The organism is Pandoraea anapnoica (genome assembly GCF_902459765.1).
Lineage (GTDB): Bacteria > Pseudomonadota > Gammaproteobacteria > Burkholderiales > Burkholderiaceae > Pandoraea > Pandoraea anapnoica.
Window position 1 is genome coordinate 57,484 of record NZ_CABPSP010000019.1, and the last position, 57,541, is coordinate 115,024.

The window sequence follows — 57,541 nt, forward strand, 5'->3', positions numbered from 1 at the left end:
TGGATGGCCACCGCCACCCTCGCGGGACTCACTGCGGTCGTCGCGTCGGGCAGCGCTTTCGCGCGCACCGACGTATCGGTCAACATCGGCATTCCCGGCCCGGCCATCGTGGCCCCGGGCCCGGTCTACGCGCCGCCGCCCGTCTACGCCGCACCGGCACCGATGATGGTCGCTCCGCCTCCCGTCGTATATGGCCCGCCCCCGCGCTACTGGCGAGGCCCGCCGCCGCGCCACTGGCATCACGATCGCGACTGGGATCGCCGTGGATGGGACCATCGCGACCATCGCGACTACCGCCATCGCTAGAATTCCCCGTCTTCACGGCTACACAGCATCAAAGAAAAGCCCCGCAGGTCGACCGACCCGCGGGGCTTTTGCTTTTGAGCACGTCCATCGTTGAAAACGTCGTCGTGACGAACGTCGCTGCGAACGGATTGCGTCCACTTATGCAATGCACGCATGAAGTTTCGAAGATTTTTCGACGCTTCATGCGCCATCGCGCATTCAGGTATTCAACGCTATTCGAGTGATTTACGACCTCGCATTAAAGCGAAGAATAGCTTCGTAGTTCATCAAGCAAAACACTTCCGATGCCGCGAGAAAAACTTCAGTCTTAAATATTCTAATAGCGATAGCAGCACCCATGCCCGTAATAACCCCCTCCGTAATATGGTCGTGCCGGAACGACAACGCAACCGGCAAGCGTGATAGCAAGCAACGCGGCGACGACTAACTTCATGATCTGACTCCACAGGTAAGAACGCGAATCCGTTCGCTTTCTTTATATCGCCGCCCCTGTAGGAAGCCCATCACGCGTCTGTAAGCCGTGTAAGCGAAGGTTGCCAAACCGGGAAAGTGTCGCACTTTGTTACGTAACGCATGCTGCGTGTGGCCGTAACATCGGCCCCTCACCGATACCGCGACTTTCCGCAAAGCCAGCAACGACGCGGGTTTTGCGAGACCCCGCTGTCTGGCATGACGCTTGCATAGTGGTAAGCGTCGCCCTTTCAATTGCCCCGAAGAGTGCGGCTTTGACTCAAACCCTCCTCCCGTTGCAGACACGGGAGGAGGCTTTTTTTCAAATCCTTCCGATCCTTGCGGAGCCCAATCTCCGACACGTGATCGCGACACTTTCCTGCACCGCGAATGTGCAGGTGCTTCCGTATTCTCATTTCATCTGTGTGTTTGAAATGTATCGACGCTATAACAGCGTCGACTTCCTTTATGTTTCCTTTATCTTTAAAGCCTTGCTGGGCGCGGCTTTCGAAGCGATTTTCAACCTTATCGGCATAAACCTCATGCGGGTACGCACCGATCTCAAGTTGACTCCTGCGCTGTCGTAATCGCGTCTATAGAGGACTGCGTATTCAATCGGGGGAGCGCAGCATCCCTTTCGTGACGGCCGCACGACACGTGCCGGGGCAAACGTATCAGGGGAAAAGTCATGGAAATCGCCACGCCTGAATTCCAGATGGAACAACAGGAACTACACGCCGTCACCGCCGCGCTCAACCGCGTGCAGGCCGTCATCGAGTTCGATTTGCAGGGGCGCATTCTTCACGCGAACGAGAACTTCCTGCAGACCGTTGGCTACCGTCTCGATGAAATTCAGGGCCAGCATCACCGCATGTTCTGCGAGCCCGATTACACCGCATCGAACGCGTATCGCGATTTCTGGGCGAAGCTCGGTCGTGGTGAGTTCGATTCCGGCGAGTACAAACGTCTGGGCAAAGGCGGACGCGAAGTGTGGATCCGCGCTTCCTACAACCCGGTTTTCGATGCGAACGGCGTGGCGTACAAGGTGATCAAGTTCGCCACCGACGTCACGGCCGACCGCACGCGTCAGGCCGAATTCGAAGGCAAGGTGCGCGCGATGGACATCGCGCAGGCCGTCATCGAATTCAATCTCGACGGCACAGTCATCACGGCCAACGACAACTTCCTGAAAACGCTGGGTTACTCGCTCGACGACATTCGCGGCAAGCATCACCGCATGTTCTGCGAACAGGATTACTCCGCCGGTAACGAGTATCGCGACTTCTGGGCCAAGCTCAATCGCGGTGAATTCGATGCGGGACGTTACAAGCGCCTCGGCCGCGGCGGCCGCGAAATCTGGATTCAGGCGACTTACAACCCGATCCTCGACGCGAACGGCCGCCCCTACAAAGTCGTGAAGTTCGCCACCGACATCACCCAGCAAGTCGAGCTCGAAGCGAGCGTGAAGCGGCGCGCGGAAGACGACCAGCGCAAAGTCGCGCTGCTGCTCGACACCGTCAACCGCGCAGCTGCCGGCGATCTGACCGGCGCCATTACGGTGAACGGCACGGATCCCATCGATCAGTTGGCCGACGGCATTCGTCACATGATGGACGACCTTCGCGGTGTAATCGGCAAGGTCGTCAACTCGGCGGGCGAGTTCTCCGGCGCATCGCGCGACATTGCAGACCGCGCCAATACGGTGGCGACCGGTGCGCAGGCGCTGGGCGCGACGGTGGAAGAGATGAACGCGTCCATCGAGGAACTGACGGCGTCGATCAACTCGATTGCCGACAATACCAAGGGTGCCGACCAACTCGCCAAATCGACGCAGCAAGAAGCCGAAACCGGCTCACGCGCCATTGCCCGTTCCATCGAAGCGATGGAACTGATCAACAAGTCGTCGGAGGACATCAGCGAGATCGTGAAAGTGATCGGCGAGATCGCCGGGCAGACCAACCTGCTCGCCTTCAACGCCGCGATCGAAGCGGCGCGCGCGGGCGAACACGGCCTCGGCTTCTCGGTCGTGGCGGACGAAGTCCGCAAGCTCGCCGAGCGGTCGTCGCAGGCCACCAAGGAAATCTCCAAGCTCATCAACGAGTCGACCAAACGCGTGTCGCAGGGCAGCGATGTGTCGCGTCAGGCAGGCGAAGCGTTCGAGAAGATCGTGAGCGGTGTGTCGCGCACTACGCAGGCCATCTCCGAAATTTCATGTGCCGCCGAAGAACAGCTTGTCGCCGCGCGCGAAGTGAGTCTCGCGATTCAGCACGTGGCGGAAGAGACGGAGAAGTCGGCGGGCGCGTGCGAGACCATCGCTCAGGCGACGACCGGCCTCAATCAGGGTGCAGAGGAACTGGATCACACCGTATCGAGGTTCAAGGTGTAGGCCTTACCCGGCGAGCCACATTCTTCGCACCCCAGGAATACGCTCGCCGGTATTTTTCCGGTGATGGCCGACCGACTGGCCGCACTGGCACCCACGTCCGCCAAGAGGGCCCGATATGGAAATCGAAGCCGACGCCGACGCCGTCACCCAGCAAGCGCTCCTGCGCGCTGTTCACCGGCATACCGGCATCTCGATGAACGAGAAGAAGTGGACGATGTTGCAGGGCCGATTGCGCCCACGCCTGCGCACGCTCTCACTGCGCTGCTATCGCGACTATCTGGCGCTGCTTGAGAACACGCCGGACGAGATTCGCAACTTCGTGAATCTCGTCACGACGAACGAAACCACGTTCTTCCGCACCCCGCGCGTGTGGGACTACTTCGCTCAGCATTACCTGCCGCGCTGGCACGCCGCCAATCCGGGACGCGCCTTCCACATGTGGTCGGCCGCCGCATCCTCGGGGGAGGAGTCGTATTCCGCCGCCATGATCTGCGAGGAATTTCGGGCGCGTCACCCGGGTTTTCAGTATCAGATCCACGCGACCGACATTTCGAGTCAGGTGCTGGCCGTCGCCATGGCTGGCAATTACGGCGGTCGCAGCATCGACGGGCTGAAGCAACAGCGTCCGGCCATGCTCGCGAAGTACTTCCGTCCGAGCGCGGGTGGATTCACGGTCGCGCCCGAGTTGCGCGCGCACATCACGTTTGGCGAGCACAACCTTTACCAGCGCCTGGCGCGTCGCGAGGCGTTCGACCTCGTCATGCTGCGCAATGTGCTGATCTATTTCGAGACGGGCGATCAGGAACGAGTGTTAGAGAACGTACGTCGCACGCTTACCCCCGAAGGCGTGCTGATCGTCGGCGAATCGGAGTCGCTCTCGCGACTGTCCACCGGCTATCAATTTGAGCAACCGCTCATTTACCGCAACCAGGGGGCGTCGAATGGGGCCGTCGCATGACATTCAGGTGTTGATGGGCGAGGTGCGCATCGGGCGCGGTGAAGACGTGCTGCGGGCCACCCTCGGTTCGTGCGTCGGCATCGGACTGATGTGGCGCTCGCGCGGGCTCTACGGCCTCGCACACTGCCTGCTACCGGAAGCGCCGAATCCGACGCTGGCCATCGGTGCGAAATACGTCACGCAGGCGGTGCCGTCGCTGCTCGCGCTGATGAAGGCGGACGGTGCGCGCCGTAGTGAGATCGAAGCGGTGATCGCCGGTGGCGGCAACATGATGCCGCACCAGCCACCAGCCAAGCATGGCCTGATCGGCGTAGCGAACGCCAAGATGGCGCAGGCGCTGATCGCCGAGACGGGCATACCGATCGTCCACGTCGAAGTCGGTGGCGAAGTCGGACGGCAACTGTTGATCGATTGCGCGCGTCACGCGTTTTACGTGCGCACCATTGGCTCGAACGGGGGTGCCGCCATGCCGCGACGCCCTGCTCTCAGACTCGTGGGACGTGAATCATGAATGCACGGACACCGGGATTTCCGTTTCTGCAGCGCGACGCCGTCGCGGGTACGACCGTCCTGCCGCCGACAATGTCGCCTTACCAGAACTACCAGGGCTATCAGGACCTCAAGGGTTACGGAGGCGGTTATGGGCCACTACCGGGCGTGACGACCCACGTGCGCGATGCGATGCGCTCACCATCGTCGCCGCCGGACGCGCATGCGTTGTCGGGGGCAGCGGCGACACCTATCGAAACGCGTAACGCCGCCCCCGACGACATCGAGGTGTTCGGCTCGTTTCATCTGGGGGCCGTCGAATTCGCACTGCCAATTGCCGCGTTGCAGGAAGTCGTGAATTTCCCCGAGCGCATTACACCGGTACCGCTCTCGCCCGCTTTTCTGCTCGGGCTGTTCAATCTGCGCGGCACGCTTATTCCCATCGTCGATCTGAAACCATTGCTGGCGATCGCTGGCGCAACGAACGTCGCGGGCGCCGGGTCCGGCAATGCCACGCTGGTGACGGAGAAGATTGCCATCGTGGATGTCGAAGGCATTCGCGTCGGGCTGTTGTTCGATAGTACGAGCGAGATTCTGCGTGTGCGGGCGTCGCAACGGACGGCATTCGAATACGACCCGTCGCACGTTGCGCCGCAGGTGGTGTCCGGTGCCATCAAGCTCAATGGCGGCGACCGCATTCTGCAGATCCTCGCACCAGGTGCGCTCGTTCACATCGAGAACATGCCGCAATTGCTGGCGCGTCAGGCGCTCAGCGCGCCGCAGCGCCGCCAGCAACGGCAACGGCTGCAATGCGTGTCGTTCACCGTCGAGCACTCGCGTCTGGCGCTGCCGATGAGCGCGATCCGCGAGATCATTCGCATCCCCGATCTGCAGAACTCGGCGCTGGCGAGCGTCTTCTGCGTCGGCATGCTGAACCTGCGCGGCACGGTCGTGCCCGTTATCGATTTCGCGCATTTTCTGGGGTTGCAGGCAAGCCGTCCGGAGCCGGAGATTGCAGGGACGGCGTCCGACCCGCGGCGCATTCTGATCGTCAAGCAGGAAGACGTGCACTTCGGTTTGCTGGTCGACGCGGTGGACAGCATCGTCACCTACTACGCAGACGAGTTGCTGGCGATGCCGTCGTTCAGCGCATCGCACGCGCAGCTCTTCGCGGGATGCATTCCGCGGGAGCCGATGGATGCGGGGGGTGCGGGAGGGGTGACCGTCACGTCGAACGATATCGTGCTGCTCAACGCCGACGAACTTTTCACGCATTCGCAGGTGCTCGAACTCACGCGCGGGCATCGCGAGTTGTATCGCGAGACCGACCCGGCGCAACGGGCGAGAGCTGGCGAGACGGCTTGGCGCGGCGCGAAGTCGTCGCGCGGGACACGGCACGCGTATGTGTCGTTCCGGTTGCAGCACATGCTCGCGGTGCGTCTCGACCAGCTGCGCGAGATCATTCACGATTCGCCGGATGTGATGCCTGCACCCGGTGCCCCGTCGTTCGTGCGCGGCATGCTCAATTTACGGCGCGAGCTGGTGACCATCGTCGATCTGCGTGCGCTTTACGGCATGCCAATGCAGGACGACGCGCAGGCGCGCAAGATTCTGGTCATCGAACACGGCAAGGACAAGTTCGGGCTGCTGGTGGACGCCATCGAGAACATCGTCACGCTGGACGAAGCGGATAAGCTACCGGTTCCGGCCATGCTGCTCGGACGCGCGACCCACGAGATGCGCAACGACATGCGCGAGGCGGTGGAACTCCCGACGGCGGACGGCACTGCGCGCACAGCGATGTTGCTCGATCTTCAGCCGCTCAAGATGCGGCTGGAGACGGCGTTGGCGCAATGAGTAGGAGCAACAAGGCAGTTCAGGGGTGAGGAACAAGCGCGTGCGGGATGCTGTACTGAAGCAAAACCGGCGGATTCGCGAGCGCCGGTGCAGGGCCCTGCGGCGTGTCGGGGGGCACGCCGCAGGGGTGGTATGCATTTCCTCAGATCACTTCATGACGATGAATATCGTGCGTGACGAAACCTCGGGCATCATCCGGCACCGCTAGCCATTCGGGATGCGCCAGTGTGCGACGAACGTCGTCGAGACCGCTGGCCCAGTGATCGAGCATCGTGGACAACCCGAACTGATAGTCCTTGTAGTGCCCCTCGTATTCCTTGTTGCGATAAATCAGTTGCACGACGTTGTAGCGCTTACTGCACGCAATCTCTTCCGCCGCATGGCACCACGGATCTCGTGCACGGACATCCGCGGGCACGCGATCCAGCACCTCGCGCAACACGCGTCGATAGTGCTGGGCACGCTGCAGGTTGTCCGTCACCAGACGGGTACGGCTTGAGAACTGAATGTCCTTCTGCCGGCCCGCGACGTCGTTCAGATTGTCGGGCAACGGTCCTCGCGCGCTCCATAGATCGACCTGAAACGCGAGCGTGTCCCGGCGTGGCGACGTGCCCAGCACTTCCGAAAGCGGCGTGTTCGACACGAGGCCGCCATCCCAGAAATACTGCCCGTCGATCTCCACCGCCGGGAATCCCGGCGGCAACGCGCCCGACGCCATGAAATGGTCCGCCCGCAACGTTTCGCGCGTGTTGTCGAAATACACGAAGTTGCCGGTATGCACGTTGACTGCGCCGACCGACACACGAATCTCGCGCGCATTGATCCGGTCGAAATCGGCGAACCGCTCCAGCGTTCCGCGCAACGCAGACGTGTCGTAGTAACTCGCATGCGCCGGATCACCCATGGCCGTGGGTAACGGCTGCGGCCAGCGCGGCGTGAAAAATCCCTTCTGCCCCTCCGCCATCGCGCGCCACGCCTGCCAGGCGCTGTAAGCGATGCGTCCGGACTCCGGTCCGTTGAGGATTGCGGCTTCGAACGGTGCAGGCAGCGGCGGAAAGACCGCAGGCTCGCAAATCGTCCGCCAGAACGCTTCGAGTTGCTCGACACGGCGCTCCGGCGCATTGCCCGCAATAATTGCCGTGTTCAGCGCACCGATGGAGATGCCGGCGATCCAGTTCGGTTCGATACCCGACTCGTACAGACCGGCGTACACGCCCGCCTGATAGGCCCCTAACGCACCGCCCCCCTGCAAAACGAGCGCCACCGTCTCGTACGGCGGCAGATCGATGGCGCGTTTGGGGACTTTGGGCGGATTGGCCGTCATGACCGTTCTCCTGATGCTTGCTACCTGATGATGAACACCGCCCCGGCACGGTCGCGTGCCGGGACGGCGAACTGCCACGTGCGCTTACTGCATGAACCAACCGTGGCTCACGACGAACGACTGTCCGGTGAACGCCGCGCTCGGGAACGTCGCGAGGAACAGCGCCGTCTGGGCGACATCGTCGACCGTGGTGAACACACCGTCGACCGTGCCGCCCAGCATCACCTTCTTGATGACGTCGTCTTCCGAAATGCCAAGCTCCTTGGCCTGCTCGGGAATCTGCTTGTCGACGAGCGGCGTACGCACGAAGCCCGGGCAGATGACGTGCGAGCGCACGTTATGCTTCGCACCTTCCTTGGCCAGCACGCGAGCAAGGCCGAGCAACGCATGCTTGGCCGCCACGTACGCCGACTTCAGCGGCGACGCCTCATGCGAGTGCACCGAACCCATGTAGATGACGATCCCACCGCGGTCGTCTTTGTACATGTGCTTGAGCGCCGCCTTGGTCGTCAGAAACGCGCCGTCGACGTGAATTGCCTGCATCTTCTTCCAATCGGAAAACGCGTAGTTCTCGATCGGATTGACGATCTGAATGCCCGCGTTCGAGATCAGGATGTCGACGGAACCGAACGTCTGCGCGACCTTGTCGATACCGCTATTCACCGCCTCTTCGTTGGTGACGTCCATCGCCACCCCGATGGCCTTGCCACCGGCCGCCTTGATTTCTTCGGCAACGGCGTCTGCGCCCTGCTGGTTCAGATCCGCAATCGCAATGGCCGCACCGGCACGCGCCAGCGTCAGCGCAATCTCTTTCCCGATGCCACTGGCAGCCCCCGTCACCACCGCGACTTTCCCATTCAACTGGTTCACTGACTGGCTCATTTGCACACTCCTGATTCGTCAAAATGGCGGACCATGCAACACGGCACGATGTGACGCGTGCGCATGGCTCGTCGAACACTGGCTGATGGCGAACATCCCCGCATCGATGGGCGGGTCCGGCCGCCGCACAAACAGAAAAGGCGCCTTGCGGCGCCTTTTCCTGCATTACCGCGCGATCGGCTTGTAGCGGATTCGCTTCGGTTTTGCTGCCTCCTCGCCGAGGCGTTTCTTCTTGTCGGCCTCGTACTCCTGATAGTTGCCCGGGAAGAACTCGACATGCGAGTCGCCTTCGAAGGCCAGAATATGCGTGGCGATACGGTCGAGGAACCAGCGATCGTGCGAGATGACCATCACACAACCGGCGAACTCGAGCAGCGCGTCCTCGAGTGCACGCAGGGTTTCGACGTCCAGATCGTTCGACGGTTCATCGAGCAGCAACACATTGCCGCCGGAGATCAGCGTCTTGGCCATGTGCAGACGGCCGCGCTCACCACCGGAGAGCGAACCGACCTGCTTCTGCTGGTCCGAGCCCTTGAAGTTGAAGCGACCGATGTAGGCGCGCGACGGCGTCTCGTACTTCCCCACCGTCAACACGTCGGCACCGCCCGAAATCTCTTCGAACACGGTCTTCGTGCCGTCCAGCGCATCGCGACTCTGGTCGACGTAAGCCATCTTGACCGTCGGACCGACCTTGATCTCGCCGCTGTCCGGCTGCTCGCGGCCCGTCAGCATCTTGAAGAAAGTCGACTTACCGGCGCCGTTCGGGCCGATGATGCCGACGATGGCGCCCGGCGGCACCTGGAAGCTCAAATCGTCGATCAGCAAACGATCACCGAAAGCCTTCGACACGTTCTTGAACTCGACGACCTCGTTACCCAGACGCTCACCCACCGGGATGAAGATTTCCTGGGTCTCGTTGCGCTTCTGGTATTCCTGGCTGTTCAGCTCGTCGAAACGGGCAAGACGCGCTTTCGACTTCGCCTGACGACCCTTCGGGTTCTGACGCACCCACTCCAGTTCCTTCTTGAGCGCCTTCTGACGCGCCGATTCGCTCGACTCTTCCTGTTTCAGACGTTGCTCCTTCTGATCGAGCCAGGAGCTGTAGTTGCCCTTCCAGGGAATGCCGTGACCCCGGTCGAGTTCGAGAATCCACTCGGCCGCGTTGTCGAGGAAGTAGCGATCGTGGGTGACCGCGACGACGGTGCCCGGGAAACGTGTGAGGAACTGTTCGAGCCAGTCGACGGATTCGGCGTCCAGGTGGTTGGTCGGTTCGTCGAGCAGAAGCATGTCCGGCTTCGAGAGCAGCAGACGCGCGAGCGCCACACGACGCTTCTCACCACCGGAGAGCACGCCGATCTTGGCGTCCCATGCAGGCAGACGCAGCGCGTCGGCGGCGACTTCCAGCGTCTGCTCGATGTTGTTGCCGTCGCTCGCAGCGAGGATCGCTTCGTACTTGGCCTGCTCGGCAGCCAGCGCGTCGAAGTCGGCATCCGGCTCGGCGTACGCGGCGTAGATTTCATCGAGCTTCGTGCGGGCTTCCATGATCTCGCCCATGCCGCCTTCGACGGCTTCGCGCACGGTCTGCTCGGGATCAAGTTGCGGCTCCTGCGGCAGATAACCGATGTTCAGGTTGGCCATCGGGATCGCTTCACCCTCGATCTCCTTGTCGACGCCTGCCATGATCTTGAGCAGCGTCGATTTGCCCGAACCGTTCAGGCCCAGCACGCCGATCTTGGCGCCCGGGAAGAACGACAGGGAGATGTCCTTGAGGATGTGACGCTTGGGCGGCACGATCTTGCCCACGCGGTTCATGCTGAATACGTACTGTGCCATTCGGCTTTCCTGATCCTGAAACGGTTATGACGGCTCACAGGCGAGCGCCAGATAGCGGCAAGTTTATCAAAGCGCGGCACGCACAGCATCGGGCGCGTCGATCACGAGGTCGGCGCACGCGTATGCGCAGCACGGCAGCAGCCAGCCCTGCGTCTTCTCGTCGCGCGACAGACCGGGCCACTCGATCCGATACGTCACCGGTGCACTGGTGCCCAACGCATCGCCTGTCACGGCGCTTCTCGCTTCGCACAGACACGCGCGACACGTGCCGTTGCGGCACAGGCTCGGCAGCTTGATGCCAGCGGCCTGGGCGGCGAGCAGGATCGGCGTGTCCGGTGGCGCGTCGAATTGCCAGCCCGAGGGCAGGAGCGTGACGCGCGGCGGCTTCAAGGCTTCGCGCTCGGCGCAGGATCGAGGGATCTGGGGGTAAGAACGTTCCAAGGATGACCACACAGATGCTAAACGGCGTATCTTGCGCCAACGCGCTACCATAACCCACTTCCAAGTCCCGAATCCCATGTCCGCCGAACCCAAGGATCCCACCGCCCGCCTCATCGATACCGCCGGTCTCGCGGCCGAGCTGCAAGCATTCGCCGATGCCCGCGACTGGCATCAGTACCATTCGCCCAAGAACCTCGCGATGGCGCTGTCGGTCGAAGTGGCTGAACTCGTCGAGATCTTCCAGTGGCACACCGAGGCGCAGGCCAATGCCGTCATGCAATCGAGTGAAGCGCGGCATGTCGAACAGGAACTGGCTGATATCACTATGTATCTGGTGCGTCTGACGATGGTGCTTGGCATCGACCTGAACCGCGCGGTCGCCGACAAACTTGTTCTGAACGCGCAGAAGTACCCGCCAACCAAGGCGTGATCGAGCGTGGCGGAAATCGTGCCGAGGCTCTGAATTGAGTGTCCGCCCCTTGCAATCGGGCCTCACGCCCGCATAACGGCCAGAGTCCGCCCCCCCCCCCGAATTTCGATCCGACAACGCTATGTCCCAATCCTCACAGACTTCCCAGACGTCAGACGCGCCGCCCGGTGCGAGTCACACGCACGGTAAGTCATCGAAGCGCACACTCCCCGCACGCCCGCGCTGGTTGATGCTCGCCATCATCGCGCTGCTACATGCATACATCGGCTGGCGTCTACTGACACCGTTGCCGGTGGCCATGGGCTGGAAGGTGCTGGGCGGGTTGTGGCTCGCCATCTCGACCGTGCTGATTCCGCTCGGCCTGATGAGCCGCGCCATCCAGAAAGAACCGCTCGCCACGCTGCTGACGTGGACCGGGATGACGGCGATCGGGGTCTTCTCCTCGCTCTTCGTGTTCACGCTGCTGCGCGACGTGGTGCTCGGGGTCGCGATGGCCTTCTCGGCTCTCGACGCCCAGCTCGTCACCCGATCCGCGGTCATTGTGCTGATACTGACGGCGACGTCGACGGTGCTGGGTTTCTACAACGCGCGACGCCTCGCCCGCGTGGTCGACGTCGACGTTCCGATTGCCAACCTGCCGTCGGAACTCAAGGGCTTCACCATCGTGCAGCTGAGCGACATTCACGTGAGTTCGACGATTCGACGCGGCTATATCGAAGCGATCGTCGAGGCATCGAATGCCCTCAAGCCGGATCTCGTCGCGATCACCGGCGATCTGGTGGACGGGGGCGTGCCCGCGCTACGTGACCATATCGCGCCGCTCGGCCAATTGACCTCGCGCCACGGCACCTACGTCTGCACGGGCAACCACGAGTACTACTCGGGCGCACCGGCGTGGGTCGCAGAATTGCGACGCATCGGTCTGACCGTCCTCGAAAACGAGCATGTGGTGCTCGACCATGAAGGGGCATCGCTGACGGTGGCCGGCGTGACGGACTTCACCGCCCATCAGTTCGATCCGGAAAAACGTAGCGATCCGCAGGCTGCCATCGACGGCGCGCCCGAAGGCGTGCCGCGCGTGCTGCTCGCGCATCAACCGCGCAGCGCCCCGGCTGCGCAGGAAGCCGGCTTCGATCTGCAACTCTCCGGACACACGCACGGCGGACAATTCTGGCCGTGGATGTACTTCGTGCCGCTGCAACAACCCTTCGTGCATGGGCTGCATCGTCTCGGCCGTCTCGCCATCTATGTGAGCCGGGGAACGGGCTATTGGGGACCGCCGAAGCGTTTCGGCGCGCCGTCGGAAATCACGCGCATCCGGCTCGTGCCGGGCAAGGTTTAACGGGATTTGATGCGATGAAGTCTCTCTCATCCGGCAGCGCTTCGCTGGAAACCGTGGCCGTGCGTCTTCGCGGCAAGATTCAGGGCGTGGGGTACCGTCATGCGGCTGTGCGCGAGGGGCATCTGATCGGCGTTCGCGGATGGGTGCAAGCGCTTCCCGAAGGCGACATTCTCGCCGTGGTGCAAGGCACGCCCGATCAGATCGACAAGATGCTGGAATGGATGCGGCGCGGACCGCCCGGCGCGCGCGTCATGGAGTTCGAAAGCGAAGTGGAGTACACCGGCCGTCGTTTTGACCGGTTCGAACAACTTTGATCTGAGATCTGCGCGCAAGCGCATGTCCGTTCCGATCCTACCCTCCCGATGCCAATGCCTACGCCCAGCACCCGTCGCGCTATCGACGAAGACGCACCCCGCATCGTCGCGCTGCTCGCGCAGCTGGGCTACGAGACACCGCTCGACATCGTTCGTCGCAACATCGCGCTATCGAATGCCGAGGGCGATGACGCGGCCTTCGTCGCTATCGACGAGAACGCCAAAATTGTGGGATGTATCGGATTGCACGCGCTCACCATGTTTCATCTGGCGGGGCGTCTGGGGCGCATTACAGCGCTGGTGGTGGAAGAGAGTGCGAGAGGCTCGGGCGTCGGGCACGCGCTGATGGCGGCCGCTCACGCGTGGTTCAACACGCGGGGATGCGAGAAATTCGAAGTGACGAGCAGCGACCATCGGGTCGCCGCACATCGCTTCTATGCGCGCCACGGCTATGCCCGCGATGGGCAAAGACTGGCGCGCAAAAGCCAGACGTCGTCGCTGACTTAATTCTTGTGACGGTAGTTGATGCGGCCCTTGCTCAGATCATAGGGCGACATTTCCAGCGTCACGCGGTCACCCGCGAGAATACGGATGCGGTTCTTCTGCATGCGGCCGCTCGCATATGCCACCACTTCCACGCCGTTTTCGAGCGTGACGCGAAAGCGATTATCCGGCAGCACATCCGAAACGTGTCCGCTGAATTCGATCAGTTCTTCCTTGGCCAATATCGTGTCCTCTTGAGGGTGCCGCTCGCGAGGGGCGCAGCACCGGTGTTACTGTAAGTTCGTTCGCCAATACCGTCCCCGCACCCTGAAAACTAGCGGGGGTGCACATCGAACGCCAAAAGGAGCCTACCCGGTCGACCGGCCATGAAGGCAAACGGTGCACCGAAAGCGGCGATGGTTCGAAGGAACAAGGCACATTGCGGCAGTGCCACAAAGACGAGCAGTGCGTGTCGGGAGGGCGAAGACCGGTTCGGTCTGCGTCATCGGCACAGCGAGTGATCCGGCTCGCAGGACATGGCTGTCAGCGGCGCCGATAAAGCATTTCGCGATCGTCAGGCGATGATCGGCGAACTTTCGCCGATCCCGCTAGGATACGCCTTTCTACGTCGCCCGTGTGGAAAAAATGGCCCGCACAGGCCCATTTGAACGCTTTTGTCGCCTAATTGTGGCGCAATGCACCAATGAGGCTCGCCAGCGGCCAGGTTTGCCTCGGGGTCAACGCGGATGTGACGCGCAACGCGCACTCAACTATGCTGTAAGTATCCGTAGCCCGCAGGAGGATGACCATGAAAACAGTCGCTCAGATCCTGAAATCCAAATCGGTCGACACAGTATATAAAGTACGGCCGTCCGATTCGGTACTCGATGCCCTGACCCTGATGGCCGAAGCCCGCATCGGCGCGGTACTGGTCAGCGAGGACGACCGCGCCATCGTCGGCATCTTTACCGAGCGCGACTACGCCCGCAAAGTCGCGCTGATGGGACGAACCTCCGTCAACACGCCCGTGCGCGACGTGATGACCTCCGCGGTGCGCTACGTCAGCCCCGAACAGACCAACGAAGAGTGCATGACGTTGATGACGCAGCATCGCATCCGTCACCTGCCTGTCATGAAAGACGGCGAGCTGGTCGGCCTGCTGTCCATCGGCGACCTGGTCAAAGCCATCATTACCGAACAGCAGTTCACCATCGATCAACTGGAGAACTACATCATGGGCGGCAGCGCGGCTCTGGTCGGCACCTCGCCATCACGCCCAAGTTAAGGTGCAGACCGGATCGGCCCGCTCCCGCGCGTCAGACGCATTCCAGCATTATCGCCAACAGCGTAATCAGGGGCACGGCGCTTCACGCGAAGCGCCGCTTTTTTGTCGACGACAAAGAAAAACGCCACGCTAGCCTTTGCGCTACCGTGGCGTCCTCCGTTCCGTTCGTCACGCTAAACCGACAGCGCTCAGAAGTCTTCTGCGTCGACGTCGTAGTTCGACGGCTCCCAGCGAATCGCCAGCAACGCCAGCAAGCCGATGGCCGGGGCGATGGCGATCACCCAGAACACTTTGGTGGCAAGCGCCGCAGCCAGCACCGGGAACAGGAACAGCGAGACGGTCGAACTGGCGCGCATCAACGTCTGGTTGAAGCCCACGCCCACGCCACGCAGCGACGTCGGGTAGCTCAGCGATGCGAACGTCATCGAATGCGCGCCCGGGCCGAAGCCCTGCCCCAGCAGGAACAGCGCAAGGAAGCCCAGCGCCCATGCCACTTCACCGGCACTGCCCGGCTTGCCGACGAGCGCCAGACCCACGAGGGCCGTCAACTGGAACGCATAGCCCACCACCGTCAGCTTCCACGCACCGACCTTCGGCACCAGACGCACACCCAGCAGACCGCCCGTAAACGCGAACAACAAGTTCAGCGCGAGCGACATCAGAATCGTAGTGAGCATCGACTGCGCGAGGAAACTGGCGATGATCACCGGCAGCCCGAACGCCACTGCGTTATACGCGAACGACGAGGCCACCGCGATGATGGTCGCGAGCGTCGTACGGCGAAGGTACACGCCTTTAAGCAGCTTGCCGTAGTTGCTCCATGCGGCCGGACGCTTCTGCGCGACGCGCTCCGCATCCTTCGCCACAACGGCATCGATCCCGTACGAACGCTTGAGAATCTTCGCCGCGCCTTCGAGGTCGCCCTGGTTGGCGGCCCACACCGGCGACTCACTCATATAGCGGCTACGCACAGCAATGATGGCCAGCGCAGGAATCGCACCGAAGCCGAGAATGATCCGCCACAGCAGTGCACTATGCGACGCGGGCAACACCGAGTAGCACAGCAGCACCAGCAAATACGATCCGCAAATCGCCGCGTACCAGGTAGGACACCACATCGCCACCCGCGCCGCCTTGTTGCCACGTCCCTTGAGTTTCGAGAACTCGGCCAGAAACGCCATGGCGACGGGCAAATCGATGCCGACGCCCAATCCCATCACGAACCGCGCACCGGCGAGCACGTACTCGTTCGGCGCCAGCGCACAGGCGATGGCGGCGATGACGAAGCACAGCATGTCGGCCATGAACACGCGGTAACGGCCGATCCGGTCGGTGAAGTACCCGCCGAGGAACGCGCCGACGATGGCGCCGAACGTAATAGCCGACGCCACCATACCCGTGCCAGCGGGCGTCAGTTGAAATTCGCGGGCAACGTCCTTCAATCCGAAGGCGAGCGCGCCGAGATCGTAGGCGTCGAGAAAGACACCGCCGAGGGCAATCGCCACGATCCAGCGCGCGTTCGATACGCGCGCGCCGCCCTCGTTGACGAGTTGCGCGACATCGGCTGCGCAACGGATAACGGCCGGGGCACCGGCGCGCACGGCAGGAGATGCCGCAGAACTCGCCTGCGCGGGCGCGGCGGAAGACAGGGAAACGTCGACTGACATGAGACTGAACCAGAGAAAGCGGAATGCCAAAGGTCGCGATGTTACCGCTTGGTACTGATGCAACCCAAGTGTTTTCTCGTTATATGCTTAGACGATTCCTGCGTTACACATAGCAATTCGCTCTTTTAGCGCCAAAAAAACACGCATTCATCCCAAATTTTGAGTGTTTTCCACTTGGTAGTTAAGCGTTCGCAGAGCATGACACCACGTCTCGCCTGTTGGGAATATGATCGAGGAACACTTCGAATCGTCACGCGTGGGCCACGAGGCAGCGGCAAACCCGCTCGCCACGCCGCTCTCGGGCGGAAGCACAGTCTTTACAGTCGCTTACCTTTTCTTACAGCAAAAAGGTCTGCGGAACCCTACATTCCGCATCGTGGTCGCAACAGATGCGCACTACCGGGCACTACTGGGCAGTCACATGCCCCTACCAAGCATCAATACCTCACGCTCACGAGGACGAAAAATGAAGATCAAAGCACTTACGGGAATCAGCGCGGCACTGGCCGCCGTCATGCTCGCTGGTTGCGTGGCTCCGGGCCCGCAATATGGCTATCAGCAACAGGGCTACCAGCAGGGATATCAGCAAGGCTACCAACAGCCGGGCTATCAACAGGGGTACCAGCAGGGGTATCAGCAGCCTCCTCAGCAACAAGGTGCGCTTTACGGCACGGTTCAGTCCATCGAACAGCTGAATGGTCCTAACAATAGCCCGAACATTCTCGGCACGGTCCTGGGTGCTGCGGCCGGCGGCCTGCTCGGCAACACGATGGGCGGCGGACGCGGACGCACCGCCACGACCATCGCCGGCGCGGCCATCGGCGGCATCGCAGGCAACCGCATCGAGAACAGCATGGGCGAGCCGAACGTGTTGTATCGCATCACCGTGCGTCTGGACGACGGCCGTGTCGCGACCGTTACGCAAGCACCGCCGCTGCGCGTGCAGCAAGGCCAGCGTGCCGCAGTGTCGAACGATACGGTGTACCCGTACTGAGCGACATTCGCAGCAAGCAACAACGCCCGCCGGGTTTGCGCCCGGCGGGCGTTGTTGTTTTCAGGCCCGACATTTATTGAGACGGGGGACGCCCGGGGGACGGCGGCCTCTCATAATTAACGGTCAGCGCGCGTCATCACACGGTCTTCGCACGTCACACGCAAAGCGAATATGACCTGCTAAGATACGCGCGCAATCGGTGCGACCATCGGAGGGCCCCCGCCGTTCCGGATCTTTGTCGAGTCCGTCAGTTACCGCTACCCTTCGAATTTCGTCATGTCGACTCAGACGACTTACCACCATCGGCTCTTCATGGCGATGGTCGGCGGCTTCAGCGCAGTGCTCAACGCAGGCGCCTTTTTCACCGTCCTGCGACTGAACGGACACAACCCCTATACCCCTTACGGGCTGACGCTCGTCTGCACATTGGGCGCGGCGGCGTTCATCGTCTTCGCGCGCTTTCATCTGCTCGCCAGCGCCCGCAATCTCGGATGGATGCTCGGACGCGGTGCCATGCGCTGGTGCCGCGTGCTGGTCACCGCCATCGTGTTGTTGTTCCTGACGTACGAGAGCACCGAAGACGTGCGCATGATGGTGGCCCAGTGGCTGCTCCTCGCGCTGCCTCTGCAAATGATCGGCCTTGCCGTGCTGCGTGGCATGGCACACAGCATCAACAACGCGCCCGGCAATCAGCGGCGCGCGGCCTTCTTCGGACTCGGACCCGAAGCACGCAAGCTGAATCTGCGCCTGCAACGCTCGCCGATCCTCGGCATTCAGGTCGCGGGCTATTACAACGAAGCGCCGATCACGCCGGACGACGGCGAAGTCCTCCCGCCCTACCTCGGCCGTTACGTCGACGCCGCCGCGCGCATTCAGGCCAACGAGTACGAGATCGTCTTCATCGCCATCGGTCAGCAGGACAACAAGGAACTCACAAGCGAGATCGTCAACCGTCTGTACGATTCGACGGCGGCCATCTACTTGCTGCCGGAGTTCAGCTTCCCCGGCGACCTGCCGATGTCGAGCACCGACATCGCAGGCGTGCCGCTGCTGGCGCTACACGACGTGACTGTGCAGGGGCTGCTGCGCATGATCAAACGCGGCATCGATCTGGTCGGCGCATCGCTGATCCTGTTGTTGCTCAGCCCGGTGATGGTGGCCGTGGCCATCGCTGTACGACTCGACTCACCCGGCCCGATCCTCTTCCGTCAGCGTCGCTACGGCGAACGTGGCGAGCCGATCGTCATTCACAAATTCCGTTCGATGCGTGTGTTGCAGCCTGAAGATGCCGCGGCTGCCGCCACGGGCGGACTGCGTCAGGCGCATGCAGGCGACAGTCGCATTACCGCAGTCGGCAAGCATCTGCGCCGCACGTCGCTCGACGAATTGCCGCAGCTCTTCGACGTGCTCGCCGGTTCGATGAGTCTCGTCGGGCCGCGTCCGCACGCGGAAGAACATAACGAAATGTACCGGCGCGTGATTCCCGGCTACATGCTGCGCCACAGCGTCAAACCGGGGATCACGGGATGGGCGCAGATCAATGGTCTGCGCGGAGAAACCGACACGCCGGACAAGATGCAGCGGCGGGTGGAATACGACCGTTACTACATTACGCACTGGTCGTTGTGGCTCGACATCAAGATTTTGCTCAAGACGATTCCCGTCATGGTGACGGGACGTAATGCTGTCTGAGGCGGTCTGAGTCGAACGGGCGCGTGGCCCGATTCGAGTCACTCGCGTCCGAGTTCGCGCCACTGACGCCAGCAGATGCCGATGAAACGGCGATCGTCGACGAGATAGCGACGCCACATACGGCCGGGGTTTTGCAAGATGCGATACATCCATTCCGAACCGGTGCGCTGCATCCATTTCGGCGCACGCTTTTGCATGCCAGCAGCGAATTCGATGGCCGCCCCGACGCAGAGCATCAGACCGCCGGGCATCGTGTCGGCGTATGCCATCGCCCAACGCTCCTGCTTCGGCATGCCGAGGCAGACGAAGATGAGATCGGGGGCGAGGGCACGAACGCGTTGCGCGATGTCCTGGCCTTCGGCCCCGGTCGGATCGAACGTCATCGACGGAATCAGCAGCGTAAAGTCGAGTCCGGGAAAACGTCTCGACAAGCCTTCCGTCAGTTGGGCTTCCTGTCCGGGGCGTCCGCCGACGAAGACCGCTTTACGGCCCGACGCACGTGCGTTGTCGCACAGCGCGGGCAGCAGGTCGGCGCCGGTCACGCGCCCCGGCAGCGGTTTGCCGAACAGGCGGCTCGCCCAGACGATGGGCATGCCGTCGGCGAAAAGGAAGTCGGCGTTGCGGTATTCGCGTTTGAATTCCGGCTGCGTGTCGAGACGCACAATGTGGTCGACGTTCGGCGTGACGACGATGCGCGAGCGACCATCGCGAAGCATGGCGGTTTGCGTGAGCACCTCGACGGCGGTCTCGAACGGTACGGCGGCAATGTTCAGACCGAACAGTGCGACGTTAGGCTCGAAGACTTCGCGTACGGAAGATGCCGGTGCAGCTTGCAGATCGGTGTCGCGGCTCATGACGTTTCGTACCCCTGGTATCCCTGCTTTTTTGACGTGCGACGTCCGCACGCATTCGAGAGCAGGCACGATAGTAGCAGCGCACTTCGCGCACGTCAGTGACACTTTTCACAACACGTCGCGTATTTTGAACACACGATGATCCTCGACGCCAACGACATTCCTGCCGGTACCGAACTGCAAGCCGACTTGTGCATCGCAGGCGCGGGCGCGGCAGGTATCACGCTCGCGCTGGCGCTCGAAGCCAGCGGCCTCGACGTGATCCTGCTCGAGAGTGGCGGCGACGCCCCCGAGCCCGCCGTGCAACAGCTCTACACAGGTACCGTCGCCGACGCACGCCTGCATCCGCCTGCCGACAGTTACCGCGTGCGCCGCTTCGGCGGCTCGACCACGTTGTGGGGCGGACGCTGCATGCCGCTCGACGCCATCGACTTCGAAGCGCGCGACTACATGCCGCACAGCGGCTGGCCCATCGGGCTCGACGCGCTGATGCCGTGGTACGAACAAGCCAACGCGCTATGCGAAGCGGGCGAGTTCGCTTATACCGCCGAGCAGGCATTTCCGCGCGCCGATCATCCCTCGCGCCCGATGATCGGCAACTTCGAGAGCGATGTCTTCTCGACGAACACGCTTGAGAGGTTTAGTTGTCCGACGGACTTCGGCGCGCGTTACCGCAACCGTCTCGCCAAAGGTCGAGTGCGTGTAGTGCAGCACGCCAATCTCTGTCATCTGCCTCAGACGACCAACGCAACGCGCCTCGTCGGCCCCGCGCAGGTGAAGACGCTAGACGGAAAGTCCTTCACCGTCGCGGCCCGCGCGTATGTGCTGGCAACGGGCGGGCTGGAGGTGCCGCGCCTGCTACTGAACAGTCCCGGTGTCAGCGGCAACGGACTGGGGAATGCGCACGACGTCGTCGGCCGTTACTACATGAGCCATATCGCCGGGACCATCGGCACGCTCGATCTGTCGGGGGCCAGTTCCGTGTGGCACGGCTACGACGTCTCCGACGAAGGCATTTATTGCCGTCGGCGTCTCGCACTGCGCCCACAGGCGCAACACGATCTCCACGCGGGCAACTTCATCGCCCGCCTGCATCACCCGCGCATTCCGGACGCGGGGCACGGCAACGGCATTCTCTCGGCCCTCTATCTCGCACGGCCTATCGTGCCGTACGAGTATGCGAAGCGTCTGTACGGGGATGCGCCGGGCGGCGCGGGCAACTGGCTGGCGCACGCGCGCAACGTGATCACGGATGCACCCAATACCGTGCGCTTCCTCACGCACTGGCTGACGCACCGCACGCTCGCGACGCGCAAATTCCCGTCGGTGATCGTGCGTCCGGCCAACCTGCGCTTCAGTCTCGACTTCCACGCCGAGCAAGCGCCTGGCGAGGACAGCCGTGTGATGATCGGCGACGAACGGGATGCGCTGGGGATGCGGCGCATTCACATCGACTGGCGCTACACGCGGCAGGACGTTGAGACCGTGACACGCTCGCTGGCCGCGCTCGCGCAGGAGATCCACCGAACCGGCGTCGGCAGCTTCTCCTACGATCCCGCCGAAGTCGAAGCCGAGATGACGCGCTACGGCGCTTACGGGGGCCACCACATCGGCACCGCCCGCATGGGTAACGATCCGCACACGAGCGTGGTCGATGCCAATGGCCGTCTGCACGAGGCCGACAACGTGTTTATCGCGGGCGCCGCGGTCTTCCCGACGTCCGGCCAGGCCAACCCCACGCTGAGCATCGTGGCGCTCGCGCTGCGACTCGCAGACCATTTGCAGCGGCAGGCGAATGTGACCGCCCTGCCCGTTCCCGTCACCTCGACATCCTCCACCGCTATCTGATCCCGTCCGCCCTATGAAAGCTCGCATTCTTGTTACCGGCGCGACCGGGTTTATCGGTCGTCACATCGTGGACGCGCTCGCCGCCAGCGACTGGGCGGAGCCTATCGCCGCGTCGCGCCGTCCGGGTGCAGGCGTGCGCGTGGTCGACGCGCTGTCGGCCACCTCGCTGGGCGAAGCACTCGCCGACGTCGACGGTGTGGTGAACTGCGTTGCCGGGTCGCCGGAAACGATTGTGGCGAATGCCCGCGCACTGCGTCAGGCACTGGACGCACGCAGCACGCCGCTGCCTGTCGTCTACTTCAGCTCGATGGCCGTGTACGGTGTGGCCGAGGGGCACGTCGACGAATCCGCTGCACTCGCAGGCGCAAGTCCCTACGGTATGGCCAAAGTGGAAGCCGAGCAGGCGCTGGCCGGCCTGCCGACGGTGACGATGTTGCGTCCGGGATGTGTGTATGGCGGCGGCAGCCCGCAATGGTCCGCACGCATCGCCGAACTGCTGCGCGCAGGCCGCCTCGGTGACCTCGGTGCCGCAGGCGACGCGCATAGCAACCTCGTGCACGTGGACGACGTCGTGAAGGTCGCGCTGAACGCGTTGCGCAACCCGGCATCAGGCGGTCACGCCTACAACCTCGCCATGACCGGCTCGCCGCGCTGGAACGAGTACTTCACCGCCTACGCGATGGCGCTGGGCGCAACGCCCGTGAAGCGCATTGGCGGACGACGTCTGAAGATCGAAACGAAGCTCGTCGCCCCGGCGCTCAAGATCGCCGAAATCGCGGGACGAAAGATCGGTGTGAAGGGACTACCTGCGCCGTTGCCGCCGTCGCTCGCGCGCCTTTGGCAGCAGGACATCGTGCTCGACGGCAGTCGTGCAGAAAAGACGTTCGACCTATCGTGGACGCCCTGGCGCGATGCGGTTCAGGCGGAAGCAGCACGCGACCGGTAAGACGGTCGCTACGACGCTGCGCACGGGCGGCGATCCGTCAATCAACGACGCGACAGTCGCCCCGCCGTCCACCGCCAGAGCGTCGCGAACGGCGACACGCCGAGCAACCGACGGGCGGCCCACGCGGCGGCCGCGCCGTTCACTGCAATCGCCAGCGACGCCGCGACCGACGCGCCGACACTGCCGCCCATCGGCGTGAGCGCCGCCAGTCCCACGAGCAACACCACGACCGACACCACGTTGATGCGCATCAGCGCGCGTGTGTGTGCCGTCATGCCGAGCAATTCGGGCATCGCAGTGAAACACGCGGCGGCGATCTGACCGAGCGCGAGCACGCGCAAAGCGCTCGCGCCATCATCGAACCCGTGACCGAACAGCCCCAGCAGGAACTGCGGAATGACGAGCATGCCGAGCGTAACCGGCAGCGCCAGACACAACACCAGCCCGATGGCCTGCGCTGCACTACGCTCCAGCCCCGGCAAATCCTGACGCGCGTAAAGACTGGCGAATCGCGGCGCGGCCATACCGGTCACGCCGCTGATCAGAATGTTGACGACCAGCGCCAGACGCCACGCCAGTGCAAACAGGCCGGTCTCGCGCGACGACGCCACGATCCCCAGCACGATGGCCGGTGCCGACGTGATCAGCAGCTTGGTGAGTTCGAGAGAGAAGAGCGACAAACCCGGCTTGAGCAAACCGGGAATCGCGCCATGCGGCTCGCCCGCAGGCACATCGCGCAGGAAACGGCGAAGCAGCACCGCGCCTACCAACGCAGCCACCGTGAAGCTTGCGGCCGTGAGGATCAGCGTGTTGACGACCGTGAGCTTGCCCGTCGCCACCAGCGGAATCGCTGCCACGCAGAAGACCGCAGGCCACAGCCACGAGTAGATCATCTGGCTGAAGCCCACGCGTTGCAATCCGGCGAGCGCACCGGCCACCGCCGCGCCCATGTTCTGCGGGATGAACGACAACGCGCCCAGCATGAGCGGCACGACAAGCTCCGGCTTCTTCAGGATGTCGTTGGCAAAGAGCGCCGCCCCACCGGCGAGCAGCACAGAGACGGCGGCCGACGCAATGAAAACGTGCGTCAGCGCGCGCCGGATCGTCGGACGCACGGCGGCGGACTCACCCGATGCGATGTCCATCGCCAACTGACGCGTGAGCGCCTGATCCATCCCGAGACGTCCGAAGCCGGCAAGCGCCACCATCGTACTGAAGACGATGTAAAAGTTACCGGTCTCGACAACACCCAGCGCCGCCGCAATCAGCAGGTGAAAGCCGTAGCGGCTCGGCAAATCCAGCAGCCGCACCCCGAGGCTGATCACGCTGCCGCGCAGCATTGAAGCTCCGGATTTCGCGGACTGCGCGGACTTGTTTGGCGTGTCTGACATCTCAGTTCACAGCTTTCCGAAGCACAAACAGCAGAATGCTCTGCGGCGACAGATCGGCGCGCAACGCGCTACCGGAATAGGTGACATCTGGCTGACGCGTCAGCTTGTTATCCGCCAGTTGCCAGACTTCGCCCGTGCCCGACGCCGCGAAATTGGCGAGTGAGACGCTGGCTTGTGCCGCGCGGTCGAGTTGCTTGTTGATGACGACGACGGTCAGCGCGCCGTCCTTCGGACGCACTGCCGCGAACGCCGATACCGTATCGGGATCGGGGACGGTGGCCGACACGCTGGTCGAGCCGAATTCGCCGCCATGACCGTCGTAATTGCGATACAGCTTGATCGCCTTGTAGACCGGCATCGACGGCTCAAGCGTGCCCCAGCGCGTCGCCATGTCCAGCTTCTCACGTCCGAAGATACCGAGGATGTCGGCCTGCGCCGTCGCCCCGTTCATGCGGGTATCCGCGCCCCAGTTGTACTCCGTGAGCGCGATGGGCGTGCCGGGGTAGTAATACGTATCGACCCACTGACGCATCATCGGAATCAACGCGACCACGCTGTTGATCCACGTCGGATCTTTGTAATTCGGATCCCACAGATTGCGCGTGGAGCGGTTGCGCATGAGCGCAATCTCGGTCGAGTTGCCGTCGGCTGGTTCCTCGTACTCTTTGCTCTGCGGGTAGAAGTGCAGACTGAAGATGTCGACCGGACGACCGGCTTTCTTCCATTGCGTGAGCAGCCACGGAATGTACGGCATGCCGCCCGTCTCGCTCAGCCGGTCCGGCGCTTGCGCGTAACCGTGCGTGACCGAATGCTGCTGGTCGAAGCCGCTGTACAGGTAGCCGTTCCAGCCCCACTCTTCCGGCGCGAGCACCTTGGCGCTCGGGTCCGCCGTCTTCACCGCACGCGAATACGCGATCACCTTGGCGGCGATCTCACTGGCGTGCGCGCCCGTCGGATGCGAATTGTTGTGGATCAACTGCCACAGACTCGGCTCGTTATCCATCGCGTAGTACTTCACGCCGCCCGCGCGCGCCGGGCCGAACTGCTGCACCAGCGCCGTCACACGAGCCTGCTGGCTTGCGGGATCGTCGGGCACGGTAGCGTCGTCCGGATCGTTTTTGACGAGCGTGCCGTCGCGCAGAATGCCGTTGCCCGCGTCAGTCATGCCGTCCACGTCGTGGTTCTGCTGCGGGCCGTATTTGGCGATGGAGAAGCTGGCCAGCCGGTCGCGTGAGCGCGAGAGCGTAGCCACGCGGCCAAGCATGGAGATCGTGATGATCGGCTGCGCACCGGCGGCCTGCGTCAGTGCGACGAAGCGGTCTCCGAACTGATCGTTGATGTCCGCCGGATTGACGGGCAGGCTCTCGTAATACCAATCGCGACCGGCGTTACGCGCGTCGAGCCGCCAGTTGTACGCCGACGCACTGTTGCCGCCCGAACGGTTCAGCGGGGCGCGCAGATCCTGCAGCATCGCCGTCGTACCGAAGTTGATGCCGTAGATCAGCGGGCTGATCGGGTGCCGGTTGGCCGCCGCGTCCACGGCGATCTCCACGGGAAGCGGGCCACCGGGCGTGGCTTGCGTGCACGCGGCGGACGACAGCATTACGCCCGCTGCCGCAAGCTGGATCAGACGGGGAACGACGCGGCAAAACGGGGAAGACTGGGAAGACGCACTACGGCGCGGCAACACGCGCATGGACACTCCGGGGGACGGCACGACGGTCGAAGCCACCCACACGCCACACGTAGACGAAGATCGCCAGAATCACGGCGGTCTCACCCGGGGCGAGCGTTGGCGGATAGAAGAAGGACACCAGCAGCACGAAGACCAGATAGTCGTACAGTGCACCGAGGAAATCGTCCTCGACTTCCGCACGCAAGCGCCGGTAGAAGAACAGTCCGCGCAACTGGAAACACAGAATGACGAACGCGCCGATCAGGCCGTACTCGAACACGATCCCGAGCCAGGTAATGTCGGCCAGGAAGAAGAAGTGGTGGAAATAAGTCGTCAGCGTGTCGCCGCTCGCCGGGCTGATCGTGCCCACGCCGAAAAGCCAGCGCAGCGAGTCGTTGCCGAGAAAGCGTGTCGCCAGCAGCGCCGAGATACGACGCGTATCGAAGCCAGTTTCCGCGTTGGCGCTGAAGATTGTCGCGAGATACCCCATCGAGAACACGCCCACCAGCACAATCGGGGCCACGAGCATCAGCCCGATGCGCGCACGCGGGCGCGCCCACACGAACGTGTTGATGACGAGCACGCCCATGATGCCGATGGCGAGCGCGCGCGACTTCACGATCAGCAGCGCCACCGCCAGACCGATCAGCACGCTGATCAGGTAGCCGACGTTGCGCTCGAAGAATGCACGGCGATAGCAGAAAAACAACAGAATGAACGGGAAGTACATCGACATCCGGATGCGATGCCCGCGACTGTCGCTCGTAAAAAACGGCGCTTGTCCGAAAACGTAGGTTTCCTTGTACCAGCTTGCCGGCACCAGCAGCCACATGAGAATCAGCGCGCCGACGATGACCGCACCGAGAATCACGAAACTGCGCCCCAGCTCTTGCAGCGTGGGCTTGAGCATGAGCAGCAGCGCGAGAAAGGAAAAGAAATACAGAATCGGCAACAACTTCACCTGCGCCGTCACGCTGGTGAAAAAACTTTCGTGGAAATAGATCACCGCCGCAAAGCTCGGCACCATCACGAGCCACGCGAAGCTCAGCAACACCTGACGCGTGATCGGAAAACGCGGCTGACTGCCGAGTCGCAGCACGAGCGGCAGCGTCAGAATCGGGAACGCTTTGGAGAGCGCCCACAGCGGATACAGCGCCGTGATGTAGTGGAACGTCTGGCCGAACAGCGGGAGCAGCGCCACGAGAATGCCGACGACGAACGTGCGCGGCAAGCCACCCGAGAAGACTTCCGGCAGATCGTCGGTCGTCTCGGTGACCACACCGGAGGCGGCGGGCTTCATTTCGAGAGAGGGCTGCGCAGCTGTCACGAAGCAGTTGAAATCGGTAAGTAGACTTGACGGGTTTGCATTGCGAACTCGACAACATCAGCCGTCGCGAACATCATGCGACGGCTGACGTCAGGCGATCAGAAGCTGCGAGCGCCGTTGATGTCGTAGTTGACGTTCTTGTTGAACGGCAGTGCCTTGTTGATGTACTGGTCGACCCACAGATCCACTTCGGCGATGGACGACTTCGGCACAAAGATAGTGTCGTTCGATTGCAGAACGATGTCCTGCGCCGGATCGCCTTGCTGCGTGAGTGTCTTGATGTCGACGGTACGCAACATCGGACGACCGTCCGGGCTGCGGCGAATCAGCACGACTTCACCGGTACGTGCGGTATCGAGCAAGCCTTGCGCGGTGATGATCGCCTGCATGACGCTCATGCCCGGCGTAAGTGCGAGTTCGCCCGGTTTGCCGACTTCACCGCCGACGAAGACGTGCGCAGCGGTTTGCGTGACGGCGACCATCGCCATCGCGTTGGCCGTCATGTGATTGTTCGCAAGCGCTCGGTTGACCGTATCGCCGAACTGCGCGAGTGTCTGGCCCGCCGCAGGCAGATTGCCCGCGAATGGCATCGCGACGGTGCCGTCAGGGGCAACACGGCCCTTGTAGTTGAGTTCGATGTTGAAGGGCAACACGACGGAAATGTCGTCGCCGGGCAACAACTTGTACGGACTCGGCGTGGCATCGACCCACGTCGCGAAGCGCTCAGGTTGTTGGTATTTCGTATCGACCCAGGTGTGGGAGCAGGCCGTCAGCGTCATCAGCGCCAGTACGCAGGCCGGGCGGAGCATATTCATGGGACAGACGGCACAAGGCCGAGGTGGTTTCACGGTTTGGACCGTACTCTAGTGCACTTCTGCCGTCTCGCCAAGCACGATAAATCGGCGTCGGATTTGGGATAATCGCGGTTTTAGGGGGACTTTACGGGGACTTTCTTGCGTAAGATATGCGCCTTGAAACCATCAACTATGGCCGGGCAACCTTTCCGCTTCTTGCATCCCTATGGCAATTACGACTAGAACAAGGCCTGACCGGCACGCCGCGGTCGTCGACGTGACGATCCGGGATTACCTCAACACACTTTTTTACTACCGCAAGATCGCGACGACGGTATTCCTCGCCATCGTGGCGCTCGGTGTGCTCATTGCGCTCTTCGTGCCGATTCCGTATCGCGCACAGGCCACGCTGCTCGTGCTCAATGCGGGGTATTACGACCAGACCAACAATCCGAACGGCGGCGTATCGCTGCAACCGCCACCGGGACAGCTGAACGGCGTGGAAGCGCAGATCCTGTCGAGTCCGGAACTGCATCGGGATGTCATTCTCTCGAAGCTCGGACCGGGTGCAACGGCCAGCGACATCGACCGCGAATTGCAGAACTTCGAGAAGCGTCTGCACATCGAGCAGAACGATCTCGCCAACACGATCACGCTGACGTATTCGGATACGGACCCGAAAGCCGCCGCCGATGCGCTGGCGCGCCTGCTCGACAAGTACTTCCGTCAGCGCGCGTCGATCTTCACGCAAGGTCGCGTCAATCTGCTTGTCAGCCAGCGTGACGACGTGGGCAAGCAACTCGATAAGGCCGACGCCGATCTGCTCGCGTTCCAGAAAAAACACGGCATCGTGAAGATCGACGATCAGACGTCGCGCGCCGTGCAGCTCGAATCGCAACTGGTGCAGCGCAAGCTCGAAACCGATGCGAAGCTCGCGCAGGACCGCAGCGAACTGAAGTCGTTGCAATCTTCGACGAAGGATGTCCGCAACACGATTCCGATCTACACGGACGATTCGGAAACCAGCCGCGCGATCAACATTCTGCAAGGCTCGCTGAGCGAACTCGAGAACAAGCGTGCGGACTTCGCGTCGCGCTACATGGCGACGTCGCCGTTCGTCGTGCAGCTCGACAAGCAGATCGCCGATATGCGCGCGAACATCGCGAAGCAGCGTCAGGAAATGATGACGGCGACGCGCATGGGGCATAACAACTACTTCGACGTCGTGCAGGAACGTCTGGCCGTGCTGAACGCCAGTATTGCCGGTGGCGTCGCACAGCAGACTGCGCTCGAAGCCCAGATCAAGGAAACGCGCGACAAGCTGCAAGGCATGAGCGACGTGTCGAGTCAGCTGAGCCAATTGCAGGCCCGTCGTGACATTCTTGCCGACAGCTTCAAGGAACGCTCGCGTCAGGTCGAACTCGCCCGCGTACAACAGGGCCAGGTCAGCCAGATCAACGGCACCAACGTGCGCGTGATTCAGGCGCCGTTCCCGCCGTCGCAACGCAGTGTCTCGGCCAGTCTGCTGATCGCCGCATCGATTGCCGCAGGCTTGCTGATCTCCGCGCTGACGGTGCTGATTCTGTCGAGCCTGCGCGAGACGTTCCTCAGCCCCGAACAGGTCGAACGTGCTTTGCTGTTGCCGGTGGTGAACGCCCCGGTGTTGCTGGGCGGCGACCGTCGCGGGGCGGCTGCCGCAGGCGCGGCAGGTGGCGCAGCCGGTGCTGGTGCGAACGTCGAAACGGCTTACGCGCGGCCCGCGCATCTGGCTTATGGCCGCATGATTGCCGCGATCAACAGCAGCACGGACGGTGCCGCCAAGGTCGTCATGGCGCTGTCCACGGGCAAGAACGACGGTCTCTCGTCCGTCATTCAGGGCCTGACCAGCGAACTCGAACATCGCTCCGGCAAACCGATCTTGATTCTCGACATCGCGTCCACGCCGGATTCGCCGATGTACGGCAAGCCGAATGCGCAGGGTCTGCTGGAGTGGCCGTCGAACGGTGGCAGCGGCACGGCCAGCGTCGAAGCCGTCAAGCCGACCGGCGCGGACGAATCGAGCGTGCTGGCCGACCTGACGTTCACACGTGTCGACCGTCACAATATTGTCGTGGCGCAGCCTCACAGTGGCGCGGTGCCGTCGTCGTGGCAACTGGTCACGCGTCTGTTCGACGCCCTGCGTGAGTCGCACGACTACATCGTGGTTCATGCACCGCCGTCGAGTCAGTCGTTCACCGGCATCGAAAATGCCCCGCTGGCCGACGCTACGGTGCTGGTCGTGCGCGCGGAAGCCACGCGCAAGCCGGTCATCGCCGGGCTCAAGGCACAGGTCGAGGACGCCGGCGGACGGTTGATCGGCGTGGCGCTCACGCATCGTCGCGGTTATATTCCGAGCTTCATCTACCGGTTCTTCTAGTCGTCGGTTCAGCCCAACATGCAACAAATCAGCGCGATTCTGCCGATCAAGACACGAGGACGACACTACGCCGACAACATCGGCCGGTGCGACATCCTGTTCTCGTCGCTGCGTCACTTCACGACGCCGTCGCTGTTCCATCGTTTCGTGATCATCGTGCCGCACGACGAAGTGGAGGAAGTGCGTGGCTACGCGAAAGCGTGGTCCGACTTCCCCATCGAAGTGATCGACGAATCGCTGTACATGGGCGCGTTCAACGAGTTCTCGCAGCGTCACCAGATTCGCAACTGGCACCGTCAGCAGATCATCAAGATCAATGCGCCGGAGTGGATCGAGACCGAGTACTTCCTGATCTTCGATCCGGACTGCTTCGCCACGCACAGCTTCGACTACGACTCGCTGATCGTCGACGGACGTGCGATTACGCACCTCAAGGGGCGCAGCGTCGAGCCGTACTACTGGGAAGCGTCGGCCAAATTGCTCGACGTCGACCCGCATCTGGATCGCGAAGGCGTGTGGTGGACGCCCGCCACGCTCTCGCGCTCGCTGTGCGTATCGTTGCAGGAGCGGCTCGAAGCCGTGAACGGCACCGACTGGAAACGCGTGCTGCTCGCGAACTACGCCATCGACTGGACGGAATACACGCTGTACTGGCTCAACGCCGAGCGTGCCGGACTGCTCGACAAGTACCACACGCAAGCCGTGCCTCCGCAGCGCACGCTGCACGCCGACGAGAGCGTGTGGTTCGCCGACAAGATGCAGGAGTGGGACGCCGCCCACTACTTCGCGCCCGAGAGCGACGGCCTGTTCGCCGTGGTTCAGAGCAACACGAAGATCCCGCTGGATCAGGTGGTTGCGAAGCTCTCGCCGTATTTCCCCATCAAGATTCAGCCGTACGACCGGCACGTCGATCCGGTGCTCAAGGGCGCCGAGCTATACTCCGCCGTGGTCCGCAAAGGACTGAAAATGGTCCGGAAGCTGCTGGGCAACGGAACGGGTATCAAGTGACCGGGGTAGGTTGATGGGCAGTCGCAAGACGGGTAATGGCGCGGGCAGTGCAGTAAGCGCAGCAGTGAGCAGCACCAAAGGCCGGATGGTCGGCATCGAGATTCTGCGTTTCTTCAGCGCGTTCGCGGTGCTGATCTGGCATTATCAGCATTTCTTCTTCCGCCCGGAGACGGCGTCCATCGGCGTCGTGCGCAGCGCCCTGCCGCTCTACTCGTTGCTGCACCCGTTCTACGATTTCGGATGGCTCGGCGTCAACGTCTTCTGGACGATCTCCGGCTTCATCTTCTTCAATCGCTATTTGTCGAAGATCGTTGCGCGCAAGGTCTCCGCTGGCCTGTTCTTCCTGAATCGTTTCTCGCGGTTGTATCCGTTGCATATCGTCACGCTCATCGCCGTGGCGCTCTTGCAGGCGTATTACGTGCGCGAGAACGCCGCATTCTTCGTCTACCCCTACAACACGCCGTACGATTTCTTCGTCAACGTGATCTTCGCGTCCGGCTGGCTCACGCCGTACACCGACTCCTTCAACGGCCCGGTGTGGAGTGTCTCAACGGAAATCGTGATTTACGTGGCGTTTTTCCTGCTCGCGCGGTTCTGTCGCATCGGGCTGGTATTGACGTTGTTGCTGATGTGCGCATCGGCGGCAGCGGGCGGATGGCTGATCCTTCAGCAGATCAAGGGCAGCGAATCGAACATCGTCTTCTGCGCCTTCTATTTCTTCATGGGCGGCGCAGTGCATCTGATCTACGAGCGGTGTCGCAACGTGATCGAGCAGCACCGTCATGCGACGGTCGTGCTGTGCTGTCTGGCCTATGTGGGGCTGATCGCGTTCTGCGCGGTCTTCGGCGGGACGAAATATCTGGCGGCGACGGTGATCGCACCGGTCTCCATCGTCCTGCTGCACGCGATCGAGCCGTGGATTCCCGAGCGGCTGGCACGGCCCATCGCCGAGCTGGGCAATACGACCTACTCCAGCTACCTCATCCACTTCCCGCTACAACTGGCAACGGTGATCGTGTTGCAGCGTCTGGGCATGTCGAGCGCGACCCTCGCCCTCAACCCGTGGTTCCTGGCGGCATATCTGATCGTGGTGTTCTCGCTCGCGCGCGGGGTGTTCCGCGTGTTCGAAGCGCCTGCGCAGACGTTCCTTCGGCGGCGTCTGGCGTGGATCGGCGGACGCCCGGCGACGAACACCACCCGCTAACGCTCAATGATGGTGATGATGCGACCAGAGCGGGTCCATCGAGTCGACGAACGACGCAACCGCGTCCTTGTCGCCCGTGGCGTGGCGCATCAGCTGGCCGCACTTGCACCAGCCCTGATAGGGCGTGATGTGAGAGCAGGCGGTCGTCTTCTGCAAGTACAGCGTGACGGGTTTGGCACACTTGGTGCACTTGAACTTGAGCGTCAGGGCAGGTTTGCTCATTAGAGAGACTCCGAAATGTGCGCAAAAGAAGGGTACGCAAAAAAGCCGGATGTCGTGAAGACACCCGGCTTTCTGTTTTGCATTACCGACGCTGTGCGAATCTGACGCCGGTCGACTTCGATGTGCCAATGTCACACCGCTGCCGTTGGATGGCGTCCCCTAGGGGATTCGAACCCCTGTACTCACCGTGAAAGGGTGATGTCCTAGGCCTCTAGACGAAGGGGACAAAAATCGTCATTCGTATGGTGGAGGTAAGCGGGATCGAACCGCTGACCTCTTGCATGCCATGCAAGCGCTCTCCCAGCTGAGCTATACCCCCACGCGAAGAGGCGTGACTATAGCGCATTTGGGGAAAACCCGCAACTCCTCTCGGTAACAGCCCCCGACAACTTACCTACATATCCCATACACGACGCCCGGCGAACTACCTATCAATTTAGATAGGATGTCGACGCATTTCATTGACGGAAAATCGTTAGTAATCCAGTATTCCGCGATCTCGCGTCCGTTAGTTGCGGATGCGTACCGGGGAGCACAACAATATGAAAGTCGGCGGGTTTCTCTTCCGTCTTGCTGTCGCTATTTCGACGGCATTCTCGATGACGTTTGCGGGGCAGACTCAGGCCCAGACGACGGACAAGACCGTCACCTTTGCAGGCGCAGCCTACGGCGGCGATGCCGCCAGCATCGACAAACGATTTCCCTATTCGCGCGCTTACGAAGCCAGCCTGAAGGCGACGGGCGACTCGCCCTACAAGCGTCTGCTGGCGGCCGTGAATCAGAATCCTGCGCAGCACTTCAAGCTGACCACGGGCCCAATCGATCAGCTCAAGGGGCGCGATCAGGCACTCGTTGTGTCGCTCGTCATCAATACCGAGACGGTCTCCGTCGAGCGCTTCGGCGCGATTCGCAAGCTCTTCGTACTGTTGCGCGGTCAGGTGCTGTTCTTCGACTTCAAGTCGATGACGGTGCTGCGCTCCTATCCCGTCAGCTTCGGCTATGTCGACAATCTCGACCATGAGCCGACGCGTGCCGAGGTCCTCGACCGGGTGCGCATGGTGTACGACGGCGCGAACGGCAAGCCCGGACTGTACGCGCGCTTCGCGTCGTCCGTTGCCGAGGCTCAGTTGCCGGATCAGGCCCCGCGCTACCTGCAAGTCACCCACGTCGACGTGACGCCCGAAGCTGCCGCTTTCCTGCCCGACTATCTGAAGGCGACGCCTGCCGCCGCCCAGACCTGGGTGGCGGACATGGTGAGCGAAGCCATTTCCACACGCATCGGCGTGCCGGTCGTGCCGTACTCGAAGGGCTACGCCATCGGCAACGTAATGTCGATGCAGATCATGGACGGCACCATCTACAACCTGAAGCTGCCGCAACCCGATTACGAAATCGATGTTTCGCTAAAGAACTTCAAGAAGATCAAGTACAGCGAGAACGCCGTCGGCACCGCGTACATCTACGGCAGCTATGCAGATGTCGCCATTCGCGAGCCGCTGACCGGCGCGACCTATCTCAACACGTCGCTCAAGAACGGCGAGGTGAAGCCAGTACCGGCGTCGCAAACGTGGGTGGACGACTTCCCCGCGTATTACGACTCCGTCAACGGACTGTTCGTGAAGCTGGCTGAATCGGTGGCCGGCAAAGACACGTCATGGGTGAAGTCCGCCGCTTCGGCGTCGGACATTTCGTCGCAAATCGACAAGACGATGGGACTGATGAAGCTATGCAAGTGATGAAGAAACTGATGCTCATGTTCGCTGCGGCAATGTTCGCAACGAGCGCAATGGCCCAGGTGCAGCAAGCCCGTGGCAAGGCGACCGTGACCTACGAGGGCTGGTCGATCTCGCGCGACGACAAGGCACGCGCCCTGTCGGCCGCGCAGTTGAAGGCCGTGGAGTTCTACTACGCCGAGGCTGGCGAAGCCGAGTCGGAGAACTTCGATGCGATTCGCCAGAAGATTCTCGCCGAGCCGGATCGCTACATTCTCGACTCGACGATCCTCGCCGAAGACGAGAACTCGGACAAGAAGCAATACACGGTGGCCGTGCGCGTCTCGCTCAACGTCGCCAATCTGCGCAACGCCGTGAAGTCCAACTCCGCCGTCGTCAAGGGCGGCCCGGCCGCGCGCTCGCCGCTCGCGTTCATCTTCGTGTCGCGCGAAGTCGGTACGTCGCGCGCCTACGACGACCGCGTGTACAAGCGCATCGACCGTAAAGCGGACGTGAATGCCCAGGTCAGCGCTTCCGAGCAAGGCGTCGAAGGCGAGAACATCCGCGGCAATTCGATTGGCACGAATGCGTCGACGAACTCGAAGCTCGCGGCATCGGTACATAGCTCGGCGTCGGTCGAGACCGGCGGCAGCACCACGCGTCGCGCTACCGATTCGACCTACCGCCTCATTCCGAGCGCCAACCTGTCGCAAGTCTTCACGTCGACCTTCGCCAAGGCAGGCTTCAAGGTCAACGAAGCGGCTTTGGTCGAGCCGTACACCGGCGGGCAGTTCAAGGTCGCCAACGTCGAGAACGACTACAAGAGCGGCATGGATCTGAAGCCTGCAACGCTCGCGTCGATGGTGGCTGGCATGCGCGTGGCGAAGATGGCTTACATCGCGCTGGGCACGCTTGACGTCGGCCTCGCCGACCGCGATCCGAACTCCGGCCTGATGCGCGTGGCCGTCACGGTCAACGCGAAACTGCTCGACATCGGTCAGACCATTCCCGACACCGTGGCGTCGGTCGGCCCCGTGCAGTACGCGGGCACCGGCCCGACGGAAGAAGAAGCGCGTACCAATGCGTTGCGTCTGGCGGCCAACAACGCTTCGCGCGAGTTGACGAGCCAGATCACCAATCTCAGCTTGCGTTAATTGCACCACTGACTAATCCGTTTCACTCATCCCCTGTGGAGAAGACGTTCATGAAGAAGATCATTGCCTGCGCCGTTGCAGCCGCATTCGTTGGTGTTTCGGGCGCGTCGTACGCCCAGCTCGGCGGCCTGACCAGCCTGGTCGGTGGCGGTAGCAAGTCGGACAGCTCGGTGGACCTGAGCGGCCAGCAAGCCGCACTCGTGAAGAACTACGTTGCCGCCAACATCGACGTGCTCAACGCGAACGCCAAGATGGGCGAAGCGCTGGGTCTGAAGACGCAAGCCGAGCAGGCCGCTGCTGTCGTGGCGCAACTGTCGTCGGGCTCGACCCAGGATAAGGATTCGGCATCGAAGGCCGTGAACGCTGTGGGCGACACGAGCGGCGCCATCGCAGCGAAGCTCAAGGAAAAGCCGGTGCTCGACGATGCTTCGAAGAAGACCTTCGCACAGGGCCTTGGCCACCTCGCGCTGGGCATGGTGCACTACGCTGGCATGCGTAACGACGTCACGTCGATGGGCACGAACATGAAGAGCGCATCGCCGATGGCGCTGACGTCGCTGGGCGGCGCGGCCTACGTCGTGTCGAACTTCCCGGGCTCGATGACCGAAGCTGGCAAGGCGCTCAAGAACGCCATCGACTTCGCGCGCAGCAACGGCATCGAAGTGCCGTCGGACGCCACGAAGGCCCTCGCCGCTCTGTAAGCACGGCAAGCCGACACCACACATAACAACGACATGATGCGTAAATCGCTCACGGGGGCCCTGGTGGCCCTCTTTTTTATGGCTGGCTGCTCCGAAAAGGCGGCTGACACTTCTCGGGCGCAAGCCCCTGCGTCGGCACCGTCCGCTGCCGCCCCGGTGCCGGACGTCGGCAAGGTCGAAACCGAAAAGGTGACGGCCTCGGGCTTCGGCGATACCGCCGGCGAAGCCACGACGGAAGCCATGAAACTCGCTCTATTGCAGGTCAACGGTGCGGTCGTGCAGGCGCAGAGCGTCGTCGCCAAGTACGGCCTCGACGTCAGCCTTGGTCAGGACTCGGCATCGCTACGCGCGAATGCCTTTGCCGAAGTCGTCGCACAACGTTCGGGCGGTGTGATTCAGCACCTGCGAGTGCTCAGCCTCGATGAACCCGGTGTACTCAACAAGCGCTTCAAGGCCACTATCGAAGCCGACATCGCGAAGTTCAAGCCGTCTGCCGACATGCAGAAGCTTAAGGTCGTCGTCGGTCCGGTGCTGTTTGCGCAGGATCGTCTGCCGATGGGCGACATAGCTGTGCCGTCGAGCGAAGTGGCGGCCGTGCTGCGTCAACGCGTGAGCGATGCGCTGGTGCAGACCGGACGCTTCGCCGTGCTCGATCGCGAGATGAGCCCGGAGATCGAGCATGAACTGGACATCATCGCGTCCGGGCAGGCCCCGAGCGCAGAACTGACGAAGCTCTCGCAGGCAGCCAGCGCCGATCTGGTGTGGAGCGCACGCGTGAGTGCGTTCAACTACACGCGCATGGCCCGCCAGCTGCGCACGAGCGATCGTCAGCTCGTGAGCTATTCGGGCGGCTGGGCACTTTCGCAAAAGATGGTGAACGTGGCGACGCGTCAGGTCACGGCGGCGGGTTCGCTGAGCAACACGATGCCTGCGACGGCCCCGACCACGCTGAGCAACGGTGTCGACAGCCAGCGCATTCTCACCGAGATGACCGATCAGGCCAGCAAGGCGATCGTGAGCGCGATTCTGCAATCGACGTTCCCGATCACGGTGCTCGCCCGCGACGGCACCAACGTGGTCGTCAGCCAGGGCGGTCAGGCGCTGCGCGAAGGCGGCCGTTACGCGATCGTGGCGATGGGCAACGAGTTCAAGGATCCGCAGACGGGGCAGAGCCTCGGCCGCACCGAGAACCCGTGCTGCGAGCTTGTCGTGGAGCGCGTGACGCAGAACCTGTCGTACGGCCATCTGGACAACGTGCGTGCCGGTCTGAACCTCGACACGCTGCCGATTGCCGGTCTTCAGGTACGCGGCGAGTTGGCAGGACGTCCTGCACAAGCGGCACAGCAAGCCGGGTCGCAGGCCGTTGCATCGGCCGGTCCGACGACGAAGAAGAAGTCCACGCCGTCGGCTGGGACTCAGGCAGCGCCTGCGCAGGACGATAAGTGGTAAGCGGTTAGTATTAGGCAGTGCATCGGTCGGTTTTGGGGCACTCGCCCTACAACCGACCGAGCATATCGAGCGTCTTCGGACCGCCTTCGATACTCGAAATCCGCAAGTCACGCACGAATCGCGACACTTCGCCCGGCCCTCGCCGACGGGGCGCTCTGGCTCCCGCGTCCGGTTGTCTGCGTTGGCCTGCCTTACAACAAGGTCGATCTCATGCGCGAGACGAAAGCGTCGATTCAATTCCCGAGATTCGAGCCAAACGGCGCAAAGCTGACGACCGAGCAAATCGCAATTCAAGTTGCGAGCGAGCCAATCTGTGTCGCCATGGCCAGCGCCGGCACAGGGAAGACAACGACGCTCGTTGCTCGCATAGGCGAAGCCCTCGCAAATGGCATTGCGCCGGAACAAATCCTCGCGCTGACCTTCACGACTACCGCTGCCAACGTATTACGCGAGCGCCTGCATACCTCCGGCATCCATCACGAACTCTATAAGAAGGCGCTGGATCGATATCGTGAACGGATACGCGTCTGCACATTTGACCAATATAGTCAGGACGTGCTGGACAGCCTCCCGTCGTTTAACGAACACGCCCGTAAGATTGCTCGCGACACCTATTTGGCGGGTCAGGTCGCTGACGCAATGGATGCTTTACGCGATGAGGTCGGACATCGCCATGCGCCAGGTGCTTTCGACGTCAACCATGTCAATGTCGGGCAGTGCATCGAGGCCATGCGCAAGCTCAAAGCTAGCGGCGCTCTCTTTGACGACATCGACGATGAAATGGTCGATGAGATGCTGGAACGCCTCGAAATCACGCGCGCGCAATACGCCATCACACAGGTGTATGAGCGAAATCGCATGGGGCCGAGCGACGAACCGCTTTTTCGTGATCGTTTCGACGCGGTATACGATCTGGCCCAGCTCATCAATCGCGGGAGCATAGCGCCGCAGTATTTCGCTCAACGACAGCTAATTGTCTGTGACGAACAGCACGACTTCAACGAAGCGTCATATCGCGTGCTACGTCATTTGCTTCGGATACTTGATTGTCGCTTCGTCGGCGTGGGTGACAAAGATCAGGTCATACACAGTGCAATGGGTGCAAGCGATGTCTACATGGGGGAACGTTTTCGAAGCGATTTCCTGGACGCGCAGCGCTACTCTCTCAAGCAAACGTTTCGCCACGGCCCTCATATCGCCTATCCCAGCGGGGTTTTCAAACAGAAGGCGATAGAGTCGTTCGAACGGCGCCACACGCCCATTGATCTGGCTTTCACCGACGGCACCCACGACGGCACGGCGCGCGCCGTGCTTGCAAATGTCCAGACCTGGCTTCAGAACAGGGATAAGCGCTCAACCTGTGCGGTGCTGCTGCGGGACTGGCATCAAAGTGCAGCCATTGAGGAGGCATTGTGGCGGGCGGAAATCCCGTGCACGTCTCCGAACAAAGAGGGTTTCCACTTTAGAGAAGAGATTCGCTTCGTACGTGCCGTTTTCGCGCTAGCGCTAGGCGCACAGGAAGAAATTGACGCGAACGAACGCCATTCCGTCGCAGGCGTGCTCGCAATCTTCGCAAACATCAGGCTAGTTCGAGAGCAGTACGCGATCATGCGCGAGCATCCCGAGATGCTCGAACAAATCAATACCAGATATTTGCTCGGCGCAAACCCCGGGACGCCAGCCGCAAACGTCGGCAAGCTGGTTCAGGAGCTGCGTGCCTGTGCATCGACGATCTCCGCTCGCGAAGCATTTCTACGCATTCGGCAGTCGATCAATTTCCCGGCGACCGCAAAGCGCTTATATCCTCGCCCATACGATGCGGACCTGGTAGAGCGTTCTCTACGTGCATTCGAATCGACGCTGCCTCAGGACGACACGCCTCTGCCCGTATATTTCGCGTCGATGATGGAACGTCTATCGACCAAACAACGCACTGGAGTCGACTCAGCAGTCATCATAGACACCGTGTCGAACATCAAAGGAAAGGAATACGATCATGTCGTCATTCCGTTCCTCGAACGTAACGAATTCCCCAATCCGCTCGTCCCGCTGGAAACGGAAAGGAATCTGTTTTACGTCGCGCTTACGAGAGCAAGATCTTCACTCACCCTCATTACGACAGCGGATACCTCCAGACAAAGCAGATTTTTAGAACAACTCGATCTATCGCACATGGGAGCCCTTGCCGACAGCGCGTTGATTCGCAACATGACAATGCCTCTGGACAGCCGACCGTCACGACAGTACCTGAGCGGCAATACGTACGAGTCGAGGAACGACCTCGCTGCGCTTGGTGCCAAATACGACGCCGCTCGGCGTCAGATTTACATCATGTCCGATATGGACCCAGGTCCCTTCTCGCAGTGGTTGAGATCGCCCGTCACGCGACGCGAGTAGAATCCGCAACGCGTATAGCTGGCGATCGTCGCCGCTTCCGCAGTTTTGACGGGACACACGCTCATGAAGAAAGTAGTCGCGCTGGCGCTGATGCTCGCCACGAGTTGGGCCCATGCCGAGAAGATCGGCGATGTCAGTACCGCATTCAAGTTCCTCGGGCCGGATCACAAGATAGTCGTCGACGCGTTCGACGATCCCAAGGTAAAGGGCGTGACCTGCTACGTCTCGCGCGCCAAGACAGGTGGCCTCAAGGGCATGGTCGGGCTCGCAGAGGACAAGGCCGAGGCATCGATTGCGTGTCGTCCGGTCGGTCCGATCTCCTTCGCTGGCCCGCTGCCCAAGGAAGAAGAAGTCTTCTCCGAAGGGCTGTCGCCCCTCTTCAAGAAGCTGCGCATCGTGCGCATGGTCGACAAGGCGCGCAATACGCTCGTCTATCTCACCTACTCCGACAAGCTCATCGACGGCTCGCCGCAAAACAGCGTCACGGCCGTGCCGGTGGATCGTGCAACGCAGATTCCGATGAAGTGATGCTCGCGAGCACAGGCGCTGACGTCGACGCCATGCTGCGCGACGTCATCCTCGCAGCAACCCAAAGCGCCTGAGCTTGCGATACAGCGTGTTGCGGCTCACGCCGAGCCGTCGTGCGGCTGCGCTCACCTGCCCCTGACAGGCGTCGAGCGCCGCACGCAGCGCCTGACGCTCGGCCGCCTCCAGCGGTGCCTCCGACAATCCGTCGTCCGGTGAATCGGCCGGTGAACTCTCCGCGATCGCGACGTCCGGCGCGCGCAGTTCGTCCGGCAAATCGTCAACCGTGACGATGCCATTCTCGCTGAGCGCCACCAGCGTGCGGATGACGCTGCGTAGCTGACGCACGTTCCCCGGCCACGCGTGATGGCACAACCGGTCGAGCGCGGCGGGCGTCACATGCGTGGCGGGGCAATGGCCCGACGACTCTGCCTGTGCGAATAGCCGCTGAATCACCGCCTCCTTGTCCTCGCGCGCGCGCAGCGGTGGCACCGTGACTTCGAGGCCGCTCAGGCGATAGAACAGATCCTCGCGAAACAAGCGTTCGTCGATGCGTTCGGAGAGATCGCGATGCGTGGCGCTCAGCACGCGAATGTCGAGCGGCACCGGTTCGCCACCACCCAGCGGCGACACCATCCGGTCCTCCAGCACCCGCAGCAGACGCGTTTGCATCGCGAACGGCATATCGCCGATCTCGTCGAGAAATAACGTCCCGCCGTTCGCCTGCCACAGCTTGCCCGTCATCCCTTCCTTGCGCGCCCCGGTGAAGCTGCCGCCCACGTATCCGAACAACTCGCTTTCGATCAGCGACTCGGGAATCGCCGCGCAATTCAGTGCGACGAACGGCCCGCCCGAACGAGCACTCGCTGCGTGAACAGCGCGGGCGAACACCTCTTTGCCGCTTCCCGTTTCACCACGAATCAGCACGGGCACGTCGTGCGCGAAGACTCGGCATGCCCGTGAAAACGCGCGCGCCAGCGTGGGATCGGAGAACGGTTCTGTAACGGCTTCCCGCACAGCACCTGACACATTGGGCGCACGCCGGAGTGCACGGGCGGGTGCACGCAGCATCGCCAGCAACGACTCCCCGGCATTCGCACCGGTCGTAGCGTGCAACGGCCAGCAGGTGCTCGGCGACGGATGCGCTTGTGCGAGCAAGGTGTCGAGCGTCTGCACGAACCATTGGTCGACGCGCGTGCCCACCAGCGCGTCGCGCGGCACCCCAAGACAATTCAGTGCGCTTTGATTGGCGGCCAGCACGCGCCCCGCATCGTCGAACGCGAGCAACGCCTGCGCGAACCCGCCGAGATGGTCGGCCTGCTCCTGCCATTGCAGCAGCCATTCGTCGCGATAGTGCTGAAAGAAGTACTCGCTCTCGACGACCTTCGCCGACAGGTTGACGAGCGCCAGCGTATGAAACTGACTCTGACGCGTGAGATCCGTACTGGTGGACGACACATCGATCACCGCCAGCAGATCGCCCTGCGGGGCGAACACCGGACTCGCCGTGCAAGTGAGCGGCGTATGCAGTGCGCGAAAGTGATCCTGCTGACAGATGATGACGGGCGCGCGTTCGACGGCGCACGTCCCGATACCGTTGGTGCCCTCGCACGACTCGCTCCAGTCTGCGCCCGGCCACAGCCCGGCGCGATGGAAGTCGTCGCGGGTGCCGTCATGCAGCCGAGAGTCGACGATCACGCCGTCCGGGGCTGTGAGCAACACGGCCTGGCGTGGGTTCATCAACTGACGTTGCAAACGTTCCAGCACCGGCATGGAAACGTTACGCAGGCGTTCCATCGCATTGCGCCGCTCGCGCAATTGCGAGGATTCGAGCACGCGTGGTGCCATGCGCGCGCCCGGGTCGAGCGCGTGCGTGTCGAGGCAGCGCCGCCACGAACTGGCGATGTTCGGGTCGGTCGCCACCGAGCCCGATGGCGAATGGCCCTGCGCGACGTTCAGCACACGGCGTGCGTGCGCGGCTTCCGTACTGGCTGGCATTGGTCGTCTCCCCCGTGCCGGATGATCTGATGATCTCGTATCGTTCCCGAAGCATCCCCCATGCGCGAAGCGATTGCAATGCGCTATGTCAATCGGAAAACGCAAAGCGATTGACGCAGGTTCTGACGCCGACGGCGCTGTCACAGTCCTGAGACACCGTGTGCTACGCCGCAGGACAGAGGTGTCACGGAATCGATACACACAGCGCCGTCCAGCACGCCGCCAGGGCGCGTCGTTGCGCGAATCGGGATGTCTGGCCCGCGACTTGCTTAGTAGCGTCTTGCGCAGCCAACGTCCGCGCTACAACGATATCCGGAGACACAACATGAAATACGCCCCGCCCGGCACACCCGGTGCCTTGCTGTCCCTGCAACCGCGCTACGAAAACTTCATCGGCGGCAAGTTCGTGCCGCCCGTGGAGGGCCAGTACTTCACCAACACGTCGCCGGTCACCGGTGCGGTCATCGGTGAATTCCCCCGCTCGAACGGCGCAGACATCGAACTGGCGCTCGACGCTGCGCATGCGGCGGCGGCCAAGTGGGGAAAGACGTCCGTACAGGCCCGCTCGCGCATTCTGTTGCAGATCGCCGACCGGCTGGAATCGCAACTGGAGCGCTTCGCCGTGGCGGAGACGTGGGACAACGGCAAACCCGTGCGCGAGACGCTCGCCGCCGATTTGCCGCTGGCCGTCGATCACTTCCGTTACTTCGCCGGTTGCATTCGCGCGCAGGAAGGCACAGCCGCCGAGATCGACGAGCACACTGCCGCGTATCACTTCCATGAGCCGCTGGGCGTGGTCGGTCAGATCATCCCGTGGAATTTCCCGTTGCTGATGGCGGCGTGGAAGCTTGCCCCCGCGCTCGCGGCGGGCAACTGCGTGGTGCTCAAGCCCGCAGAGCAAACGCCGCTCACGATCACACTGTTTGCCGAGCTGATCGGCGATCTGTTGCCGCCCGGCGTGCTCAACATCGTTCAGGGCTTCGGCCGCGAAGCGGGTGAAGCGCTGGCGACGAGCAGGCGCATCGCCAAGATCGCCTTTACGGGCTCGACGCCCGTCGGCAATCACATCCTGACGCGCGCCGCCGCCAACCTGATCCCGAGCACCGTCGAGCTGGGCGGCAAGTCGCCGAACATCTTCTTCGACGACATCATGCATGGCGAGCCGGAATTCATCGAGAAGGCCGCCGAAGGCCTCGTGCTGGGCTTCCTGAATCAGGGCGAGGTCTGCACATGTCCGTCGCGTGCGCTCGTCCAGGAATCGATTTACGAGCCTTTCATGGAAGTGGTGATGAAGCGGGTCGAACGCATCAAGCGTGGCGATCCGCTCGATACCGAGACGGCCGTCGGTGCGCAGGCGTCGCAACAGCAGTTCGACAAGATCCTCACTTATCTCGATCTGGCGCGCAAGGAGGGCGCACAAGTGCTGACGGGCGGTGGCATCGAGATGCTCGACGGACCGCTGGCGTCGGGCTTCTACATCCAGCCCACGCTGCTCAAGGGCGAAAACCGCATGCGCGTGTTCCAGGAGGAGATCTTCGGACCGGTGGTCGGCGTAACGACCTTCAAGAACGAAGCGGAAGCCCTCGCCATCGCCAACGACACGGAGTTCGGTCTCGGCGCGGGTGTATGGACGCGCGACATCAATCGCGCGTATCGCATGGGCCGTGGCATTCAGGCGGGGCGTGTGTGGACGAACTGCTATCACCTCTATCCCGCACACGCGGCGTTCGGTGGTTACAAGAAGTCCGGCATCGGCCGCGAGACGCACAAGATGATGCTCGACCACTACCAGCAGACGAAGAATCTGCTCGTCAGTTACGACGTCAATCCGCTCGGCTTCTTCTGAGCAATCCCTCTAGTCGTATGTGACCTTGCAGTAGATCAAAGACGCATCGCGCAGCGAGTGCGATGCTGTCTTTGATGCATGCAAAAGATGATTCTGGACACCCCGTCGCACCATTTGCGCATGGGGAGTGCCCCTCACAGAACAGATAAGGAGCATGACGATGAGCACGACTTTCTTCATTCCCGCCGTCAACATGATGGGCGTGGGCAGCCTCGACGAAGCGATTGCCGCCCTGCGCCAGTACCATTTCCGCCGCGCCCTGATCGTGACCGATGCCGGTCTCGCGAAAGCGGGCGTCGCCGAGAAGGTAGCGAAGCTGCTGACGCAGCAGGACATTCAATCGGTCGTCTTCGATGGCGCGAAACCGAACCCCACGGTGAGCAACGTCGAAGCGGGCCTGGCGATCCTCAAACAGAACCAGTGCGACTTCGTGATTTCGTTGGGTGGCGGCTCGCCGCACGACTGTGCGAAAGGGATTGCGCTGTGTGCGACGAACGGCGGCCACATCTCGGAATACGAAGGCGTCGATCAGTCGAAGAAACCGCAGCTGCCGCTCGTCGCAATCAACACGACGGCTGGCACCGCGAGCGAGATGACGCGCTTTTGCATCATCACGGACGAGAAACGTCATGTGAAGATGGCCATTGTCGACCGCAACGTCACACCGCTGTTGTCCGTCAACGATCCGGCGCTGATGGCGGCCATGCCCAAAGGGTTGACGGCCGCGACGGGCATGGATGCACTGACGCACGCCACGGAAGCTTACGTGTCGACCGCTGCCACGCCGATCACCGACGCGTGCGCGCTCAAGGCCGTCACGCTGATCTCGCAGAACCTGCGTCGTGCGGTGTCGCACGGCGACGACATGACGGCGCGCGAGAACATGGCGTATGCGCAGTTCCTGGCGGGCATGGCTTTCAACAACGCGTCGCTGGGGTATGTGCACGCGATGGCGCACCAATTGGGCGGGTTCTACGATCTGCCGCACGGTGTGTGCAACGCAGTTCTGCTGCCCCACGTGGAAGAGTTCAACGCGAGCACCAGCGCGGCGCGTCTGAAAGACATTGCGCAAGCGATGGGCGAGAAGGTGGAAGGGTTGAGCGACGAGGAAGGTGCGAAGGCTGCCATCGCCGCGATTCGCCGGTTGTCGAAGGACATCGGCATTCCGTCTGGGCTGGCCGAACTCGGGGCGAAGAAGGAAGACGTCCCTACGCTCGCCGCCAACGCGATGCAGGACGCCTGTGGGTTCACCAACCCGCGTCGCGCTGAGCAAGCGGAAATCGAAGCGATTTTCCTGCGAGCGTTCTAAAGTCGACGCGGACTACGCCAATTAGCGCGTGGTCATGCCGACCGGCGGCTGGACACGTTGGATCGTGTTCACCTGAACACCGGCGAGCATGGCCACGCCGTTGGCGGCTTTGGAATCTACGTTTTCGATTGACGGTTTTCACGCTCCGTCAACGCACGCCATGAAAAAACAAAGGGCTACGTGAAATTACGTAGCCCTTATCGTTTTATCGAAAAATCCTCACACCACTGCAGGCACCCCCGGCACCCGCTCACGCCGCTTCATCCGCCACCAGATCAGGATGGCGACGAACGCTTCGAGCGCCGCCACGATCCAGAGACCGCCATTGAAGCTGCCCGTCGCATCTTTTACGATGCCCAGCAGATACGGTGAGCCGAACCCGGCAAGGTTTGCCACCGAGTTGATGAACGCCACGCCCATCGCCGCAGCGCCGCCCGCGAGATAGGCATTGGGCAATTGCCAGAACACCGGAATCGCGCCCATCGTGCCGGACACGGCGATCACCAGACACAGGAACGCCGCCACGCCGTTGCTTCCCGCAAACACACCGACGCCCGCCAGTCCACACGCCCCGATGAAAACCGGAATCGCACAATGCATGCGCGCTTCGCGACGCTTGTCCGCGCTGTAGCCGATAGCGATCTGGAAGATCGCGCCGAAGACGTACATCACACCGACGAGCAACCCGATGTGCAGCGGATTCGTCGGCCCCAACGCACGCACGATGGTCGGTGCGAAGAACGAGAGCGTCGCGTTAGCGGCCACGATGCCGAAGTAGATACCGGTGAGCAACCACAGCTTCGGGCTGCGCACGGCGAGCATGAAGCTATGCTCGCGCTGTCCCGCGCCCTTGCGGTCGTGGTCCAGATCGGCTTGCAGCAAGCGCTTCTCATGCTCCGACAGCCAACTGGCTTGCTCCGGCTTGTCGACGAGGAACCACACGGCCAGCACGCCCGCGAGCACCGTCGGCACGCCTTCGAGCAGGAACAGCCATTGCCACCCCGCCCAACCGTTCACGCCATGCATGCTGTTCAGGATGGCCCCCGCGAGCGGTGCCCCTACCACCGACGACACGGCCGACGCCGAGATGAACCAAGCAAACGCCTTCGCGCGTCGGTGCGCCGGGAACCAGAACGTCAGATACAGCAGCACGCCCGGCTGGAAACCCGCCTCGAACGCGCCGAGCAGAAACCGCATGACATAGAAGTACGCAGGCGAATGCGTGAACATCATGAGCACGCAGATCGTCCCCCAGCCCAAGGTGATGCGTGCGAGCGTGCGTCGCGCGCCGATACGCAACAGCAGCCAGTTGCTCGGGATTTCCAGGAAGAAGTACCCAAGGAAGAAGATGCCCGCGCCGATGCCGTACACCGTCTCGCTGAAGCCGAGATCCTGCTGCATCTGCAACTTCGCGAAGCCGACGTTCACTCGGTCGATCCACGCGAGCATCCACAGCACGAAGATGAACGGAATGATCCGCCACATGATCTTTCGGTAGATGGGATCTAGCGTGCGGTCGTCCGGCTTGGCGAACGCATTTGTGCCGTCGGTCGTACGCGACGTTGGCTGTTGGTTCATATCGTCTCCTGATTTGTTTTGTGTTGACCGTTGACGTTGGGACGAACGACGACTTTGGAGGACTTAAATCAGGCGGCTTCATCCAGACGCATTGCCTGAAGCAACGCGCGGCACGCCGCTGGCACCGGACCGATCACCGGCAGGGAGAAGCGTTCACCGAGCGCCATCGCCGCCTCGCCCAGCGGGCCGCCTCCGATCACGACGGCTTGCGCCCCATCGAGCCGAATGCATGCGTCCACCGCTCCCGCAAGACTGCTTTCCAGTTGCGACGGCACATCCCCGAGCGCAAGCGGATCGCCGGTCGTGAATCGCGCGCCCGTGAAGCTCGCGCCGAGGCCCAGCTTGCGGACGTTCGACGCAATCGAGTCGGCCAGTCGCGGTGTCGTCGTGGCGATGCCGAAACGACGTCCGCCCTCGCCTGCTTCACGTACCGATGCCGAGCCGATCCCGACCACGGGCACGTCCAGACGCGCGCGCAACGCCTCGATGCCCGGGTCGCCGAACGCGCCGACGATCACGCCGTCCGCCTGCGCTGCGAGCGCAACGATTTGCGGATCGTTCACCGCGTCGGCGGCCACGGCGAGGTCCTGCTCGTCGACGATCATCGGCGCACCGCGCGTCACCGTCGCACCAACGACGGTCGGCGGCGACGTCATCACGCTGGCGAAATACGTTCGGGCGATGTCGACCATCATTTGCGTCGTCGCTGTCGACGTGTTGGGGTTAATGAGCAGGATGTGAGTCATGGAAATCTCGGCGAATCGGGAAATCAGGAAGCATGCGAAGCAGATGCGGGGGATGCGGACGAAGACGCGGAAGCAGACGCATTGGCGGCCGCTTGCGGATCGCCGTCGCCCGGCGCGTCGGGGCCGTCGATGGGCTTGCCGAACGTCTCCGGCGCGAAGGTGAGCGCAATAGCGAACACGGCGTACATCGCGGCCATCATCCCGAACATGCCGCCGATGCCGTACTGGTCGAATACGCGGCCTGCCACCAGCGGCATCGCTGCACCGGCCAACGTGCCCAGCGCAAGAATGAACGCCGTGCCGAACGCCCGCACTCGCGTGGGATAGAGTTCCGGCGCGTAGATCCAGATGGACGTATTGAGCAGCAGCACGCAGAACTGGAAAGCCGCACCGAACGCGAGAATCAGCGGCTGCGACTTCGACAAAAACCCGAAGCACAGACCGATCACACACGCGGCGATAGCGCCGAGCGTCAGCACGCGTTTGCGCGGGAACCGGAAGCCGAAGTACGACGCCGTGATCGCGCCGAGCAGACTGCCCGACTGCATCACGATGGTGAACACGAAGCTCTTGCTCAGCGTGTAGCCCTGCGCCATCAGAATCGTCGGCATCAGCGTAAGCACCGAAATCTGCGCGCCGTAGGTCATGCACACGGCGATGCCGACGGCTACCGTGCGACGCGCCAGCGGTCCGACGAACACTTCGCTCAGATGCACCTTTTCCGCGCGGTGCGCACCGTTCGACGCTTCGCTCAGGTAACGCTTCGCTGCGCCACCGGCGGACTTGCCGAGCTTGCCGGAGGCGAGAATATTGAGCACGCGGTTAGCCTCTTCCACGCGGCCTTTAGAAAGCAGAAAGCGCGGCGTCTCCGGGATGAAGCGGCGATAGAGCAGCACGAAGAAGGCCGGAAGCACGAGGCAGCCGAACAACCAGCGCCAGCTATCCGGCCCGGGGAAGAAGGCGAAGACCGCCAGCCCGAACGCGGGTGCGAGCATGTTGCCGAGCCCGCCCCCTGCGACGTTGATCGCGCCCACGGCCACGCCACGAAAGCGAGACGAGCAAAACTCTGCAAGCATGGTGACGGCAATCGAGATTTCGCCGCCGAGGCCGAAACCGACGATGAAGCGTCCGGCGGCGAGCATCGTATAGTTCGTCGCCAATGCGCAGATCAGTGCGCCGAGCGTGAACAGCATCAGATTGATGCTCAGCATCGTGCGACGCCCGAAGCGGTCGGCGATGTAGCCCGAACCGAGTCGGCCGATGGCGGCCGCACCGAACGTCAGCGTGTTGAGAAAGCCGATTTGCGCGGCAGATATGCCCCAGTACTCGCGCAGCAACGGCCCCACGAGACCGACGGCGTTCTGCTCGAAGACGTCGAACAAAACCCCGAACAGAATCAGTGCGAGGATCTTCTTGTGTGACGGCGTCACGCCAATGTCGTCGAGCGCCCGTTCGAGCTGCTGCAACCTGGGTTCCGACGACGATACGACCACTTCTGCGCCCATCGTAAAACTCCCTGCGCCGCGATTGGCGCCTTTGCGACCGAATTGCCTCGCCCTCTGATGAACCTGTTCGGTTAATATTTTTTCAGATTATTTGTTTTTGAAAATTATTTTTCATATCAGGGTTTAGCCTGACGGCGCGGACGACGCGGACGAGCGTCGGCCTTGGCGGGAGATGCCAATGATGGGGAGGTTTGAGGTGGAGCGCCGTCGGGCGACGGCGGGCGGTCAGATTTCGTCGAGTGCGTCGTGAAATGCTTCCACGAGGCCGAGGTGACGACGTCCCGGGTTGCCTGCAAGCGTCATGACCTGCGTGACGATCAGGTGGCACAGACCGATCACCGCCGTGTGGTTATCGAGCACGCCGGGGCCTTGGACGTCGCACTGCAACGACCATTTCGCAGGCGTCTTCGTCGCGGCATTGCGCTCAGTGACGTAGACAAGATTCGGGCACGCCTTTGCGAGTTGCGCGACGACCGTCGGCATCTGACGAATGCGACGGCGCAGAGCGAACACGATCACGATGTCGTCCGCGCCGATGCCTGCGAGATGTTCGCCGAGCGTCTCGCCCGCACCGGGAATGACTTGTGCGCTGGGGACGGTTTGCAGCAACTGCCAGCGGAAATACATCGCGAGCGGCAAGCTGGAGCGAAAGCCCACGACCCAGACTTTGCGCGCCGAGAGAATCGCGGCGGCGATCTGTTCAATTTCGGTGGACGAGAGACGGCGATAGGTTGCGTCGATGTTGGCGAGGCTTTGCTGGCGATGCGCGCCGACGACATCGTCGGCCACCGCTTCGGTCGCGTGCGCGGTCGCAGCCATCACCAATGGAGAGCCAGCGCGTTGCTCGGACCGGACGTGTTTGCGCGCGTCGTCGAACGACTCATAGCCCAGACGTCGCACAAAGCGCGTGACGGTGGCATTCGACACCTGAGCCAGTGTGGCCAGCTCGGACGCCGAATACCCCGCGAGATCGCCCGGCAGATCGAGCGCGAATTCGGCCAGACGCCGCTCTGACGGCGAGAGCTGGTCGAGCTGATCGCGAATCCGGCCGACGAAAGACTTCTTCACGTGAGATGCCATGAGCGTTTGTGCGGTTAGGGGCGGGCTATTGTCGCCCGATTTTGCCCTAACCGGTAGCGCCCTGACGACTCAACCCCGTCACTGCCTGCAAGATGGCCACGCGTGCCTGTCCGAGAATCTGGCCCTGCCATACGCCGTCGTCGAAGCAGAATGCCGCCAGTACCGAAGCGCGGATGGCCGACGCCTGCGCATCCGTCGCTTCGGGGTGACGCCTCAACCACGAATCCGCCCGCAGCATGTGCAGCATGTCGATGAGCGGTACCGTGCCGTATTCGATGGCGATGGCGGTCACCTGCGCGTGCTTCGCCGTGTTTCGCAGTGTGTCGAGCAACGGGCCACCGACGTTCGACGCTACCGTCGTGCCGTCGATGGGGCTGGCCAGATCGGCGCCCCACCACGCGCGAGCGCGTGCTAACTCTGCGGCGTCGAGGCCACCCACGCAGATCTTTTCGCCGTGCCCCGGCGGACCGAGACCCGTATGGAAGTCGATCCAGCCGATGGCCTCGCAACGCTGTCCGTGTGTCTCGATCAACGTGCGCATCAGCCGCGTGCTCCACACGGGTTCGCGTCCCCCGTAGAACAGGCCGTCGGCGAATGCGTACTGTCCAATCGTCAGCGCGCGCTGATATGCCGCTTCGCCGTGTGTTGCGATGTAGTCGGCGATGGCCCGCACGTTGTCGTCGGACGGCGGCCACTCGGGCGGCACGAGCAGATTGTGCAAATCGGCGTAGGCCGCGTTGACGGGCAGCGTCTGCGTGAAGTCGATGCTGTTGCGATTCAGATCGACGTTGTCCTCGTTCGTGCGAGACAGCCACGAAAAGCCATACGGATTGATCGCGTGCACGACGAGAATGGCGACGTCCGCCGCTGCAAGACGTGACTTCAGCCCTTCGTCGCCCAGCAGCGCAATCTGCGCGGCGCTGCCGCAGAATCCCTCCACGCCGTGCGTGCCGGAGGTGAGGATGAGCAAGCGTCGCGCATCGGGTGAACCGAGACGCACGACGTCAGTCGCGAGCGTCTCACCCTCACGGCCGACGATGTCGGGAATGACGTGGCTCGTCACCTCGACACCGGCCTGCCGGGCCGCTGCCGCGAATCGCTCGCGCGCCTGACGATAGCTGCTGGAAAACGGACTCGTGGTCATCGCGTCTCACTCCGCCAGAAAGGCTTCGGTCAGGCGCACCCAATAGGTCGAGCCGAGTGTGAGGACATCGTCGTTGAAGTCGTAGCTCGTGTTGTGCAGCATGCACGGGCCGAGACCGTGACCGTGCGCGCGATGGTCGCCCGTCCCGTTGCCGATGTAGGCGTAGCAGCCGGGACGCTCCAGCAGGAAAAACGAGAAGTCTTCGGCTCCCATCGTCGGATCGATGGGATCGACGACGTGATCGCGTCCCACGATCTCCTTCATGACGCTCAGCGCGAACTGCGTCTCGGCGGCGGTGTTGACCGTCGGCGGATAGTTGCGCAGGAACGAGAACTCGACCGTGCAACCGTAGGCGGCTGCCGTCGATTCGCAGAACTCGCGCATGCGCTTCTCGACCAGATCGAGCACTTCGAGCGAGAAGGTGCGCACCGTGCCCGCGAGCGTCGCGGTGTTTGGAATGACGTTGATCGCTTCGCCCGCCTGCATCTGCGTGATGGAGAGCACGGCGGCGTCGATGGGGCGCTTGTTGCGCGTCATGATGCTTTGCAGGCCGGTGCCGATCTGCATGGCCGTAAGGACGGGATCGATGCCGTCGTGCGGCATCGCGGCGTGTGCGCCCGTCCCTTTGACGACGATGCGGAATTCGTTGCTCGACGCCTGCGTCGCGCCTACACGTGCACCAAAGCTGCCCGCCGCGAGGCCGGGCCAGTTGTGTAGCGCGAAGACCGCGTCGACCGGAAACTTCTCGAACAGACCGTCTTCGAGCATGGCCTTCGCGCCACCGCCGCCCTCTTCCGCCGGTTGGAAGATGAAGACGATGGTGCCGTCGAAATTGCGATGTGCGGCCAGATGCTGCGCGGCGCCGAGCAGCATGGCGGTGTGGCCGTCGTGACCGCAGGCGTGCATCTTGCCCGCGTATTGCGACGCGTGTTCGAACGTGTTGAGTTCCTGAATCGGCAGCGCATCCATGTCCGCGCGCAGACCGATGACCTTTTTGCCCGTGCCGTTGCGCAGCACACCGACGACACCCGTCTTACCCAGCCCGCGCGTGACTTCGATGCCCCACGATTCGAGCAGCTTCGCCACGATGTCCGACGTCCGCGCCTCTTCGTAGCGCAGTTCGGGGTGGGCATGGATGTCGCGTCGGATAGCTTGCAGTTCGGCCGAGCGTTCGGCGATTTCCGGAATGATGGACATAGAAGTCGTCTCTTGAGAGTGCCCCGAAAGGCGCGACGCTCGCCGACTCTCGCGGGAGGTCGCACGCGTTGGACAGGGGCAGGTTTGGGGAGGTAATGCGACGGGGTGCCGACGAGCCATCGAAATGGCCGTCGGACACCTTGAGCGTTGATGTTTTAGAGCAGCGGTTGCCGCGAGCGGTCCTTGAGCATCAGGATCGTGACGAGGCCCACGGCTGCGCCGAACAGACCGTAGTAGACGACGGCGAGCTTGTCGCCCGTCCAGCCGATGAGCAGCGTTGCGATGGCACCGGCGAAGCCGCCGAAGATCATCACGGCGAAGTTGTAGCCGATGGCCATCGACGTGGCACGCACACGCGACGGGAACAGTTCGCACACGAAGGCGCAATACGATCCCTGGAACAGCCCGAGCGAGAGCATCAGGCAGCATTGCACGAAGATCAGCATCGGGAGCGTCGGCACGTGGCTGACGGCGAGGAACAGCGGATACGCGATGATCAGGCTGATGAGCGCGGAGGCGGTCATCGGCTTCTTACGGCCGATGGCGTCCGAGATGCGGCCCGAGGCGAACGTCCCCACGATGTAGGCGACGGCCGCGCACAACGACGCGATCACGCTGCTCTTGAAGGGGATGCCCAGCGACTTCGTCGCGTAGCTCGGCATGTAGTAGTAGAAGATGTACGTGCCGATGGTGCCGTACACCGTGAGGCCGAAGCCCGCCACCACCTGACGCCAGTGCTGCGTGACCGATTCGATGAACGGCGAGCGCTTTTCGGCGTCTTGCTTGCGGGCGTCCTTGAAGACCGGCGATTCATCCAGACGCGAGCGCACATAGAGACCGACCGGCACGATCAGCAGACCGATGACGAACGGAATGCGCCAGCCGAACGCGTCGATCTGTTCCGGCGTGAGGGTTTGTGTGATGCCGACGGACACGATGGCACCGAGCAGCATGCTGCACGCCTGCGCGATCATCTGGAAGCTGCCGTACACGCCACGACGCTCGACCGGCGCGTGCTCGACGAGGAATGCCGTGGCACTCCCCACTTCGCCGCCTGCGGAGAAGCCCTGAAGGAAGCGACCGATGAGCATGAGTACCGGAGCGGCCATGCCGATTTGCGCGTACGTCGGCGCAAAGGCGATGACGGCGACGCCTAGCGCCATGACGGTAATCGTCAGGAGCAGTGCGGCCTTTCGTCCGTGTTTGTCGGCGTAAGCGCCCAGCACGATGCCACCGAGCGGACGCGTCAGGAAGCCGACGCCGAACGTCGTCCATGCCGCAAGCAATGCGGCAGTGGGGTTGTCGCTGGGGAAGAACTGACGTGCGATGTTCGCGGCGAAGAAGGTGAAGACGGTGAAGTCGAACCATTCGAGCGCATTGCCGACGGTGGACACCGCAATGACCTTGACGTCGATGCGTTTGCCCGATCGCTCGGTTTGCGCGGTATTCGCGGTGTTCGAGGCGCTGTCGCGCCCGACCGAAACTTCCATGGGGATACTCCTCTTCTATGAAGTGTTTTCGTGGCAAGCCGACCGCACTCGCTTCGCCCCATTCTGCTTGTGCCAAAAAACCAATAAAAGCTAGAATTTGTGATTCGTCATCGCAAGTTTTTTGATGAATTGAGGGTTGTTCTCGACGGCCCCATCCTGGGATTTCTTCCTAATATTCAGACGCTTAGCGTGAGTTACCCATGAGCAACCTGCGATTTATGCGGACTTTTGCGGCGGTCGCGAGATACGGATCGTTCGCTTCGGCAGCCGAACATCTCGCCATGACCCAATCGGCGGTCAGCATGCAAATGCGCGCGCTGGAGGAGGAATTCGACCATCCGCTGTTCGACCGCGTGGGACGCTCCGTCGCCCTCAATGCGATGGGACGGCTGCTGCTGCCGCACGCGGAGCAGTTGCTTGCGCAGTACCAAACGATGCGCACGCTGGCCGCAGGCATCGAATCGACCGCCGGGCCGGTGACGATTGGTGCAGTGGAGTCGGCGGTGAGTGCGCTAGCGCGCGCGGTGTCGCAGATCAAGCACGCACAGCCACATCTGGAGATATCGATTCAGACGGCACGGTCGATTGAGCTGACCGCGAAGCTCGACGCCGGGGAGATCGATTGCGCAGTACTGGTGGAACCGTCGGGAAGACGTCCGGCAGGGGTGCGGTGGACGCCGTTGTATCGGGAGCCGTTGGTACTGCTGGCGTCGTCGGCGTTGAAGTCTTCGTCGGTGGCGAAGTTGCTGGAGACAGAGCGGTTTCTGCGGTTTGATCGGACGCAGCGGACTGGGGCGTTGATTGATCGCGCGGTGAGACGTCAGCACGTGAAGGTCAGCGACTTTCTGGAGCTGTCGTCCATCGAGGGGATCGTGGCGCTGGTGCGGCAACGCGTCGGCGTGGCAGTGGTGCCGATGCTGAGAAGTGCATCATGGGCGCACGAAGATGCCTTGCGTGTGATTCCTCTGCCCGGGGTGACGGAGCAACGGAGTATCGGACTGCTGGAGCGGACGCGACACGATAAGGCTGGGATTACGGCGGCGATTGCGCAGCAGGTGATGGCGCAGGGGTGAGGGGGGACGGTAGCGATTGAAACTCCAGAGCAAAACCGGATCGAGTGTCATTGCAAGATCCTTTTCTTATCACTTCCGGGAAAGCGTCACAGCAAGTCTACGTTGAAGCGCTATCACTCTTGCGCGAGCGTCTTAAGGCAACAAATTAGACGCCATCGTGACCTCCAATTTGAACCTCAGCATCATCAATATTTCTGTACCTGTAGACCCTTCCATCACGGCAGATCTTATGCTGTTTGCCTCCACCGACAGGCCAGAACCTTCGAGAATTTGCGAAATTGCGAGCGCCTCGACGTTCCCAACGCAGCACTCAGAACGGCCAATCCGTTGCATGCCTAATCGGCATCGGCTACCGCGTAGTTCCCTATCAAGCCTTTTCGCCAGCTGTCGATCAATCGATTAAACGGAAATAAAGGATGCTCCCCTCCCGCAATCAACGTCTCGATCGGTCTTGCGCCGAGCAGACGAAGGGCTTGTTGGCCTACTACAGACGTGATCGGCTCGCGAGAAGCAATCACGCCAATGTCGTTACTTTTTTCACAATAAATACACCACCCGCCCACGTCTGAAGCGCATGCATAACTATCAACGTTATACAACCACCCCTTCGCCGGACCTTCCCCAATCAAAGACAGTCGATACGAATCTCCCGTTACCTCTCCATCGAAAAATATCGGAGATATATTCTCAAAACCAAGAGACCTTGCCTCATCTATATTTACTAAAGATGCAGCATTTGACTGCTCGCACCTCAACAACGCTGAAATCACCTCGGTGAATTCCACGGAAAACATTGCATCCGATTCGAAGAATAGAAATTCCCCCCATTTTCCGAGAAAAACATTTTCTGGCAATTTTTTCCCAAAGTCGACTAATCCTACAATCATATTCAGAGAATCTCGCTGAGACTCCTTTTGATTTTTCTTATCCATGCCGCTTCCTTTCATTGTGGATTCATTAGGGAGAATTTTGCCCTCACCCCTCCTACTCCGTTGAACATCGCCCCAGCTTCTCCGGTGCTAGTGCGAATGTACGTCGTGTATGTCGAAGTTCCATTTGTCATAACGGTAAACGGTCCGTTTGTACCTACCCCTTGGCTCGTTACCTTGTAACCATTTGAGATCAAATTCTGTTCAAACTGTTTTGCCGTTAGGTTTGTGCTGACGTTCAGATATCTACTCCCTTGCGCCGTATTTGACGTATCCCAAACTGATGTCGGACCATCGCCGGAGTTTATCCATTTCCCGACTGCCGCCCCCGTCCCCTTAGCGATTCCGATCGACAACAGGAACGACGCAAGCCCCCCGAAGTCCGGATCGTCATAGGCAAGTTTGTACTTATCGAGGAACGGCACATAGTCGGGGAATCCGGGCAGGGCACCGCCAAAGAAATTCGGAACGGCTTCGGCAATGCCAAGTCCAGCGTTCGCTGTGGCACGAACCGTATCTTTCACTGCGCTCGTGAACGTCCCGCACTCATGTCCTGGCGCGCACGCATTGTTTAGCGTTTCATTCTGCGCTGCTGTCGCCGCGGCGTTGGGATTTGCTCCAACCGCACCAGCTATCATTGCGCTCAAGAGCTGTGTGGCCGAAGCAATAATCGCTAACTGAGCTGGATCGGTGACACCTTTACCATTGGTCACCGCTCTCGCTATATCGTCCGCCACTAATGCCGATACCCCCGCACCGATGGCCCCCCCGCACATCCAGATCCGACAGCCGCACCTGCAGCGCATCCTAACACCGCATGCGCCCCAACATATCCCGTCTGTCCAAGCGTTTCGGCGCCAAGGGACCCGATCTGATACGCTAACGCTGCA

General features: G+C 62.0%; 50 protein-coding genes and 2 tRNA genes (2 of these 52 running past the window's edge). 27 read left to right on the top strand and 25 right to left on the bottom strand.

Going from position 1 to position 57,541, the window contains the following annotated elements; genetic code table 11:
* The 6 genes from PAN31117_RS24775 to PAN31117_RS24800 all read left to right on the top strand — a co-directional run.
* A protein-coding gene (locus PAN31117_RS24775; RefSeq protein ID WP_246189248.1) for a hypothetical protein crosses the window boundary here: on the top strand, nt 1-306 show its 3' portion. 15 nt of this gene lie to the left of the window's left edge; only the last 306 of its 321 coding nucleotides appear in the window; its start codon lies off the left edge, out of view; its stop codon occupies nt 304-306.
* 725 nt (nt 307-1,031) lie between these two features.
* Nucleotides 1,032-1,343: a hypothetical protein gene (locus PAN31117_RS24780; RefSeq protein ID WP_150740530.1), complete on the top strand. Its 312-nt coding sequence runs from the start codon at nt 1,032-1,034 to the stop codon at nt 1,341-1,343.
* Nucleotides 1,344-1,444: 101 nt separating this feature from the next.
* Nucleotides 1,445-3,142, top strand: coding sequence for a methyl-accepting chemotaxis protein (locus PAN31117_RS24785; RefSeq protein ID WP_150740531.1), 1,698 nt, complete (start codon nt 1,445-1,447; stop codon nt 3,140-3,142).
* A gap of 115 nt (nt 3,143-3,257) precedes the next feature.
* Complete coding sequence (locus PAN31117_RS24790) at nt 3,258-4,100, top strand: CheR family methyltransferase (protein ID WP_150666183.1); 843 nt, start codon at nt 3,258-3,260, stop codon at nt 4,098-4,100.
* The gene (locus PAN31117_RS24795; RefSeq protein WP_150740532.1) at nt 4,084-4,611 is read left to right on the top strand and encodes a chemotaxis protein CheD; all 528 of its coding nucleotides are present in this window, start codon (nt 4,084-4,086) and stop codon (nt 4,609-4,611) included. Before PAN31117_RS24790 ends, PAN31117_RS24795 begins: the two co-directional genes overlap by 17 nt.
* Nucleotides 4,608-6,446, top strand: a complete 1,839-nt coding sequence (locus PAN31117_RS24800; protein WP_150740533.1) for a chemotaxis protein CheW — start codon at nt 4,608-4,610, stop codon at nt 6,444-6,446. Before PAN31117_RS24795 ends, PAN31117_RS24800 begins: the two co-directional genes overlap by 4 nt.
* A 142-nt stretch (nt 6,447-6,588) precedes the next feature.
* Here the strand turns inward: PAN31117_RS24800 and PAN31117_RS24805 are convergent, their stop codons facing one another.
* From PAN31117_RS24805 to PAN31117_RS24820, 4 genes are all read right to left on the bottom strand, one after another.
* Nucleotides 6,589-7,770: a DUF3734 domain-containing protein gene (locus PAN31117_RS24805; protein WP_150740534.1), complete on the bottom strand. Its 1,182-nt coding sequence runs from the start codon at nt 7,768-7,770 to the stop codon at nt 6,589-6,591.
* A gap of 84 nt (nt 7,771-7,854) precedes the next feature.
* On the bottom strand, nt 7,855-8,640 hold the full coding sequence (locus tag PAN31117_RS24810; RefSeq protein ID WP_039401506.1) for a 3-hydroxybutyrate dehydrogenase: 786 nt from the start codon (nt 8,638-8,640) through the stop codon (nt 7,855-7,857).
* Between the two features lie 177 nt (nt 8,641-8,817).
* Nucleotides 8,818-10,485, bottom strand: coding sequence for an energy-dependent translational throttle protein EttA (gene ettA / locus PAN31117_RS24815; protein ID WP_039393466.1), 1,668 nt, complete (start codon nt 10,483-10,485; stop codon nt 8,818-8,820).
* A 66-nt stretch (nt 10,486-10,551) separates the two neighbouring features.
* Nucleotides 10,552-10,875, bottom strand: a complete 324-nt coding sequence (locus PAN31117_RS24820) for a 2Fe-2S iron-sulfur cluster-binding protein (protein ID WP_246189249.1) — start codon at nt 10,873-10,875, stop codon at nt 10,552-10,554.
* Between the two features lie 127 nt (nt 10,876-11,002).
* Here PAN31117_RS24820 and PAN31117_RS24825 point away from each other — a divergent pair, with 127 nt between their 5' ends.
* The 4 genes from PAN31117_RS24825 to PAN31117_RS24840 all read left to right on the top strand — a co-directional run bounded on the left by PAN31117_RS24825 (nt 11,003) and on the right by PAN31117_RS24840 (nt 13,519).
* Entirely contained in the window at nt 11,003-11,356 is a 354-nt protein-coding gene (locus PAN31117_RS24825) for a nucleotide pyrophosphohydrolase (protein ID WP_150740536.1), read from the top strand.
* Between the two features lie 229 nt (nt 11,357-11,585).
* On the top strand, nt 11,586-12,698 hold the full coding sequence (locus tag PAN31117_RS24830) for a metallophosphoesterase (RefSeq protein WP_150740573.1): 1,113 nt from the start codon (nt 11,586-11,588) through the stop codon (nt 12,696-12,698).
* Nucleotides 12,699-12,712: 14 nt separating this feature from the next.
* A complete protein-coding gene (locus tag PAN31117_RS24835; protein ID WP_150740537.1) occupies nt 12,713-13,012 on the top strand; it encodes an acylphosphatase in 300 nt (99 codons plus the stop codon).
* Nucleotides 13,013-13,066: 54 nt separating this feature from the next.
* Complete coding sequence (locus PAN31117_RS24840) at nt 13,067-13,519, top strand: GNAT family N-acetyltransferase (RefSeq protein ID WP_150740538.1); 453 nt, start codon at nt 13,067-13,069, stop codon at nt 13,517-13,519.
* Here the strand turns inward: PAN31117_RS24840 and infA are convergent.
* On the bottom strand, nt 13,516-13,737 hold the full coding sequence (infA, locus tag PAN31117_RS24845; RefSeq protein ID WP_039393473.1) for a translation initiation factor IF-1: 222 nt from the start codon (nt 13,735-13,737) through the stop codon (nt 13,516-13,518). The two genes, PAN31117_RS24840 and infA, sit on opposite strands and share 4 nt — an antisense overlap.
* A 566-nt stretch (nt 13,738-14,303) precedes the next feature.
* Here infA and PAN31117_RS24850 point away from each other — a divergent pair.
* Entirely contained in the window at nt 14,304-14,780 is a 477-nt protein-coding gene (locus PAN31117_RS24850) for a CBS domain-containing protein (RefSeq protein ID WP_150740539.1), read from the top strand.
* A gap of 188 nt (nt 14,781-14,968) precedes the next feature.
* Here the strand turns inward: PAN31117_RS24850 and PAN31117_RS24855 are convergent, their stop codons facing one another.
* Nucleotides 14,969-16,447, bottom strand: coding sequence for an MFS transporter (locus PAN31117_RS24855; RefSeq protein WP_150740540.1), 1,479 nt, complete (start codon nt 16,445-16,447; stop codon nt 14,969-14,971).
* A gap of 466 nt (nt 16,448-16,913) precedes the next feature.
* On the opposite strand from PAN31117_RS24855, the gene PAN31117_RS24860 reads away from it, so the two are divergent.
* Both PAN31117_RS24860 and PAN31117_RS24865 read left to right on the top strand, forming a co-directional pair.
* Entirely contained in the window at nt 16,914-17,441 is a 528-nt protein-coding gene (locus PAN31117_RS24860) for a glycine zipper 2TM domain-containing protein (RefSeq protein WP_150740541.1), read from the top strand.
* A 276-nt stretch (nt 17,442-17,717) separates the two neighbouring features.
* Nucleotides 17,718-19,133, top strand: coding sequence for an undecaprenyl-phosphate glucose phosphotransferase (locus PAN31117_RS24865; RefSeq protein ID WP_246189250.1), 1,416 nt, complete (start codon nt 17,718-17,720; stop codon nt 19,131-19,133).
* Nucleotides 19,134-19,171: 38 nt separating this feature from the next.
* Here PAN31117_RS24865 and PAN31117_RS24870 read toward each other — a convergent pair whose 3' ends face one another.
* A complete protein-coding gene (locus PAN31117_RS24870; RefSeq protein WP_150740542.1) occupies nt 19,172-19,987 on the bottom strand; it encodes a WecB/TagA/CpsF family glycosyltransferase in 816 nt (271 codons plus the stop codon).
* 138 nt (nt 19,988-20,125) lie between these two features.
* Between PAN31117_RS24870 and PAN31117_RS24875 the strand changes: the two genes are divergently transcribed.
* Together PAN31117_RS24875 and PAN31117_RS24880 are read left to right on the top strand one after the other, a co-directional pair.
* Nucleotides 20,126-21,835: an FAD-dependent oxidoreductase gene (locus PAN31117_RS24875; RefSeq protein WP_150740543.1), complete on the top strand. Its 1,710-nt coding sequence runs from the start codon at nt 20,126-20,128 to the stop codon at nt 21,833-21,835.
* Nucleotides 21,836-21,848: 13 nt separating this feature from the next.
* Nucleotides 21,849-22,781, top strand: a complete 933-nt coding sequence (locus tag PAN31117_RS24880) for an NAD-dependent epimerase/dehydratase family protein (protein ID WP_150740544.1) — start codon at nt 21,849-21,851, stop codon at nt 22,779-22,781.
* 41 nt (nt 22,782-22,822) lie between these two features.
* On the opposite strand, the gene PAN31117_RS24885 is transcribed toward PAN31117_RS24880, so the two are convergent.
* The 4 genes from PAN31117_RS24885 to PAN31117_RS24900 all read right to left on the bottom strand — a co-directional run bounded on the left by PAN31117_RS24885 (nt 22,823) and on the right by PAN31117_RS24900 (nt 27,989).
* Complete coding sequence (locus tag PAN31117_RS24885; RefSeq protein ID WP_150740545.1) at nt 22,823-24,121, bottom strand: lipopolysaccharide biosynthesis protein; 1,299 nt, start codon at nt 24,119-24,121, stop codon at nt 22,823-22,825.
* 52 nt (nt 24,122-24,173) lie between these two features.
* Nucleotides 24,174-25,868, bottom strand: a complete 1,695-nt coding sequence (locus tag PAN31117_RS24890) for a glycoside hydrolase family 44 protein (RefSeq protein ID WP_246189251.1) — start codon at nt 25,866-25,868, stop codon at nt 24,174-24,176.
* Nucleotides 25,846-27,147, bottom strand: a complete 1,302-nt coding sequence (locus PAN31117_RS24895; protein WP_150740547.1) for a hypothetical protein — start codon at nt 27,145-27,147, stop codon at nt 25,846-25,848. The genes PAN31117_RS24890 and PAN31117_RS24895 overlap by 23 nt, the downstream gene beginning before the upstream one ends.
* Before the next feature lie 125 nt (nt 27,148-27,272).
* On the bottom strand, nt 27,273-27,989 hold the full coding sequence (locus PAN31117_RS24900; protein WP_052652689.1) for a polysaccharide biosynthesis/export family protein: 717 nt from the start codon (nt 27,987-27,989) through the stop codon (nt 27,273-27,275).
* A 256-nt stretch (nt 27,990-28,245) separates the two neighbouring features.
* On the opposite strand from PAN31117_RS24900, the gene PAN31117_RS24905 reads away from it, so the two are divergent.
* The 3 genes from PAN31117_RS24905 to PAN31117_RS24915 are packed head-to-tail and all read left to right on the top strand — an operon-like array spanning nt 28,246 to nt 32,596.
* Entirely contained in the window at nt 28,246-30,384 is a 2,139-nt protein-coding gene (locus PAN31117_RS24905) for a GumC family protein (RefSeq protein WP_174991108.1), read from the top strand.
* Between the two features lie 18 nt (nt 30,385-30,402).
* A complete protein-coding gene (locus PAN31117_RS24910) occupies nt 30,403-31,392 on the top strand; it encodes a DUF6492 family protein (protein ID WP_150740549.1) in 990 nt (329 codons plus the stop codon).
* 13 nt (nt 31,393-31,405) lie between these two features.
* Nucleotides 31,406-32,596 (top strand): acyltransferase family protein, encoded by a 1,191-nt coding sequence (locus PAN31117_RS24915; protein ID WP_150740550.1) that lies wholly within the window; start codon nt 31,406-31,408, stop codon nt 32,594-32,596.
* Nucleotides 32,597-32,599: 3 nt separating this feature from the next.
* Here the strand turns inward: PAN31117_RS24915 and PAN31117_RS24920 are convergent, their stop codons facing one another.
* From PAN31117_RS24920 to PAN31117_RS24930, 3 genes are all read right to left on the bottom strand, one after another.
* A complete protein-coding gene (locus PAN31117_RS24920; RefSeq protein ID WP_104926784.1) occupies nt 32,600-32,818 on the bottom strand; it encodes a hypothetical protein in 219 nt (72 codons plus the stop codon).
* A gap of 150 nt (nt 32,819-32,968) precedes the next feature.
* Nucleotides 32,969-33,044 (bottom strand) — tRNA-Glu (locus PAN31117_RS24925).
* A gap of 17 nt (nt 33,045-33,061) precedes the next feature.
* Nucleotides 33,062-33,137, bottom strand: a tRNA-Ala gene (locus PAN31117_RS24930).
* A 223-nt stretch (nt 33,138-33,360) separates the two neighbouring features.
* On the opposite strand from PAN31117_RS24930, the gene PAN31117_RS24935 reads away from it, so the two are divergent.
* From PAN31117_RS24935 to PAN31117_RS24960, 6 genes are all read left to right on the top strand, one after another.
* Nucleotides 33,361-34,554, top strand: coding sequence for a hypothetical protein (locus tag PAN31117_RS24935; RefSeq protein ID WP_246189252.1), 1,194 nt, complete (start codon nt 33,361-33,363; stop codon nt 34,552-34,554).
* Nucleotides 34,554-35,684: a hypothetical protein gene (locus PAN31117_RS24940; RefSeq protein WP_246189256.1), complete on the top strand. Its 1,131-nt coding sequence runs from the start codon at nt 34,554-34,556 to the stop codon at nt 35,682-35,684. Before PAN31117_RS24935 ends, PAN31117_RS24940 begins: the two co-directional genes overlap by 1 nt.
* A gap of 50 nt (nt 35,685-35,734) precedes the next feature.
* Complete coding sequence (locus PAN31117_RS24945; RefSeq protein ID WP_150740552.1) at nt 35,735-36,385, top strand: hypothetical protein; 651 nt, start codon at nt 35,735-35,737, stop codon at nt 36,383-36,385.
* A 78-nt stretch (nt 36,386-36,463) separates the two neighbouring features.
* The gene (locus tag PAN31117_RS24950) at nt 36,464-37,834 is read left to right on the top strand and encodes a CsgG/HfaB family protein (protein WP_246189253.1); all 1,371 of its coding nucleotides are present in this window, start codon (nt 36,464-36,466) and stop codon (nt 37,832-37,834) included.
* A 210-nt stretch (nt 37,835-38,044) separates the two neighbouring features.
* Nucleotides 38,045-40,231: a UvrD-helicase domain-containing protein gene (locus PAN31117_RS24955; RefSeq protein WP_150740553.1), complete on the top strand. Its 2,187-nt coding sequence runs from the start codon at nt 38,045-38,047 to the stop codon at nt 40,229-40,231.
* Nucleotides 40,232-40,294: 63 nt separating this feature from the next.
* Nucleotides 40,295-40,759 (top strand): CreA family protein, encoded by a 465-nt coding sequence (locus tag PAN31117_RS24960; RefSeq protein ID WP_150740554.1) that lies wholly within the window; start codon nt 40,295-40,297, stop codon nt 40,757-40,759.
* A gap of 45 nt (nt 40,760-40,804) precedes the next feature.
* Here the strand turns inward: PAN31117_RS24960 and PAN31117_RS24965 are convergent, their stop codons facing one another.
* Nucleotides 40,805-42,754 carry a sigma-54-dependent Fis family transcriptional regulator gene (locus tag PAN31117_RS24965; RefSeq protein ID WP_150740555.1) on the bottom strand — a complete coding sequence of 650 codons (1,950 nt, stop codon included), beginning with the start codon at nt 42,752-42,754 and terminating at the stop codon, nt 40,805-40,807.
* 325 nt (nt 42,755-43,079) lie between these two features.
* Between PAN31117_RS24965 and exaC the strand changes: the two genes are divergently transcribed.
* Both exaC and yiaY read left to right on the top strand, forming a co-directional pair.
* Nucleotides 43,080-44,600, top strand: coding sequence for an acetaldehyde dehydrogenase ExaC (gene exaC / locus PAN31117_RS24970; RefSeq protein WP_150740556.1), 1,521 nt, complete (start codon nt 43,080-43,082; stop codon nt 44,598-44,600).
* 160 nt (nt 44,601-44,760) lie between these two features.
* The gene (gene yiaY / locus PAN31117_RS24975; protein ID WP_150740557.1) at nt 44,761-45,909 is read left to right on the top strand and encodes an L-threonine dehydrogenase; all 1,149 of its coding nucleotides are present in this window, start codon (nt 44,761-44,763) and stop codon (nt 45,907-45,909) included.
* A 219-nt stretch (nt 45,910-46,128) separates the two neighbouring features.
* Here yiaY and PAN31117_RS24980 read toward each other — a convergent pair whose 3' ends face one another.
* The 7 genes from PAN31117_RS24980 to PAN31117_RS25010 all read right to left on the bottom strand — a co-directional run bounded on the left by PAN31117_RS24980 (nt 46,129) and on the right by PAN31117_RS25010 (nt 54,649).
* Nucleotides 46,129-47,487 (bottom strand): MFS transporter, encoded by a 1,359-nt coding sequence (locus PAN31117_RS24980; protein ID WP_150740558.1) that lies wholly within the window; start codon nt 47,485-47,487, stop codon nt 46,129-46,131.
* Nucleotides 47,488-47,555: 68 nt separating this feature from the next.
* On the bottom strand, nt 47,556-48,233 hold the full coding sequence (locus PAN31117_RS24985; RefSeq protein ID WP_150740559.1) for an aspartate/glutamate racemase family protein: 678 nt from the start codon (nt 48,231-48,233) through the stop codon (nt 47,556-47,558).
* A 23-nt stretch (nt 48,234-48,256) separates the two neighbouring features.
* On the bottom strand, nt 48,257-49,738 hold the full coding sequence (locus tag PAN31117_RS24990; RefSeq protein WP_150740560.1) for an MFS transporter: 1,482 nt from the start codon (nt 49,736-49,738) through the stop codon (nt 48,257-48,259).
* 225 nt (nt 49,739-49,963) lie between these two features.
* Nucleotides 49,964-50,806, bottom strand: a complete 843-nt coding sequence (locus PAN31117_RS24995; protein WP_246189254.1) for a MurR/RpiR family transcriptional regulator — start codon at nt 50,804-50,806, stop codon at nt 49,964-49,966.
* 58 nt (nt 50,807-50,864) lie between these two features.
* Nucleotides 50,865-51,962: a M14 family metallopeptidase gene (locus PAN31117_RS25000; protein WP_150740562.1), complete on the bottom strand. Its 1,098-nt coding sequence runs from the start codon at nt 51,960-51,962 to the stop codon at nt 50,865-50,867.
* 6 nt (nt 51,963-51,968) lie between these two features.
* Nucleotides 51,969-53,159, bottom strand: a complete 1,191-nt coding sequence (locus PAN31117_RS25005) for a M20 aminoacylase family protein (protein ID WP_150740563.1) — start codon at nt 53,157-53,159, stop codon at nt 51,969-51,971.
* Nucleotides 53,160-53,314: 155 nt separating this feature from the next.
* On the bottom strand, nt 53,315-54,649 hold the full coding sequence (locus PAN31117_RS25010; protein ID WP_150740564.1) for an MFS transporter: 1,335 nt from the start codon (nt 54,647-54,649) through the stop codon (nt 53,315-53,317).
* Between the two features lie 200 nt (nt 54,650-54,849).
* Between PAN31117_RS25010 and PAN31117_RS25015 the strand changes: the two genes are divergently transcribed.
* Complete coding sequence (locus PAN31117_RS25015) at nt 54,850-55,722, top strand: LysR family transcriptional regulator (protein WP_150578462.1); 873 nt, start codon at nt 54,850-54,852, stop codon at nt 55,720-55,722.
* A gap of 335 nt (nt 55,723-56,057) precedes the next feature.
* Here PAN31117_RS25015 and PAN31117_RS25020 read toward each other — a convergent pair whose 3' ends face one another.
* The 3 genes in view from PAN31117_RS25020 to PAN31117_RS25030 are tightly spaced (at most 23 nt apart) and all read right to left on the bottom strand, a layout consistent with a single transcriptional unit that may run on beyond the window.
* Nucleotides 56,058-56,654 (bottom strand): hypothetical protein, encoded by a 597-nt coding sequence (locus tag PAN31117_RS25020; protein ID WP_150740565.1) that lies wholly within the window; start codon nt 56,652-56,654, stop codon nt 56,058-56,060.
* An 11-nt stretch (nt 56,655-56,665) separates the two neighbouring features.
* Nucleotides 56,666-57,364: a hypothetical protein gene (locus PAN31117_RS25025; protein WP_150740566.1), complete on the bottom strand. Its 699-nt coding sequence runs from the start codon at nt 57,362-57,364 to the stop codon at nt 56,666-56,668.
* A 23-nt stretch (nt 57,365-57,387) separates the two neighbouring features.
* Nucleotides 57,388-57,541 carry the end of a DUF637 domain-containing protein gene (locus PAN31117_RS25030; RefSeq protein ID WP_150740567.1) on the bottom strand. Its footprint extends 1,478 nt past the window's final position, so the window shows 154 of its 1,632 coding nt (coding positions 1,479-1,632); the start codon falls outside the window, past its right edge; it ends in the stop codon at nt 57,388-57,390.

What these genes read in the sequence shown, in the direction of transcription:
- PAN31117_RS24785 (WP_150740531.1), top strand. Translation starts at nt 1,445, where the DNA reads ATGGAAATCGCCACGCCTGAATTCCAGATGGAACAACAGGAACTACAC.
- PAN31117_RS24790 (WP_150666183.1), top strand. Translation starts at nt 3,258, where the DNA reads ATGGAAATCGAAGCCGACGCCGACGCCGTCACCCAGCAAGCGCTCCTG.
- PAN31117_RS24795 (WP_150740532.1), top strand. Translation starts at nt 4,084, where the DNA reads ATGGGGCCGTCGCATGACATTCAGGTGTTGATGGGCGAGGTGCGCATC.
- PAN31117_RS24800 (WP_150740533.1), top strand. Translation starts at nt 4,608, where the DNA reads ATGAATGCACGGACACCGGGATTTCCGTTTCTGCAGCGCGACGCCGTC.
- PAN31117_RS24805 (WP_150740534.1), bottom strand. Translation starts at nt 7,770, where the DNA reads ATGACGGCCAATCCGCCCAAAGTCCCCAAACGCGCCATCGATCTGCCG.
- ettA (WP_039393466.1), bottom strand. Translation starts at nt 10,485, where the DNA reads ATGGCACAGTACGTATTCAGCATGAACCGCGTGGGCAAGATCGTGCCG.
- PAN31117_RS24825 (WP_150740536.1), top strand. Translation starts at nt 11,003, where the DNA reads ATGTCCGCCGAACCCAAGGATCCCACCGCCCGCCTCATCGATACCGCC.
- PAN31117_RS24830 (WP_150740573.1), top strand. Translation starts at nt 11,586, where the DNA reads ATGCTCGCCATCATCGCGCTGCTACATGCATACATCGGCTGGCGTCTA.
- PAN31117_RS24835 (WP_150740537.1), top strand. Translation starts at nt 12,713, where the DNA reads ATGAAGTCTCTCTCATCCGGCAGCGCTTCGCTGGAAACCGTGGCCGTG.
- PAN31117_RS24840 (WP_150740538.1), top strand. Translation starts at nt 13,067, where the DNA reads ATGCCTACGCCCAGCACCCGTCGCGCTATCGACGAAGACGCACCCCGC.
- PAN31117_RS24850 (WP_150740539.1), top strand. Translation starts at nt 14,304, where the DNA reads ATGAAAACAGTCGCTCAGATCCTGAAATCCAAATCGGTCGACACAGTA.
- PAN31117_RS24855 (WP_150740540.1), bottom strand. Translation starts at nt 16,447, where the DNA reads ATGTCAGTCGACGTTTCCCTGTCTTCCGCCGCGCCCGCGCAGGCGAGT.
- PAN31117_RS24860 (WP_150740541.1), top strand. Translation starts at nt 16,914, where the DNA reads ATGAAGATCAAAGCACTTACGGGAATCAGCGCGGCACTGGCCGCCGTC.
- PAN31117_RS24865 (WP_246189250.1), top strand. Translation starts at nt 17,718, where the DNA reads ATGTCGACTCAGACGACTTACCACCATCGGCTCTTCATGGCGATGGTC.
- PAN31117_RS24870 (WP_150740542.1), bottom strand. Translation starts at nt 19,987, where the DNA reads ATGAGCCGCGACACCGATCTGCAAGCTGCACCGGCATCTTCCGTACGC.
- PAN31117_RS24875 (WP_150740543.1), top strand. Translation starts at nt 20,126, where the DNA reads ATGATCCTCGACGCCAACGACATTCCTGCCGGTACCGAACTGCAAGCC.
- PAN31117_RS24880 (WP_150740544.1), top strand. Translation starts at nt 21,849, where the DNA reads ATGAAAGCTCGCATTCTTGTTACCGGCGCGACCGGGTTTATCGGTCGT.
- PAN31117_RS24885 (WP_150740545.1), bottom strand. Translation starts at nt 24,121, where the DNA reads ATGCTGCGCGGCAGCGTGATCAGCCTCGGGGTGCGGCTGCTGGATTTG.
- PAN31117_RS24890 (WP_246189251.1), bottom strand. Translation starts at nt 25,868, where the DNA reads ATGCGCGTGTTGCCGCGCCGTAGTGCGTCTTCCCAGTCTTCCCCGTTT.
- PAN31117_RS24895 (WP_150740547.1), bottom strand. Translation starts at nt 27,147, where the DNA reads ATGAAGCCCGCCGCCTCCGGTGTGGTCACCGAGACGACCGACGATCTG.
- PAN31117_RS24900 (WP_052652689.1), bottom strand. Translation starts at nt 27,989, where the DNA reads ATGAATATGCTCCGCCCGGCCTGCGTACTGGCGCTGATGACGCTGACG.
- PAN31117_RS24910 (WP_150740549.1), top strand. Translation starts at nt 30,403, where the DNA reads ATGCAACAAATCAGCGCGATTCTGCCGATCAAGACACGAGGACGACAC.
- PAN31117_RS24915 (WP_150740550.1), top strand. Translation starts at nt 31,406, where the DNA reads ATGGGCAGTCGCAAGACGGGTAATGGCGCGGGCAGTGCAGTAAGCGCA.
- PAN31117_RS24920 (WP_104926784.1), bottom strand. Translation starts at nt 32,818, where the DNA reads ATGAGCAAACCTGCCCTGACGCTCAAGTTCAAGTGCACCAAGTGTGCC.
- PAN31117_RS24935 (WP_246189252.1), top strand. Translation starts at nt 33,361, where the DNA reads ATGAAAGTCGGCGGGTTTCTCTTCCGTCTTGCTGTCGCTATTTCGACG.
- PAN31117_RS24940 (WP_246189256.1), top strand. Translation starts at nt 34,554, where the DNA reads ATGAAGAAACTGATGCTCATGTTCGCTGCGGCAATGTTCGCAACGAGC.
- PAN31117_RS24945 (WP_150740552.1), top strand. Translation starts at nt 35,735, where the DNA reads ATGAAGAAGATCATTGCCTGCGCCGTTGCAGCCGCATTCGTTGGTGTT.
- PAN31117_RS24950 (WP_246189253.1), top strand. Translation starts at nt 36,464, where the DNA reads ATGGCTGGCTGCTCCGAAAAGGCGGCTGACACTTCTCGGGCGCAAGCC.
- PAN31117_RS24955 (WP_150740553.1), top strand. Translation starts at nt 38,045, where the DNA reads ATGCGCGAGACGAAAGCGTCGATTCAATTCCCGAGATTCGAGCCAAAC.
- PAN31117_RS24960 (WP_150740554.1), top strand. Translation starts at nt 40,295, where the DNA reads ATGAAGAAAGTAGTCGCGCTGGCGCTGATGCTCGCCACGAGTTGGGCC.
- PAN31117_RS24965 (WP_150740555.1), bottom strand. Translation starts at nt 42,754, where the DNA reads ATGCCAGCCAGTACGGAAGCCGCGCACGCACGCCGTGTGCTGAACGTC.
- exaC (WP_150740556.1), top strand. Translation starts at nt 43,080, where the DNA reads ATGAAATACGCCCCGCCCGGCACACCCGGTGCCTTGCTGTCCCTGCAA.
- yiaY (WP_150740557.1), top strand. Translation starts at nt 44,761, where the DNA reads ATGAGCACGACTTTCTTCATTCCCGCCGTCAACATGATGGGCGTGGGC.
- PAN31117_RS24980 (WP_150740558.1), bottom strand. Translation starts at nt 47,487, where the DNA reads ATGAACCAACAGCCAACGTCGCGTACGACCGACGGCACAAATGCGTTC.
- PAN31117_RS24985 (WP_150740559.1), bottom strand. Translation starts at nt 48,233, where the DNA reads ATGACTCACATCCTGCTCATTAACCCCAACACGTCGACAGCGACGACG.
- PAN31117_RS24990 (WP_150740560.1), bottom strand. Translation starts at nt 49,738, where the DNA reads ATGGGCGCAGAAGTGGTCGTATCGTCGTCGGAACCCAGGTTGCAGCAG.
- PAN31117_RS25000 (WP_150740562.1), bottom strand. Translation starts at nt 51,962, where the DNA reads ATGACCACGAGTCCGTTTTCCAGCAGCTATCGTCAGGCGCGCGAGCGA.
- PAN31117_RS25005 (WP_150740563.1), bottom strand. Translation starts at nt 53,159, where the DNA reads ATGTCCATCATTCCGGAAATCGCCGAACGCTCGGCCGAACTGCAAGCT.
- PAN31117_RS25010 (WP_150740564.1), bottom strand. Translation starts at nt 54,649, where the DNA reads ATGGAAGTTTCGGTCGGGCGCGACAGCGCCTCGAACACCGCGAATACC.
- PAN31117_RS25015 (WP_150578462.1), top strand. Translation starts at nt 54,850, where the DNA reads ATGAGCAACCTGCGATTTATGCGGACTTTTGCGGCGGTCGCGAGATAC.
- PAN31117_RS25020 (WP_150740565.1), bottom strand. Translation starts at nt 56,654, where the DNA reads ATGGATAAGAAAAATCAAAAGGAGTCTCAGCGAGATTCTCTGAATATG.